Source organism: Streptomyces sp. NPDC046831 (genome assembly GCF_040645305.1).
Classification (GTDB): Bacteria; Actinomycetota; Actinomycetes; order Streptomycetales; family Streptomycetaceae; genus Streptomyces.
In genome coordinates this window covers 1-57,671 of record NZ_JBEYXZ010000033.1, presented here as the reverse complement: position 1 = coordinate 57,671, position 57,671 = coordinate 1, and the positions used below count along the sequence as shown (strand labels likewise).

Annotated in this window: 46 protein-coding genes and 1 pseudogene (1 of these 47 running past the window's edge); 21 read left to right on the top strand and 26 right to left on the bottom strand. The window is 74.3% G+C overall.

Annotated elements, in window-relative coordinates; all coding sequences use genetic code 11:
- The 3 genes from cyc2 to ABZ920_RS24535 form a co-directional block, all read left to right on the top strand.
- Positions 1–1,150, top strand: the 3' portion of a protein-coding gene (gene cyc2, locus ABZ920_RS24545) for a germacradienol/geosmin synthase Cyc2 (RefSeq protein WP_361508807.1). Its footprint begins 1,013 nt before the window's first position; the window shows 1,150 of its 2,163 coding nt (coding positions 1,014–2,163); its start codon lies beyond the left edge, outside the window; the stop codon is at positions 1,148–1,150.
- Between the two features lie 545 nt (positions 1,151–1,695).
- Complete coding sequence (locus ABZ920_RS24540; RefSeq protein ID WP_361508804.1) at positions 1,696–2,823, top strand: aminopeptidase P family protein; 1,128 nt, start codon at positions 1,696–1,698, stop codon at positions 2,821–2,823.
- A gap of 91 nt (positions 2,824–2,914) precedes the next feature.
- Complete coding sequence (locus ABZ920_RS24535) at positions 2,915–3,862, top strand: aminoglycoside phosphotransferase family protein (protein ID WP_361508801.1); 948 nt, start codon at positions 2,915–2,917, stop codon at positions 3,860–3,862.
- Between the two features lie 393 nt (positions 3,863–4,255).
- Here ABZ920_RS24535 and treZ read toward each other — a convergent pair whose 3' ends face one another.
- Entirely contained in the window at positions 4,256–6,010 is a 1,755-nt protein-coding gene (treZ, locus tag ABZ920_RS24530) for a malto-oligosyltrehalose trehalohydrolase (RefSeq protein ID WP_361508798.1), read from the bottom strand.
- Between the two features lie 173 nt (positions 6,011–6,183).
- On the opposite strand from treZ, the gene ABZ920_RS24525 reads away from it, so the two are divergent.
- The 3 genes from ABZ920_RS24525 to ABZ920_RS24515 all read left to right on the top strand — a co-directional run bounded on the left by ABZ920_RS24525 (position 6,184) and on the right by ABZ920_RS24515 (position 8,659).
- Positions 6,184–6,735, top strand: coding sequence for a DUF1707 and FHA domain-containing protein (locus ABZ920_RS24525; protein WP_361508795.1), 552 nt, complete (start codon positions 6,184–6,186; stop codon positions 6,733–6,735).
- A 150-nt stretch (positions 6,736–6,885) separates the two neighbouring features.
- Complete coding sequence (locus tag ABZ920_RS24520) at positions 6,886–8,238, top strand: M14 family zinc carboxypeptidase (RefSeq protein ID WP_361508870.1); 1,353 nt, start codon at positions 6,886–6,888, stop codon at positions 8,236–8,238.
- Positions 8,189–8,659: an SSI family serine proteinase inhibitor gene (locus ABZ920_RS24515; RefSeq protein ID WP_361508792.1), complete on the top strand. Its 471-nt coding sequence runs from the start codon at positions 8,189–8,191 to the stop codon at positions 8,657–8,659. Before ABZ920_RS24520 ends, ABZ920_RS24515 begins: the two co-directional genes overlap by 50 nt.
- Before the next feature lie 149 nt (positions 8,660–8,808).
- Here ABZ920_RS24515 and ABZ920_RS24510 read toward each other — a convergent pair whose 3' ends face one another.
- The 3 genes from ABZ920_RS24510 to glgX all read right to left on the bottom strand — a co-directional run bounded on the left by ABZ920_RS24510 (position 8,809) and on the right by glgX (position 15,649).
- Positions 8,809–10,059, bottom strand: a complete 1,251-nt coding sequence (locus tag ABZ920_RS24510) for a M14 family zinc carboxypeptidase (RefSeq protein WP_361508789.1) — start codon at positions 10,057–10,059, stop codon at positions 8,809–8,811.
- A 540-nt stretch (positions 10,060–10,599) separates the two neighbouring features.
- Entirely contained in the window at positions 10,600–12,975 is a 2,376-nt protein-coding gene (gene treY, locus ABZ920_RS24505; protein WP_361508786.1) for a malto-oligosyltrehalose synthase, read from the bottom strand.
- 556 nt (positions 12,976–13,531) lie between these two features.
- Complete coding sequence (glgX, locus tag ABZ920_RS24500) at positions 13,532–15,649, bottom strand: glycogen debranching protein GlgX (protein WP_361508783.1); 2,118 nt, start codon at positions 15,647–15,649, stop codon at positions 13,532–13,534.
- 178 nt (positions 15,650–15,827) lie between these two features.
- Here glgX and ABZ920_RS24495 point away from each other — a divergent pair, with 178 nt between their 5' ends.
- The 4 genes from ABZ920_RS24495 to ABZ920_RS24480 all read left to right on the top strand — a co-directional run bounded on the left by ABZ920_RS24495 (position 15,828) and on the right by ABZ920_RS24480 (position 20,307).
- Positions 15,828–16,625 carry a Tat pathway signal sequence domain protein gene (locus tag ABZ920_RS24495; protein WP_361508780.1) on the top strand — a complete coding sequence of 266 codons (798 nt, stop codon included), beginning with the start codon at positions 15,828–15,830 and terminating at the stop codon, positions 16,623–16,625.
- Positions 16,626–16,689: 64 nt separating this feature from the next.
- On the top strand, positions 16,690–18,084 hold the full coding sequence (locus ABZ920_RS24490) for a copper amine oxidase (protein ID WP_361508778.1): 1,395 nt from the start codon (positions 16,690–16,692) through the stop codon (positions 18,082–18,084).
- Positions 18,085–18,186: 102 nt separating this feature from the next.
- Positions 18,187–19,425: an SAV2148 family HEPN domain-containing protein gene (locus ABZ920_RS24485; RefSeq protein WP_361508775.1), complete on the top strand. Its 1,239-nt coding sequence runs from the start codon at positions 18,187–18,189 to the stop codon at positions 19,423–19,425.
- A gap of 159 nt (positions 19,426–19,584) precedes the next feature.
- Entirely contained in the window at positions 19,585–20,307 is a 723-nt protein-coding gene (locus ABZ920_RS24480; RefSeq protein ID WP_361508772.1) for a 3'-5' exonuclease, read from the top strand.
- Positions 20,308–20,344: 37 nt separating this feature from the next.
- Here ABZ920_RS24480 and ABZ920_RS24475 read toward each other — a convergent pair whose 3' ends face one another.
- The 3 genes from ABZ920_RS24475 to ABZ920_RS24465 form a co-directional block, all read right to left on the bottom strand.
- Positions 20,345–21,208 carry an aminoglycoside phosphotransferase family protein gene (locus ABZ920_RS24475; RefSeq protein WP_361508769.1) on the bottom strand — a complete coding sequence of 288 codons (864 nt, stop codon included), beginning with the start codon at positions 21,206–21,208 and terminating at the stop codon, positions 20,345–20,347.
- Between the two features lie 258 nt (positions 21,209–21,466).
- Positions 21,467–21,820 (bottom strand): VOC family protein, encoded by a 354-nt coding sequence (locus ABZ920_RS24470; RefSeq protein ID WP_361508766.1) that lies wholly within the window; start codon positions 21,818–21,820, stop codon positions 21,467–21,469.
- 73 nt (positions 21,821–21,893) lie between these two features.
- On the bottom strand, positions 21,894–22,997 hold the full coding sequence (locus ABZ920_RS24465) for a Glu/Leu/Phe/Val dehydrogenase dimerization domain-containing protein (RefSeq protein ID WP_361508763.1): 1,104 nt from the start codon (positions 22,995–22,997) through the stop codon (positions 21,894–21,896).
- Between the two features lie 78 nt (positions 22,998–23,075).
- On the opposite strand from ABZ920_RS24465, the gene ABZ920_RS24460 reads away from it, so the two are divergent.
- From ABZ920_RS24460 to ABZ920_RS24450, 3 genes and pseudogenes are all read left to right on the top strand, one after another.
- Entirely contained in the window at positions 23,076–23,534 is a 459-nt protein-coding gene (locus ABZ920_RS24460; protein WP_361508760.1) for an Lrp/AsnC family transcriptional regulator, read from the top strand.
- 165 nt (positions 23,535–23,699) lie between these two features.
- Positions 23,700–23,846 (top strand): annotated as a pseudogene (locus ABZ920_RS24455) (glycosyl transferase); the annotation flags it as partial.
- Positions 23,847–24,123: 277 nt separating this feature from the next.
- Positions 24,124–24,669, top strand: a complete 546-nt coding sequence (locus ABZ920_RS24450; RefSeq protein ID WP_361508757.1) for a DUF1697 domain-containing protein — start codon at positions 24,124–24,126, stop codon at positions 24,667–24,669.
- A gap of 1,062 nt (positions 24,670–25,731) precedes the next feature.
- Here ABZ920_RS24450 and ABZ920_RS24445 read toward each other — a convergent pair.
- The 14 genes from ABZ920_RS24445 to ABZ920_RS24380 all read right to left on the bottom strand — a co-directional run bounded on the left by ABZ920_RS24445 (position 25,732) and on the right by ABZ920_RS24380 (position 40,067).
- Positions 25,732–26,481 carry a sirohydrochlorin chelatase gene (locus tag ABZ920_RS24445; RefSeq protein ID WP_361508754.1) on the bottom strand — a complete coding sequence of 250 codons (750 nt, stop codon included), beginning with the start codon at positions 26,479–26,481 and terminating at the stop codon, positions 25,732–25,734.
- Positions 26,482–26,486: 5 nt separating this feature from the next.
- Positions 26,487–27,371, bottom strand: coding sequence for an ABC transporter permease (locus tag ABZ920_RS24440; protein ID WP_361508751.1), 885 nt, complete (start codon positions 27,369–27,371; stop codon positions 26,487–26,489).
- A complete protein-coding gene (locus tag ABZ920_RS24435; RefSeq protein WP_361508748.1) occupies positions 27,358–28,137 on the bottom strand; it encodes an ABC transporter ATP-binding protein in 780 nt (259 codons plus the stop codon). The genes ABZ920_RS24440 and ABZ920_RS24435 overlap by 14 nt, the downstream gene beginning before the upstream one ends.
- 36 nt (positions 28,138–28,173) lie before the next feature.
- Complete coding sequence (locus ABZ920_RS24430) at positions 28,174–29,277, bottom strand: aliphatic sulfonate ABC transporter substrate-binding protein (protein WP_361508745.1); 1,104 nt, start codon at positions 29,275–29,277, stop codon at positions 28,174–28,176.
- A gap of 244 nt (positions 29,278–29,521) precedes the next feature.
- Entirely contained in the window at positions 29,522–30,877 is a 1,356-nt protein-coding gene (locus ABZ920_RS24425) for a GTP-binding protein (RefSeq protein ID WP_361508743.1), read from the bottom strand.
- Positions 30,878–30,879: 2 nt separating this feature from the next.
- On the bottom strand, positions 30,880–31,860 hold the full coding sequence (cysD, locus tag ABZ920_RS24420; protein WP_361508740.1) for a sulfate adenylyltransferase subunit CysD: 981 nt from the start codon (positions 31,858–31,860) through the stop codon (positions 30,880–30,882).
- On the bottom strand, positions 31,857–32,435 hold the full coding sequence (gene cysC / locus ABZ920_RS24415; protein ID WP_361508737.1) for an adenylyl-sulfate kinase: 579 nt from the start codon (positions 32,433–32,435) through the stop codon (positions 31,857–31,859). The genes cysD and cysC overlap by 4 nt, the downstream gene beginning before the upstream one ends.
- A 2-nt stretch (positions 32,436–32,437) precedes the next feature.
- Positions 32,438–33,157, bottom strand: a complete 720-nt coding sequence (locus ABZ920_RS24410; RefSeq protein WP_361508735.1) for a phosphoadenylyl-sulfate reductase — start codon at positions 33,155–33,157, stop codon at positions 32,438–32,440.
- Positions 33,154–33,372, bottom strand: coding sequence for a hypothetical protein (locus tag ABZ920_RS24405; protein ID WP_361508732.1), 219 nt, complete (start codon positions 33,370–33,372; stop codon positions 33,154–33,156). Before ABZ920_RS24405 ends, ABZ920_RS24410 begins: the two co-directional genes overlap by 4 nt.
- Positions 33,369–35,066: a nitrite/sulfite reductase gene (locus tag ABZ920_RS24400; protein WP_361508729.1), complete on the bottom strand. Its 1,698-nt coding sequence runs from the start codon at positions 35,064–35,066 to the stop codon at positions 33,369–33,371. The genes ABZ920_RS24405 and ABZ920_RS24400 overlap by 4 nt, the downstream gene beginning before the upstream one ends.
- 148 nt (positions 35,067–35,214) lie before the next feature.
- Positions 35,215–35,298 carry a putative leader peptide gene (locus tag ABZ920_RS24395; protein ID WP_345942706.1) on the bottom strand — a complete coding sequence of 28 codons (84 nt, stop codon included), beginning with the start codon at positions 35,296–35,298 and terminating at the stop codon, positions 35,215–35,217.
- A 127-nt stretch (positions 35,299–35,425) separates the two neighbouring features.
- Positions 35,426–35,998 (bottom strand): GNAT family N-acetyltransferase, encoded by a 573-nt coding sequence (locus ABZ920_RS24390; protein WP_361508726.1) that lies wholly within the window; start codon positions 35,996–35,998, stop codon positions 35,426–35,428.
- Between the two features lie 238 nt (positions 35,999–36,236).
- The gene (locus ABZ920_RS24385; protein WP_361508723.1) at positions 36,237–37,574 is read right to left on the bottom strand and encodes a hypothetical protein; all 1,338 of its coding nucleotides are present in this window, start codon (positions 37,572–37,574) and stop codon (positions 36,237–36,239) included.
- An 843-nt stretch (positions 37,575–38,417) separates the two neighbouring features.
- Positions 38,418–40,067, bottom strand: coding sequence for an acyl-CoA dehydrogenase family protein (locus ABZ920_RS24380; protein ID WP_361508720.1), 1,650 nt, complete (start codon positions 40,065–40,067; stop codon positions 38,418–38,420).
- Between the two features lie 134 nt (positions 40,068–40,201).
- Between ABZ920_RS24380 and ABZ920_RS24375 the strand changes: the two genes are divergently transcribed.
- Both ABZ920_RS24375 and ABZ920_RS24370 read left to right on the top strand, forming a co-directional pair.
- On the top strand, positions 40,202–41,362 hold the full coding sequence (locus tag ABZ920_RS24375) for a YihY/virulence factor BrkB family protein (protein ID WP_361508717.1): 1,161 nt from the start codon (positions 40,202–40,204) through the stop codon (positions 41,360–41,362).
- A gap of 292 nt (positions 41,363–41,654) precedes the next feature.
- Positions 41,655–42,368, top strand: a complete 714-nt coding sequence (locus tag ABZ920_RS24370; protein WP_361508714.1) for a helix-turn-helix transcriptional regulator — start codon at positions 41,655–41,657, stop codon at positions 42,366–42,368.
- Here ABZ920_RS24370 and ABZ920_RS24365 read toward each other — a convergent pair.
- Entirely contained in the window at positions 42,348–42,752 is a 405-nt protein-coding gene (locus tag ABZ920_RS24365; RefSeq protein WP_361508711.1) for a VOC family protein, read from the bottom strand. The two genes, ABZ920_RS24370 and ABZ920_RS24365, sit on opposite strands and share 21 nt — an antisense overlap.
- A 1,150-nt stretch (positions 42,753–43,902) precedes the next feature.
- On the opposite strand from ABZ920_RS24365, the gene ABZ920_RS24360 reads away from it, so the two are divergent.
- On the top strand, positions 43,903–45,483 hold the full coding sequence (locus ABZ920_RS24360) for a carboxylesterase family protein (protein WP_361508867.1): 1,581 nt from the start codon (positions 43,903–43,905) through the stop codon (positions 45,481–45,483).
- Between the two features lie 106 nt (positions 45,484–45,589).
- Here the strand turns inward: ABZ920_RS24360 and mmuM are convergent, their stop codons facing one another.
- Entirely contained in the window at positions 45,590–46,516 is a 927-nt protein-coding gene (gene mmuM / locus ABZ920_RS24355; RefSeq protein ID WP_361508708.1) for a homocysteine S-methyltransferase, read from the bottom strand.
- A gap of 346 nt (positions 46,517–46,862) precedes the next feature.
- Between mmuM and ABZ920_RS24350 the strand changes: the two genes are divergently transcribed.
- Entirely contained in the window at positions 46,863–47,633 is a 771-nt protein-coding gene (locus ABZ920_RS24350) for a YhjD/YihY/BrkB family envelope integrity protein (protein WP_361508705.1), read from the top strand.
- A 111-nt stretch (positions 47,634–47,744) separates the two neighbouring features.
- Here the strand turns inward: ABZ920_RS24350 and ABZ920_RS24345 are convergent, their stop codons facing one another.
- Positions 47,745–49,097: a diacylglycerol kinase family protein gene (locus tag ABZ920_RS24345; RefSeq protein WP_361508702.1), complete on the bottom strand. Its 1,353-nt coding sequence runs from the start codon at positions 49,095–49,097 to the stop codon at positions 47,745–47,747.
- A gap of 86 nt (positions 49,098–49,183) precedes the next feature.
- Entirely contained in the window at positions 49,184–49,681 is a 498-nt protein-coding gene (locus ABZ920_RS24340; protein WP_361508700.1) for an SHOCT domain-containing protein, read from the bottom strand.
- Between the two features lie 380 nt (positions 49,682–50,061).
- Between ABZ920_RS24340 and ABZ920_RS24335 the strand changes: the two genes are divergently transcribed.
- The 4 genes from ABZ920_RS24335 to ABZ920_RS24320 all read left to right on the top strand — a co-directional run bounded on the left by ABZ920_RS24335 (position 50,062) and on the right by ABZ920_RS24320 (position 56,479).
- Positions 50,062–51,705, top strand: a complete 1,644-nt coding sequence (locus ABZ920_RS24335) for an MFS transporter (protein ID WP_361508697.1) — start codon at positions 50,062–50,064, stop codon at positions 51,703–51,705.
- A 238-nt stretch (positions 51,706–51,943) separates the two neighbouring features.
- Complete coding sequence (locus tag ABZ920_RS24330; RefSeq protein ID WP_361508694.1) at positions 51,944–52,723, top strand: SDR family oxidoreductase; 780 nt, start codon at positions 51,944–51,946, stop codon at positions 52,721–52,723.
- Between the two features lie 294 nt (positions 52,724–53,017).
- A complete protein-coding gene (locus ABZ920_RS24325) occupies positions 53,018–53,386 on the top strand; it encodes a VOC family protein (RefSeq protein ID WP_361508691.1) in 369 nt (122 codons plus the stop codon).
- Positions 53,387–53,527: 141 nt separating this feature from the next.
- Positions 53,528–56,479, top strand: coding sequence for an ABC transporter substrate-binding protein (locus ABZ920_RS24320; protein WP_361508689.1), 2,952 nt, complete (start codon positions 53,528–53,530; stop codon positions 56,477–56,479).
- A gap of 61 nt (positions 56,480–56,540) precedes the next feature.
- Here ABZ920_RS24320 and ABZ920_RS24315 read toward each other — a convergent pair whose 3' ends face one another.
- The gene (locus ABZ920_RS24315) at positions 56,541–57,098 is read right to left on the bottom strand and encodes a DUF3291 domain-containing protein (RefSeq protein WP_361508686.1); all 558 of its coding nucleotides are present in this window, start codon (positions 57,096–57,098) and stop codon (positions 56,541–56,543) included.
- Between the last annotated feature and the right edge of the window lie 573 nt (positions 57,099–57,671).

Sequence of the window (57,671 nt, the reverse complement as noted above, 5' to 3'; positions counted from 1 at the left end):
GCACCGCCCGGCCGGGCCCGGCACCTCCGCCGCCGACGTCGGCGCGCTGCTCGCCGCCGCGGGAAGTGAACGGCGCCTGCGCGCCCACACGCACGTGCCGTACCGGAAGGTCGGGCCGTCCCTGCTGCCGGAGTTCCGCATGCCGTTCGAGCTCCGGCTCAGCCCGCACCTGGACGCGGCCCGCGGCGCCCTCACCGCGTGGTGCCACCGCATGGGCATCCTCCGGGAAGGCGTCTGGGACGAGGACAAGCTGCGCGCCTACGACCTCGCGCTCTGCTCGGCGGGCCTCGACCCCGACGCCACCCCCGAGGCACTCGAACTGAGCGCGCAGTGGCTCGCCTTCGGGACCTACGGCGACGACTACTACCCGCTCGTCCACGGGCACCGCCGCGACCTGGCCGCCGCACGGCTGACCACGGCCCGGCTGTCGGCGTGCATGCCGGTGGACGGGGAGGAACCGGTCGTCCCCGTCAACGCCATGGAGCGCGCGCTGACCGACCTGTGGGCGCGGACGACGGCAGGGATGACCCCCGGCCGGCGGCGCACCTTCCGACGCGCCATCGACACGATGACCGAGAGCTGGGTGTGGGAACTGTCCAACCAGCTCCAGAACCGCGTCCCCGACCCCGTCGACTACCTGGAGATGCGACGCGCCACCTTCGGCTCCGACCTGACCATCAGCCTGTGCCGGATGGGCCACGGGCCCGCCATCCCGCCCGAGGTGTACCGCAGCGGTCCGGTCCGCTCCCTGGAGAACGCGGCGATGGACTACGCCTGCCTGCTCAACGACGTGTTCTCGTACCAGAAGGAGATCGAGTACGAGGGCGAGATCCACAACGCCGTCCTCGTCGTGCAGACGTTCTTCGGCATCGACTACCCGGCCGCGCTGTCCGTCGTCGACGATCTGATGACCGAGCGCATGCGGCAGTTCGAGCACGTCGTCGCCCATGAACTGCCGGTCGTGTACGACGACTTCGGCCTGTCGCGGGAGGCGCGCGAGACCATGCGGGGATATGTCGCCGACCTGCAGAACTGGCTCGCGGGCATCCTCAACTGGCACCGCTCGGTGGACCGCTACAAGGCCGAGTGGCTGTCCCGGCGCGCGCACGGCTTCCTCCCGGACCGGCCGCCCGCCCTGCCGGTCGGCTGACCGAACACACGAACGCGCCGCCTCCGGCGATCAACCGGACGTCCTGAGCGGTGGGGGCCGGAAGATCGCCGGACGTGACGCCGGGGGTGTTTCATCGGAAGTCACCGAGGGTTCCGGAGTCGCCGAGAGCACCGGAGTCACCGCGGTGCCGAGTCACGCGGGCGCCGGAGTCGCCGCGGGCGCCGGAGCCATCGCAGGCTCCGGTGCCGCGTGGACAGGCCCGTCTTCCGTGCTTTCGGCCGCGTGCCGGGGACGACAGGCCTCACTCGTTCGGGGCTCGGGGCTCGGGGCTCGGGGCTCGGGGCTCGGGGCTCGTGGTGGCTCGTGGCTCGTATCTTGTGGTGCGCGTCCCGGCGCGGGACGTGGGCTCCCGGCCGTCATGGCGTGGCCGCGCGCCCCGTGCCGGGCCGGAAGAGCCCGCTCGGACTGCACCCTGCCGCCCGGGACGGGCCGCGCCGCCGATCGGCTCGCGTGGCCCCCCGCCGCCGGGCAGGATGCTGCGCGTAGCCTTGATCCCGTTCCGCCCACCGCACACGGAGGTCCGGATGACCGGCAGCACCCCCGCGCCCTTCACCGCCGACGACTACCGGGCCCGGATGGAGCGCGCCGCCCGGGCGGCCGCCGACGCCGGGCTGGCCGGGCTGCTCGTGGCACCAGGCCCGGACCTGGTGTGGCTGACCGGCTACGCGCCCCCCGCCGACACCGAACGGCTCACGCTGCTCGTCCTCGCCGCCGGCCGCGACCCCGTCCTCGTGGTCCCCACGCTGGAGGCCCCCGACGCGGCGAAGGCGGCGGGCGCCCCGGCCCTGACCCTGCGCGACTGGACCGACGGCAAGGACCCCTACGCCGTCACGGCCCCCCTCCTCGACGACCGGGGCCGCTTCGGGATCAGCGACAACGCCTGGGCCATGCACCTGCTGGGGCTGCAGCGGACGCTGCCCGGCACCTCCTACGCCTCCCTCACCGAGGCGCTGCCGATGCTGCGCGCGGTCAAGGACGCGGCCGAACTGGAACTCCTGGCCGCCGCGGGGGCGGCCGCCGACGCGGCGTTCGAGGAGATCCGGAAGGTCCGCTTCGCCGGGCGGCGCGAATCCGACGTGGCCGCAGACCTGGCCGGCCTGCTGCGGCGGTTCGGCCACTCCCAGGTCGACTTCACCATCGTCGCCTCGGGACCCAACGGCGCCAATCCGCACCACGAGGCGGGCGACCGTGTCATCGCGCACGGCGACATGGTGGTCCTCGACTTCGGCGGTCTCCGGCACGGCTACGGCTCCGACACCTCCCGCACCGTGCACGTCGGCGAGCCGACCGACGAGGAGCGCCGGGTGCACGACCTCGTGCGCGAGGCCCAGGAGGCCGGCTTCCGGGCGGTGCGTCCGGGCGTCGCCTGCCAGGAGGTCGACCGGGCCGCCCGCGCGGTGATCGCCGACGCCGGGTACGGCGAGTACTTCATCCACCGCACCGGCCACGGCATCGGCGTCACCACGCACGAACCGCCCTACCTGATCGAGGGGGAGGAGCGGCCCCTCGTGCCCGGCATGTGCTTCTCCGTGGAGCCCGGCGTCTACCTGCCCGGCCGCTTCGGGGTGCGCATCGAGGACATCGTCACGGTGACCGAGGACGGAGGCCGCCGCCTGAACGACACGACCCGCGAGATGGTGATAGTGGACTGACCGCCGACGGACCGACCACCGATCGACCGGCCGGACCCCCACGCGGGCCGGCACCCACCCCATGACGCACTCCTCACCCCACGGCGCGACGATGACCCAGGCACCGACACCCACCGCGGACAGCGTCCGCCGACTGGTCCGCACCCTGCTCCGGGACGGCCCGGACACCGCCGCAGGACCCGAGGTCCGGCCCGTCGAAGAGGGCGGGCACCTCACCTGGTGGGTCGGCACCCGCCATGTGCTGCGCCTGGCCCGCGACCAGGACGGCTCGGCCCGTCAGCGCCGTGAGCTGCGGCTGCGGGACCTGGTCCGCCCCCATGTGCCGGTCACGGTTCCGGCGAGCGTGGGGCAGGGGGACTGGGCGCCCGGGCTGTCGTACACGCTGGACACCCGGATCCCCGGCGGCACGGCCGAGCAGCACGACGTCTCCGCGATCGGCGAGGACGACCTGGCCGGGCTCTTCTCGGGGATGCGCGCGGTGCCCGTCCGGCAGGCCGGGACGCTCGGGGTGCCGCGGGTCGCGCCGCGCTCCCTGGAAGCGCTGCGCCGGATGGCCGTGCACGCCGCGCAACGCCTGGGCGCCGCCGACGAGTTCGACCCCGCCCGGATGAAGCAGCTCGCCCCGCCCGCCGCCGTGCAGCTCGCCGCCCAGCCCGGCGGCGCGGTCCTCGTGCACCACGCCCTGAGCGGCGACCACCTCGTGTTGAGCGCCGACGGCCGCGTACGCGGCGTCCTCGGCTGGACGGAGGCGGTCGTCGGGGACCCCGCGGAGGACATCGCCGGCCTCGCCCGCGCCGTGGGGTCCCCGGCCGCGGTGCGCGCCGCCACCCTCGCCGGCTACGGCGCCCGGCCCTGCCTGCGGGGCCTGTGGCTCGCCCGCTGTGACACGGTGGTGCGCCTCGCCGACCGCCTGGAGGGCCGCGACGGCACCCCGCTGCCGCGGCTGCGGACCGAGCTGCGGCACGCCTGGGAGGCGATCCTGCTGGAGCGGGTGACGGAACTGCGGGAGGACGGGAACGCCGCGAACGGCCGGCCCTGAGGCCGATCCGGCCGGAACAGATCCGGCCGGAACCCCGCGCGACGGGCCGCGGGGCGGCCGCGGCAGACGTCGGGCACCGGGCGGCGTCGTCCCGCGACTCCGCCGCGGCCCGCCCGATCGCGGCGCCTGGTGTGGTCCGCGCGCTGCCCGGCTTCTCTCCCGGCGCACCTGGTCCGCGGCGTCTGCCGGGGCCTGCGTGCTCCGTGGCCTGTGCTGCGGCGCGCCTGGGGTCTTGCTGCGGCCCGCGAGACTCCCGGCCTCCGGCCGCGGCCCGCCTGATCCTCCGGCGTCTGCCGGCGCGAGCGCCCGGCCTCTGCCGTGGCGCGCGCCACCTCTGCCACGCCGAGCGCGCCCCCGGCGTGCACTGCCGCGCGCCGGGGGCCGGCGCCCGGGTCAGCCCTGCAGCAGTACCACGCACGACTCCGCCGGTACGTGCAGGACGCCGTCCGCGTCCGGGGCGTCCACCGGCTCCCAGGCCGCCAGCACGCGGGCCGGGCGGGTGCCGAGCGGGATCGCCGCAGGGTCCTTGCCCAGGTTGACCGCCACGCGGACGTCCCCGCGCCGGAAGGCGAGCCAGCGGGCCGACTCGTCGTAAGCGACCTTCGTGTCGGAGAGGTCCGGGTCGGTGAGGTCCGGGTACTCGTGCCGCAGGGCGATCAGCCGGCGGTACCAGGCCAGCATCCGCGCGTGCGGCTCGCGTCCGGGTTCGGACCAGTCCAGGCACGACCGGTCCCGGGTCGCCGGGTCCTGCGGATCGGGCACGTCCTCCTCGGCCCAGCCGTGCTCGGCGAACTCCCGCCGCCTGCCCCGGCGTACGGCCTCCGCGAGTTCCGGGTCGGTGTGGTCGGTGAAGAACTGCCACGGCGTGCCCGCCGCCCACTCCTCGCCCATGAACAGCATCGGGGTGAACGGGGCCGTCAGTGTCAGCGTGGCCGCGCAGGCCAGCAGCCCCGGCGAGGAGGACAGCAGCTGGGACAGGCGGTCGCCCTGGGCGCGGTTGCCGACCTGGTCGTGGGTCTGGCTGTAGCCCAGCAGCCGGTGACCGGCCACCCGCCCGCGGTCCAGCGGGCGTCCGTGGTGGCGGCCCCGGAAACTGGAGTACGTCCCGTCGTGGAAGTAGCCGCCCGCGAGGGTCTTGGCGACGGCGTCGAGGGGAGCGCGGGCGAAGTCCGCGTAGTAGCCCTGCGACTCGCCGGTCAGAGCCGCGTGGACGGCGTGGTGGAAGTCGTCGTTCCACTGCGCGTGGAGGCCGAGGCCGTTCTCCGCGCGCGGGGTGACGAGCCGCGGGTCGTTCAGGTCCGACTCGGCGATCAGGAACAGCGGGCGGCCGAGGCTCGCCCCGAGCGCGTCCACCGCCGCCGACAGCTCCTCCAGGAAGTGGCACGCGCGCGTGTCCACCAGCGCGTGCACGGCGTCCAGCCGCAGCCCGTCGATCCGGTAGTCGCGCAGCCAGGCCAGCGCGCTGCCGAGCAGGAACGCGCGGACCTCGTCCGAGCCGGGGGCGTCCAGGTTCACGGCGGCGCCCCACGGGGTGTGGTGCGTCTCCGTGAAGTAGGGGCCGAACAGCGGCAGGTAGTTGCCCGACGGTCCCAGGTGGTTGTGCACGACGTCCAGCACCACGCCGAGACCGAGTTCGTGCGCCCGGTCGACGAACCGCCGCAGCCCCTCGGGCCCGCCGTACGGCTCGTGCACCGCCCACAGCGAGACCCCCTCGTACCCCCAGCCGTGCCGGCCGGGGAACGGGTTCAGGGGCATCAGCTCCACGTGCGTGACACCGAGTTCGGCGAGGTGCTCCAGCCGCTCCGCGGCGGCCTCCAGCGTGCCCTCGGGGGTGTACGTGCCCACGTGCAGCTCGTACAGGACCGCGCCGGGCAGCGGCCGCCCGGGCCAGTCGGCGCTGCGCCACGCGTAGCCCGCGTGGTCGACGACCGCGCTCAGCCCGTCCGGGCCGTCCGGCTGCCGGCGCGAGCGCGGATCCGGCAGCACCGGGCCGTCGTCCAGCGCGAATCCGTACCGCGAGCCGTCGCCCGCCTCGGCCTCACCCGACCACCATCCAGGCCGCTCCGGATCCCGCTCCAACGCGCGCCTGGCGCCGTCGCACTGGAGCGTCACACGATCGGCCTGCGGTGCCCACACCTCGAACTGCACGGACGGTTCCCCTTCGTCTGCTCACCGTGATGTAGCCCGTCCATGGTGCGTCAAACGCGATCAATCCGCGTTCGCATCCGCCGTTTTGCGTCCGGTGTCGCCGCGGAGCGCCCCGCCGGGGGCCGTGCCTGCTCTTCTGGACACCCACGGTCCGCTGAAAGACAATCACCACCGTGACGTCGTCCTTCGAGTTCAACACGTACCCCGCGCGGCTGTCCGACGCGGAGCGCGACAAGGCGCTGAAGGTGCTGCGTGACGGCGTCGCCATGGGCCGTCTGTCGCACGACACGTTCGTCCGGCGGATGGAGCTGGCGCTCGCCGCCCGCGTCCCCGACGAGCTCGCCGCGCTGACCTCGGACCTGCGCACCGAAGGCCGTCTCTCCCGTCTGGTGTTCGGCACCGTCGGGGCTGTCTCCGGTTTCACCGTGCGGCTGCGCCGGGCCTGGCATGCCGAGCGGCTGCCCAAGCTGCTGCTGCCCCACCCCGGCGCCACCCACCCGCTGCGGATAGGCCGCGACCCCGCCAGCGGGCTGCGGCTGACCCACGACACGGTCTCCCGTGTGCACGCCGAGCTCAGCCGCCAGGGCGGCAGGTGGATCCTGCGGGACCTCGGCTCGACCAACGGCACGACCGTCAACGGACGGCGCGTCGTCGGCGCGGTCGTCGTCCGCGAGGGCGACCAGGTCGGCTTCGGGCGGGTCGCGTTCCGGCTCTCCGCCGACTGAGCCCTCGGGAACCGGAGGCCCGGGTGTGACTCGGCGCGGTTGGTCAAGTCTGTTTTCGGCCGGTGGTGTTGACGTACTCCCCGAGCCGTGACTGACTGTTCCTACGCCTGCACAGCAGGTGAACCGACGGCGCCGCATCGGAGGTGTGCCCTGCCGCCGCTCCTGCGCTACCCGTACGTCGACGAGCTGGGCGCCCGCGCGGCCGCGCTCGTCGCCCGCCACCCCGGAGACGCCCGGCTGCGCCGCGCCGGCACCTCCCGCGCGGGCACGCCCCTGTGGCTGCTCACCGTCGGCCACGGCGAGCGGCAGGCCCTGATCGTCGCCGGACCGCACGCCAACGAACCCGTCGGCGGCGCCACCGTCCTGCGGCTGGCCGAACGGGCCCTCACCGACCCGGGCGCGGGGGCCGGCGTCACCTGGAACCTGCTGCTGTGCCTCGACCCCGACGGCTCCCGCCGCAACGAGGGCTGGCTCACCGGCCCGTACACCCTCGGCCGGTACTTCAGGGACTTCTTCCGGCCCGGCTTCCTGGAGCAGCCGGAGTGGCTGCCCGGCGGCGCCGCGGCCGCCGCGCTGCCCGAGACCCGCGCCCTGCTCGACCTCCAGGACGAACTGCGGCCCTTCGCGCAGTTCTCCCTGCACGGCGTGGACGTCGGCGGCGGCTTCGTCGAGCTGACCCGCGACCTGCCCGGCCTGCCGCAGCGCGTCGCGCACAGCGCGGCACGCCTCGGCATCCCGCGCGAGGCCGGCGCCTACGACGCGCTGTACTGGCCGCGCCTCGGGCCCGCCGTGTACCTGATCCCGCCCCCGCGCCGGGCCGGCCTGGCCGCCGCCATCACGGAGGCGGCCGTGGAGTCGACCTGGTTCCACCCGCACCGGCACGGCACGCTGACCGCGGTCGTCGAGGCGCCGATGTGGGGCGTGGCCGCTGTGGCCGACCCCTCGGTGCCCGCGCCGTCGGACGGGGACGCGGTGCGGCGCTCCGTCAGCCGGGCCCTGCGCCACGACATCCGGCTGCTGCAGCGGCTCCTCGACCGGGCCCGTCCCCATCTCGCGGACGGGCCGGACACGGCCCGCCTGCTCGCTCCCGTGGGCGACTACCTGCTGGTCGGTCCCGGCCTGGCCGACGCGTGGGACCCCGACACCGCCGACGCCACCGCGCAGAGCAGGCTCCCGGCGCTGACCGCCGGCCACCTGGCGGCCCTGCGCATCGCCGGGCGGCGGCTGGCCCTGCGCACCGCTGGCCTGCTGCACCGCCTCGTGCGCAGCGCGGGGCACGATCCGGCCGGTGTCCTGCCCGAGCTGGACCGGCTCGTCGACGCCTGGTGCGCCGAGTACCACGGGATGGGGGCGCGCTGGATACCGGTCGCCCGCCAGGCCGAGTTCCAGACACGGGTGGTGCTGGCGGCGGCCGAGCTGGCCGGCCGGCACACACGCCCGCGCTCCCGTTCGGGTGAGCCGGACCGGGGTCCCCGGACCGCCGTGCCGATACGGCGGGAATGACGCACACCATCAAGGCGACGACGAGACGGGTGGGGCGCTGCCTGCCGGCCTGGCCGCCCTCCTGCTCGCGGCACCGGCCCCCGTACAGGCGGCGCACCGGAGCGTCGACCGGCACGACTGGCTGTACCTGTCCGTCACCCGCGGCGACGTCCGGTCCGGCGACACGCGCGGCACCATGCTGCTGTGCGACCCGCCGGAGGGGCACGCCCGCGCGGCCGAGGCCTGCGCGCAGCTGAGGGCGGCGCGCGGCGACATCCGCGCCGTCCCTCACACGGACGGGGTCTGCTCGATGGTCTACGCGCCCGTGACGGTGCACGCGCGCGGGCAGTGGCAGGGCCGGGCGGTGGACTACACGGAGACCTTCGCCAACGCGTGCGAGATGCGGACGCGTACGGGCAAGGTGTTCGCGCTGGACGGGTGACGGCGGCGCCGGACGCGGGCGGCCACGGAGCCGGCGGCGCCCCCGGCCACTCGCGTCCGCCCGTTCCCGGGGTGACCCCGCGCACCGGCCGCGCGGGCGGGGGCCGGAGCCGACGCGCCCAAAGGTACGGCGGCGGGGCGGGAGCGCCGTCAGGCCGCCCGTTCGCGGGCGTGCCGGGCCGTGGCGAGGACCGTGCGGCACTGGTGCTCGACCTGGTGTTCCAGGGGCACCCACCGGGCACGGAAGTGGTCGGCGAACGCCTCGCTCCACGTGCCCACGAGCCGTTCCAGCCGCGGGGCCGCCCGGTCGCCGGCGTCCCGCAGCACCCGCAGCAGCATCGCCGCCGCCCGCAGCGGCAGCCGGCGGCCGAACGCGTCCACGCTGCTGACGTACGCCCTCGTCCGGTCGGGCGGCGCGGTCCGCGTCCAGTCGGAGGCGAGGCCCGGCACCAGGCCCAGGCCCCACCTGGCGGCGCGCAGCAGCGGCCCGTCGGCGCCGTCCAGGCGGGGGAGCGCGTCGGCGAGGACCAGCTCCACCTCCCTCCCGTCCTGCAGCAGCCGGTGCGCGAGCCGCCGTATCGCCGCCTCCGGCGCGGGATGGGGCGCGGGGTCGTCCACCAGGTCGCTCGCCCACATCGGCACCTCCACGACCGCGGTCAGGCCGCCGTACCGGTGGGCGTGGTACCAGGTGCTGTGGCGGGCGTCGTCCGGCAGGCTCGGATACGCCGCGTCCGCCCCGGGGTCCGGCATGACCCGCACCCCGGGCCCGGAGACGGGCCAGCCGGCGGCGTCCGAGGCGCCCGTCTCCACCGGGATGCGCAGCTCGGCCGCCGACTTGGCGAAGGGCTCGGCCAGTCCCGGGACGTCCCTGGTCAGCTGGACCCAGCTGCCGCCCAGGTCGGTGCCGTGCAGCGTGACCTGCAGGTAGGGCCTCAGTGCGTCGATGACGCCGGTCAGCGCCCGGGTCTCGGGCGGCAGCCGGTCGGGCGGCAGCACGGACGGCGACCACTCCGGCTGCTCGGGGCCGGCGGGCCGGAAGAAGCCCAGGTGGTAGTCGAGAAGGCTGCGCGGGGCCGGGGTGACGTGCAGGCTCGCGCCGTCCGGGTCCGCGCACAGCAGGAAGTGCCAGGAGGTGTCCGCCCGCAGCCCCGGCTCGTCCACGACCCGCCGGGCCAGCGCGCGCAGGGCGGAGCCGCCCGCGGGCTCGTTGGGATGGGCGCCGGCGACGACCAGCACGGCGCGCCGGGCGTGCCCGACGGACAGCAGGTGCAGGGGTCTGCCCGCGCGGGACAGACCCACCTGTTCCAGACGGCACAGACCTGGCCGGCGCCGGGCCAGCGCGTGGGCGGTGGCAACCAGTTCGGGAACACTGGGGTAGTGCGGCTCCGGCACGGGACTCACCCCCGATGTGTCCGTCCGGCCTCGCACCCGCAGTACCCCACGGACTGTGTGAACTGTCAAGCACGCGACCGGAGCGGGCCTCGACGCACCGGAAGCCGCCGCGGGGCGGCCGCCCGGGTGGCCGGATCCGCTGCATCCGCGAGCGGCGGAGGGGCGGGCGGACGGATTGGCGGGCGTCCGCTGGCCCCGTTGCCGGGCGGCTTCGTGGGGAAGTGCCGGCGGGCATGCTGCTATGCCGAGATGGTGAGTGCGGGCGAGCACGTCGGTGGGGGCCCTGCCGGTCTGCTGACCGGGCGGCTTCTCGGCGGATGTGTCGGTGGACGGGCCGGCGGGGGTGCTGCTCCGCCGGCCTGGCGGCGTGCTGGCGCCTTGCCGGTCCGCCGACCGGGTGTCGGTGACCGCCCGGCGGACCTGTCGGCGGGACCAGTCGACGGACGTCCTGCTGGTCCCGCCGACCCGCCGACCCGGCGACTTCGCGTTGCGCGCGGTGAGCGGGCCGGCGGGGAGCGTCCGCGGGCCGGCCCGCCCGCGGACGGTTCCTCAGCCCTCCGCGGGACCGGCCTGCGCGCCGTCCGCCCGCTCCAGCAGTGCCACCGGCAGCCGCTCGAAGAGGTCCGCCACCGGCGCGTCGCCCTCGAACTCCCGGCCCGGCGTCAGCGCGTCCGTCCAGCGGCCCGGCGGCAGCGGGAGCCGCGTGTCTCCCCAGCCGCCCGCCTCCGCGAGCCGCAGCGACAGCCGGGTCACCGCCGTGACCACCTCCCCGGAGCGGGCGAACGCCAGGCAGTGCTCCGCCGCCGGGCCCCGCGCCTCCAGCGGGGTGTACGACGCCTCGGCACCGAAGGCCCGGGGCCGCCGGGCGCGCACCCGCAGGGCCGCAGCCGTCACCGCGCCCTTGTCCGCGGGGTCCACGGGCGGGAACCGCACGGGCCGCCGGTTGTCCGGGTCCACCAGGGCCCGGTACTCGGCCTCCGTGCCCTGGTAGAGGTCCGGCACACCCGGCATCGTCAGATGGACCAGGGCCGTCCCCAGCACGTTCGCCCGGATGTGCGGCTCCAGCGCGGCGCGGAGGGCGGCCACCGCCTCGCCCGGCGCCCCGCACGGCCCCTGGGCGACGAACCGCGCCACCGCCTCCTCGTACACGGGCTGCTGCTCGGTCCAGGTCGTGTGCAGGCCCGCCTCGCGCACGTGCTTCAGCAGCGACTCCCGCACCCGCTCCTCGTCCGCCGGGCCGAGCCCGAACACCGTCTGCCAGGCCGCCCACGCCACCTGCCCGTCGGGCACGTCCCGCACGGCTCCGCTCACCTCGGCCAGGACGTCCGCCCAGCGCCGCGGGCACTCGCTGAGCACGGCCAGCGCCGCCCGCACGTCGGCGCTGCGCTTGGTGTCGTGCGTCGAGACCACGGTCCCGGTCAGGGGCCAGTCGCGCTGCACCCGCGCGCAGTACGCGTGGAAGTCCTCCGGCGACACCGCCGGGCTGCCCGGGTCGCCACCGACCTCGTTCGCCGACAGCAGCGGCACGTAGCGGTAGAAGGCGGTGTCCTCGACCGACTTGGCCCGCAGCGCGGACGAGGCCTGTGCGAACCGGGTGCGGAACTCCACGTGACCGGGATCGTCGCCGTACCGGCCGAGGACCAGGTCGCGCACCACGTCGACGGCCTCGCCCTCCTCGGGCACGACGAACGCGCCCCGGGCCTCCCGGGCGGCCTCGTCGGTGACGACACGCGCGGCGTCGACGGACTCGTAGGGCCGGTAGACCTCCATCCGGACGAGCAGCTCCCGCAGCGCGGTGCGCAGCGCCCACGGTGCCCGGTCGCGCAGCGCCGGGTCCTGCGACGTGGCGCACACATGGTTCGCGACCCGGGTCAGCCGCTCCGTCTCGGCGGCCAGCTCGTGCGAGATCACCTCGTACGCGGCGCTGCGCACCGTCGCCTGCCAGTCGCCGCCGCGGTCCGCCCGCGGGGCGGCGAACTCCCGGTAGGCGGCGAGCAGGTCCCGCGCCCCGGCGGGGTCGGCGAAGAGGCCGTCGACGTGGCGGAGGGCGTCGTAGCCGGTGGTGCCGGCGACCGGCCAGGCGGGTGGCAGGTGCTCGCCGTCGGCGAGGATCTTCTCGACCACCGTCCAGCGGCCGCCGGTGGCCGCGTGCAGCCGGGCCAGGTAGGCGTCGGGGTCGGCCAGGCCGTCGGGGTGGTCGACGCGCAGGCCGTCGACCACGCCGTCGTGGAGCAGTTCCAGGATCTTGGCGTGGGTGGCGTCGAAGACCTCCGGGTCCTCCACCCGCACCCCGATCAGCTCGGAGATGCTGAAGAAGCGCCGGTAGTTCAGCTCCGTGCGGGCGAGCCGCCACCACCCGAGGCGGTACCACTGGGCGTCCAGCAGCTGCGGGAGCGGCAGCGACGCGGTGCCCTCGCGCAGCGGGAAGACGTGGTCGTGGTAGCGCAGGACGTCGCTGTCGACCTTCAGGTGGTCGAGCTCCTTGCCGAGCGGACCGCCGAGCACCGGCAGCAGCACCCGGTCGTCCTGCGCCTTCCAGTCGATGTCGAACCACCGTGCGTACGGCGACGCGGGACCCTCCCGCAGCACCTCCCACAGGGCGTGGTTGTGGCGGGGCGCCATGGCCATGTGGTTCGGCACGATGTCCAGCACCAGGCCGAGCCCGTGCTCCCGGGCGGTGCGCGCCAGCGCGCGCAGCCCCTCCTCGCCGCCGAGCTCGCCGCGCACGCGCGCGGGGTCCACGACGTCGTAGCCGTGCAGGGAGCCCGGGACGGCCTCCAGGACGGGGGAGAGGTGCAGGTGCGAGACGCCGAGCGACGCCAGGTACGGTACGGCGGCCGCCGCGGCCGCGAAGGGGAAGCCGGGCTGGAGCTGGAGCCGGTAGGTCGCCGTGGGCACGACGGGGGCGGGTCGCTCACGTGTCATGGGAAGCTACGTACCCGCCCGGCGGCTTTTCGTGTCATCGGCGTCTTGGGAGTCGTGAGCGTCCGGCCGCCTGGGCTTCTCGGGAGCGGGGAGCGCCCGGCCGCCCGGCCTCTCCGGAGCCGCGCGCCCCAGCCGCCTCAGCCCCCTCGGCCCTTCCGGAGCCGCGCGCCCCGGCTGCCCGCGATGCCGCGAGGCACCCGCCCGGGTCCACCCGGACGGGCGCCTCACTCACCCGGCCGGGTGAACGCCGCTCAGCCGGCAGTCGGCCGGGGGCACGCCGTGAGCGCCGCTCAGGCCGGCGCGGCCGACCGAGCGCGCGCTGCTCGGGCCGCCTCCCGGCCGGGCACACCGCTCGGGCCGACGGCCGGGACACCGCTGGGGCCGCGCCCCCGGCCGGGCACACCGCTCGGGCCTCCCCCGGCCGGGCGCGCCGCTGGGGCCGCGCCCCCGGCCGGGTGAACGTCGCTCAGGCCGGCGGCTGGCGGGGGCACGTCGTTCGGGCCGGCAGTCGGCGGGGGCACGCCGCTCGGCTGCCCCGGACCGGCGGGAACGCCGTTCAGGCCGGTCGTCGCAGCACCACGAGGCTGCGGTCCCGCAGCGTCAGCCGCTCCCCGGCGTCCACCTTCGGTCCCGCGTCCGGATCGACCCCGTCCGCGCGGGCGGTGTCGACGACCACCTCCCACTGGCGCCCGTGATCGACCGGCACGACGAAGTCGAGCGACTCCGGCGCGGCGTTGAACATCAGCAGGAACGAGTCGTCGGTGATCCGCTCCCCGCGCGGGCCCGGCTCGGAGATCGCGTTGCCGTTCAGGAACACCGTCAGCGTGGAGGCCTGGGCGGAGTCCCAGTCCTGCTGCGTCATCTCCTGGCCCTCGGGGGTGAACCAGCCGATGTCGGACAGCTCGTCGTGCGTGCCCTCCACCGGCCGCCCGTGGAAGAAGCGGCGGCGGCGGAGGACGGGGTGCTCCCTGCGCAGCTCGGCCATCGCCCGGACGAAGTCGGGCAGCTCGCCGCCGTCCTTCCCGTCGTCCGGCCACCGGACCCAGGACAGCTCGTTGTCCTGGCAGTAGGCGTTGTTGTTGCCCAGCTGGGTGCGCGCGAACTCGTCGCCGTGGCTGATCATGGGCACGCCCTGCGACAGCATCAGCGTGGCGAAGAAGTTCTTCATCTGGCGGGCCCGCAGCGCGAGGACCTCCGGATCGTCCGTCTCGCCCTCGACCCCGCAGTTCCAGGACCGGTTGTGGCTCTCGCCGTCCCGGTTGTCCTCGCCGTTGGCCTCGTTGTGCTTCTCGTTGTACGACACGAGGTCGTGCAGCGTGAAGCCGTCGTGGCAGGTCACGAAGTTGATCGAGGCCAGCGGCCGGCGGCCGTCGTCCTGGTAGAGGTCGGACGAGCCGGTCAGCCGGGAGGCGAACTCGGCGAGCGCCCGCGGCTCGCCCCGCCACAGGTCGCGGACGGTGTCGCGGTACTTGCCGTTCCACTCGGTCCACAGCGGCGGGAAGTTGCCCACCTGGTAGCCGCCCTCGCCGAGGTCCCACGGTTCGGCGATCAGCTTCACCTGGGAGACCACCGGGTCCTGCTGCACCAGGTCGAAGAACGACGACAGCCGGTCCACCTCGTGGAACTGGCGGGCCAGGGTTGCCGCGAGGTCGAAGCGGAAGCCGTCGACGTGCATCTCGGTGACCCAGTACCGCAGCGAGTCCATGATCATCTGCAGCACGTGCGGGGACCGCATGAGCAGCGAGTTCCCGGTGCCGGTGGTGTCCATGTAGTACTGCGGGTCGTCCGTGAGGCGGTAGTACTGGGGGTTGTCGATGCCCTTGAAGGACAGCGTCGGCCCCAGGTGGTTGCCCTCGGCGGTGTGGTTGTAGACGACGTCGAGGATGACCTCGATGCCCGCCTCGTGCAGGGCCCGGACCGCCGACTTGAACTCCAGCACCTGCTGTCCGCGGTCGCCCCAGGAGGCGTACGCGTTGTGCGGGGCGAAGAAGCCGATCGTGTTGTAGCCCCAGTAGTTGTTCAGCCCCATGTCGACCAGGCGGTGGTCGTTCACGAACTGGTGCACCGGCATCAGCTCCAGCGCGGTGACGCCGAGCTCGGTCAGGTGTTCGATGATCGCCGGGTGGGCGAGCGCCGCGTAGGTCCCGCGCAGCTCCTCGGGCAGGCCCGGATGCTGCATGGTCAGGCCCTTCACATGGGCCTCGTAGATCACCGTCTCGTGGTACCCGTGGCGCGGCGGCCGGTCGTCGCCCCAGTCGAAGTACGGATTGACGACGACCGACGTCATCGTGTGGGGGGCCGAGTCCAGGTCGTTGCGCCTGTCCGGGTCGTCGAAGTGGTAGCCGTACACCTCCTCGCCCCACCGGATGTCACCGCTGATCGCACGCGCGTACGGGTCGAGCAGCAGCTTCGCGGAGTTGCAGCGCAGCCCGCGCTCCGGGGCGTACGGACCGTGCACCCGGAATCCGTACCGTTGTCCCGGCATGATGCCCGGCACGTACACGTGCCGGACGAACGCGTCGCTCTCCCGCATCTCCACGGCCGTCTCGGAGCCGTCGTCGTGCAGCAGACACAGCTCTACTCGGTCCGCGGCTTCCGTGAACAGCGCGAAGTTGGTGCCGGCGCCGTCGTACGTGGCACCGAGTGGATAAGCCTCTCCAGGCCAGACCTGCATGGACACGACTCTTTCAGGTGAGTGGCGCCCCTGGTGGCACCTACGTTCCGAGTGTTCCCGCAAGTGAGGGAACCACCTCCGGCTTACCTCCCCTCTTACCGCACGACCAGTGCATACACGCTATGCCGAACCAGTGGGGCAGAACACACCCCTGTGACCAGGGGGAGTAGGGGGACCTGTGCGCACAGTAGTGCACCGACATCTGGGCAAGGCGGTGGCCGGTGCGGCGGTCGCGGTCGCCGCGACGGCCGCGATGGTCGCCGTCACCCTGCCGGGCACGGCGGGGGCCGGCGAGACGGGGAAGGCCGGAGGCGGACAGGCGGCGGCCGGCACACCGGGTACACCGGCGCCCGGCGTCGTCGCGCCGGCGCCGGCCGAGGGGGCGAAGGGCACGGGGCGCGATCCGCTGACCGACGACGAGATCGAGCGGGCCGGGGCGCTGGCCGTCGACCGCCGGCTGACCGCCGCCGGCGAGAACGTCACGGGCGGCCGCGGCCCGCAGCGTCTCGGCACCGAGCTCTCCCCGCCCGCCGCGGCCGAGCTCGACGACCCGCGCGCGCCCCGGCGCGCCGACGTCATCTTCTACGACTACCGGGACGACGCCGTCGTCACTGCGACCGTCGACCTCGGCACCGGCAAGGTCGAGCACACCGGCAGGCAGCACGGGGTGCAGCCGCCGCTGAGCCGCGCCGAGAGCGTGGAGGCCGCCCGCATCCTGATCGCCGACCCGCTGGGAGCCGGCCTGCGCGCCGACTACCGGGACGCCACCGGCGACACGCTCACCTCGCCGGACCAGCTGCTGCTCGACAGCATGATCTACCGGGCCGCCCCGGGCGCCCAGCCGGCCCTGCTCGACCGGTGCGGCGAACACCGCTGCGTCCGGCTCTTCCCGAAGATCAGGAACGGGGCGTGGATCGACGCGCGCGCCTTCGTGATCGACCTCAGTGCCCGCAAGGTCGGCCGCCTCGGCGCCTGAGCCGCCCTGCGCGCGGTTCGCCGACCCGTCCGACCTGCTCCTCACGACAGGAAGTCGCTTCCTCATGCCCGTGCACAGCACGCCCGTGATCAGCACGCCCTCGAACAGCAAGTCCGTGACCAGCACCCCCGCGAACAGAACCGGCCGCGCCCGCCGGCGGGTGGCGCTCGGCCTCTCCCTGGCCGCCCTCGCCGCCGCCACGACCACCGGCGCGGGACCGGCCACCGCCGAGCCGGGGACCGCCACGGCGCGGACGGCGGCCGCCCCGGCCGCCGACTGCGGTGCCGCCCACCGGATCGAACAGAAACTCGCCGCCGGCACCGTCTGGCGGATGTGCTGGCGCTACGAGCGGAACGCCGGCCTCGTCCTCGAGCACGTCTCCTACCAGCCCCCGGGCGAGAGCCGGCCGATCAAGGTGCTGGCCACCGCCAAGCTCGCCCAGATACACGTGCCCTACGACGACGGCGTGAACGAGTACAGCGACCTCACCCAGGCCGGCTTCGGCCAGGGGCTGATGGACCTGGCGCCCGCCGAGTGCCCCGGCGGCACCATCAGGACGGTCAAGGTGCCCGACCCCTACGACCCGGAGCACCAGAGGGGCAGGGGCCTGTGCGTCACGACCCGCTCCCGCGGCCACGCCTACCGCATGCAGTCCGACGACCTGTCCAGGGTCTACCAGGCCCAGGGCAAGGACCTGCTGGTGTACACCGTGAACAAGGTGGGCTGGTACGAGTACATCACCGAGTGGCGCTTCCAGGACGACGGTGCGATGCACATGAACGTCGGCGCCACCGGCAGCCTCTCGCCCTTCGACTACGACGCCGGCGACGGCCGGGGCTGGCCGCTCGGCAAGGGCGCCAAGGGGTACGCCACCAGCCACAGCCACAACGTCTTCTGGCGGCTCGACTTCGACCTGGACGGCTCCTCCAAGGGACGCATCGAGCAGTACGACTCCGTGGCCAGCCCGCCCGGGCGCGGACAGCAGGGCCCGACCGAGCGGACCACGCGCACCAAGGTCACCAAGGAACTCGCGGGCGACGCGAAGAACGGCCGCTGGTGGCGGATCGTCAGCGCCACGGGCAAGAACAAGGACGGGCACGCCCGCTCCTACGAGTTCGTCCCCGCCGCCACGACCACGTACGCCGGCCGCCCCTTCACACGGCACCACGTCTACTTCACCGAATACGCCCAGTGCGAGCAGTACGCCAGCGACAACCTGCTCGACTGCGGCGCGCGGCACGGCACGTCCGTCGACCGGTGGGTCAACGGACAGAACCTCACTCACCCGGTCGTGTGGGTGAACGTCGGATTCCACCATGTCGCGCGGGACGAGGACCAGCAGCCGATGCCCGTCCACTGGCAGGGATTCTCCCTCTCACCACGTGACGTCACGGCCATGAACCCGCTCACGCCGCCCGCCCTCAGGGGCCAGAACGGACGGCCCTCAGAAGGCAGTTGAGTAGCGAGCTGTCCATCCGGCTGCACTGCGGACCGCTCCCGGAGTACGCTTCCTTGATCGTTGGGACGGGGAGTGCTCGGGGGAGCGGAAGGCGGTGCACGGGTGGGCTCGGGAGGCCTGGAGCTGCCCCCTGGTGACGAAGGTCGCGAGGGGGACTCCACAGACGTCCCGCCCGGCGCGGTGTCCCTGGCCCGCCCGATGAACGCGGGTTCCATCGGGCCGGAGCTGGACTGGGGCGCCGACGCCTGGCACGAGGTGCGCACCCGCGCGCAGCGCGCGGGCCGGGCCTACATCTGGCTGAACCTCGTCGAGCAGCGGCTGCGCGCCGTCGTCTCCGCCGTGCTGCGCCCCGTCTACGAGCCCGTCCACGGCGACGACTGGGTGGTGGCCGCGGCCGGGCCCGCCGGGCAGGAGTGGGTGCAGCGGGCGGTCGCCGTCCGCGAAGTCAGCCGCCGCAAGGGCTACTTGCTCGACCCGGCCGACGACAACGTGGTCAGCTTCCTGACGCTGCCGCAGCTGCGCGAGCTGATGGTGCAGCATTGGCCCTGCTTCGAGCCGTACGTCGACGAGCGCCGGGACCTCGAACTCGCCCTGGACGAGCTGGAGGTCACCCGGAACGTCGTCTCGCGCAACCGGGCCCTGTCCGAGGCCGTGCTGAACCAGGCCGAACGGGCCTCCGCGCGGCTGCTGGAGATCCTCGGTGCCGGCGGCGACGTGCCCTCGGCGCGGCGGCTGCCGGTCGACGCGGTCGAGGACCTGGTCGGCGACCGGTACGCGGACGTGGTCGCCGTGCACCCCGACCGGGTGCGGCTGCTGCGCCGGTTCCCGGCCGAGGACATCTTCGGCGGAGCCCGGCGCCTGGACGCCATCGGCATCGGCCTGAACCTGCTCGTGCAGAACTTCTCCGGCCGCCGCCTGGTGCGTCTGGCCGAGTCGGGCAGCCGGGTGCGGCTGCTGTTCCTCAACCCGGCCTCCGGCGCGGTCAAGCGGCGCGAGCGCGAACTCGGGCTCAAGCGCGGCGAGCTGAGCCGCTCGGTGGAGATGAACATCCTGCACATGCGCCGGGTCCGCTCCCGGCTGCGCGACCCGGGCGCCTTCGAGATCCAGGTCTACGACGAGACGCCCCGCGTGGCGGCGTACCTGGTCAACGGCGACGGCTCCGACGGCGTCGCGGTCGTGCAGTCCTATCTGCGGCGCAGCCGGGGCATGGAGGCGCCGGTGTTCGTCCTGCGCAACGGCACCCGGGTGGTCAAGTCGGGCGAGGTCGACGAAGGCGGGCTCTTCGGTACGTACCGCGAGGAGTTCGAGCTGATGTGGGCGGACGCGCGGCCCGTGTCCTGAGGTGTCCCGGGGGAACGGGGCGGCCCCCTCGCCGACGGTGCGTCGACGGGGCTGCGGGGCGGGCCGGGGCCCGAAGCGGAACGCAATCTCCTGATTGTCAGTGGCGCGTGCGAGGGTGAGGAGCACCGGGGGAGAGCAACACCGAGAAGGGGGGCCGCCATGGGCTGGTACCGGGAGCTGCTGATCGGCTTCGACCTGGAGACGACCGGCACGGATCCGCGCGAGGCGCGCATCGTCACGGCAGCCGTGATCGAGGTCAGGGGCGGAGAGCCGCTGGGGCGCCGGGAGTGGCTGGCGGACCCGGGGGTGGAGATCCCGGCGGACGCGGTGGCCGTGCACGGCATCACCAACGAGCGCGCCGTCGCCGAGGGCGGCCCGGCCGACCGGGTCGCGGACGCGATCGCCGACGTCCTGGTGGCGTACTGGCGGACGGGCGTGCCGGTCGTGGCGTACAACGCCGCCTTCGACCTGACGCTGCTGTCCGCTGAGCTGCGCCGCCACGGACTGCCCTCGCTGCGGGACCGCCTCGGCGGCGCGCAGCCGGGCCCGGTCGTGGACCCGTACACCATCGACCGCTGGGCCGACCGCTACCGCCGGGGCAAGCGCACGCTGGAAGCGGTCTGCGCGGAGTACGGCGTCGTGCTCGGCTCCGCCCACGACGCCTCGGCCGACGCCCTCGCCGCGGCGCGGCTGGCCTGCGCGATAGCCGGCCGCCACCCCAAGGTGGCGGCCCTCGGCCCGGCGGAGCTGCACAGTCGCCAGATCGAGTGGTACGCGGCCTGGGCGGCGGACTTCCAGGCCTTCCTGCGCCGCAAGGGCGACGCGACCGCGGTGGTCGACGGCACCTGGCCACTGAAGGAGCCGGCGGGCGAGATGGTCTAGGCGCGTCGCCCGGGCGGTGGGGTCGGAGGCGGTGGGGTCAGAACGGGTACCAGCGCACCGTCTCGTCGCCGTCCCGCAGGGACGCGACCCGGCGCTCGAACTCGGCCAGCGCCTTCGGGTTGCTCGGGGCGTGCTGGGCGACCCAGGCGCAGCTGGCCGTCTCCCGGGCGCCGCGCAGCACCGCGCAGCCCTCCCACTCGCGCACGTCCCAGCCGTAGGCCGCGGTGAAGGCGTCGTACGCCTCGGCGGGCAGGCCGTAGCGGTCGCGTGAGAGGGCCATCACCACCAGGTCGTGCTCGCGCAGGTCGGCGGAGAAGGTCTCCAGGTCGACCAGGACCGGCCCGTCCGGGCCGATGTGCACGTTGCGCGGCAGCGCGTCGCCGTGGATCGGGCCCGGCGGCAGGTGCGGGGTGAGCGCGGCCGCGGCCGCCGCGAAGCCATCGCGCCGCTCGCGCAGGTACGCCGCGTCCGCCGGGTCGATCGCCTCGCCGGCCAGCCTCAGCCAGCGCTCCACGCCGTCCAGCAGCTCGCGGGGCGGCAGGCCGAAGGGCGGGTGGGGCAGTGCGTGGACGATCCGCAGCAGGTCGGCCAGGTCCCGGGGCTCGGCGGGGCGCACGGGATCGGCCAGCCGGTGCCAGACGGTCACCGGGTGCCCGTCGACGAGCAGCGCCTCCGGTGCGGCCGCCCGCACCGCGGGCACCCCCGCCTCGGCCAGCCACACCGCGGTCCGCAGCTCGCGCCGGGCGCGCTCCAGCAATTCGGCGTCCCGGCCGACCTTGACGACCAGGTCACCGGCGGCGAACACGGCGTTCTCGCCGAGGGCGAGGAGCCGCGCGTCCGGGGTCCGGCCGGGCAGGACCCCCGCAGCGGCCAGTACGTCCCGCGCCCGTGCCTCGTCCATCCGCCCGCCTCCCTGTCCGTTCCGTGCCGGGTGCCGACCGGGCTGCCGTGGACGGGCCGCGCGTCCGCGGCTGCCCACGCCCTGCCGGGCGCACGCCGGCGCGTCGCCGCCGTGCGACGGCCAGTCTCGCATCAGCACAGGCCGGGGCCGGTGGCCGGTCCAGGTTGGCGTCGCGCCGCTGGCGGTGGCCCACGCGTTCCCGCTGAAGCTCCGTTGCCGGTCTGTGTCGCTGCCGAGGGCACGGGGGCGTGGCGCGGGTCAGTAGTACTGGGCCAGGCAGAATTCGTGTTCTTCAGGATCGGCCATCACGACGACCACGCCCTCGTCGTAGTCGTGGCGTTCGCCGGTGAACCGGCCGCCGAGGGCGACGACCTGGGCGATGCCCTGGTCGATGTCGTCGACCACGACGTCGAGGTGTAGGCGTGCCTTGCCATGTTTCGGCTCTTCAACAGGCTGGAAGACGAGGCGGGGCTGTGGGTCGCCGCGGTGGCCGAGGTACACCCAGCCAGGCTGGGACGGCCCCCTCTGGCGGTCAAGGAGGACGCTCCAGAAGGCCGCCACCCGTTCCACGTCGATGCAGTCGATGGTCACTCCGCCCCAGTGGTTCGCCATGTTGTCAGCACTCCTGTTGTTGTCGCGTGGGATGCCGGCGGCTCGGACTCCATCGGCCCGGCTGCCCGCGAGGTCAGGGGCAGCGCTGCGGGCGAGTCGGGTGCGAGCGTCCCTGGCGAACCCGTTGCTCGGCGAGTTGCCTGGCCGCGATCGCGGGCGTGGTCCGATGGGTCCGGGCCCTGTGGAAAACCTGACGGAGCGTAGCTGCAATGCCCTGGATGCGCTCGGTCAGCCGTTCCTCGGATTCCTGGCGCAGTTCGACACCGGTGGCGTGGATGACTCCGCCGGAGCTGACGACTACGTCCGGCGCCCAAAGGATGTCTCGTGCCGCGAGGAGGCGGGCGGTGGCCGGTTCGTCGAGTTGATTGTTGGCCGGGCCGGCGATGGCGGCGCACCGCAGCAGCGGCACCGTGCGGGCGGTCAGCAGGCCGCCGAGCGCGGCCGGCACGAGGATGTCGACCTCCGCGGTGAGGGCGTCGTCCGGATCCACCCAGGTCGCGCCCAACTCCTCGGCCAGGCTGCGTCTGGCCGGGTTGACGTCGGTCACGACGAGCCGCGCGCCGGCCCGGTCCAGGAGCCGGGCCACGTGGGCGCCGACCGCGCCGAGGCCGATTACCCCGAAGGCCCGGCCGGCGAGCTCCGATGAGCCGAAGGCCTCATCGGCCACCGCACCCAGTGCCGCCAGGGTGCCGCGCGCGGTGTGGAGGGAGGAGTCGCCGCTGCCGCCGTCCTCGACGGGTCGGCAGCAGACATGGGTGGTGCGGTCGCCGATCACGGACATGTCGACCGGACTGCTTCCCACGTCCGGGCCTGCGATGTAGCGGCCGCCGAGCGATTCGATCGCGTCGCCGAGGTCGTGGAGCAGTGCCGTGCGCTCCCCTCCGGCCGGCCGGGCTGCGGTCGGGAGGGCGACGACTGCCTTTGCGCCGCCGTGTTCCAGACCTGCCAGCGCGTTCTTCTCGGTCATCGCTGCCGCCAGCCGCAGCGCGTCAGCGATCGCGGCGGCCGGGTCAGCGTAGTGAGCGATCCGGCACCCACCGGCTGCCGGACCGAGAGCGGTCGAGTGGATCGCGACGCTGATCGCGAGTCCGCTGCGGCTGCCGCGTACGACCTGTACCAGCTCGTGAGAAGGATTCGGGATGCTGAGGGACAGAGCTTGCTCAAGTCCGACTGTCATGGCGTGAAGCTAGCCGTTCGAACAAGGCCAGGGGCTATCAGGCGAATAGAATTCGGCGCGGGGGATCATACTCGCCGCATGGACGAACTTGATTCGGCGATCGTTCGGCATCTGCAGCGCGATGCGCGGCAGACCAACCGCGACCTCGCCCGCACCCTCAGCATCGCCCCGTCGACCTGCCTGGAACGCATCCGCGCACTGCGCGCCCGCGGGGTCATCACCGGCTACCACGCTGCTGTCCACCCGGCCGCCCTGAACCGTCACGTCCAGGCGCTTATCCACTTCCAGATCCGCCCCCTCAGCCGGGCGGTCATCGAGGCGTTCAAGACCTATGCCGCAGCCCTGCCTGAGGTCAGCACGGTCTATGTCGTCACCGGCGGCGACGACATGATCGTGCACGTCTCCGTACCAAGCGTTGACTACCTCCACGGCTTCCTCATGGACAAGTTCACCGAGCGCCGCGAAGTCGTCGGATTCCGTACCTCTGTGATCTACCAACACACCCACAATCAGGTGCTGGCACCCCTCACCCCTTGACCCGCCAGGCTCGCCCCCGCGCCGTTCGAGGCACAGCCACTGGTGCCGACGGTCCATGCCGGCGGACAGCTCGGCTCACTCGTCGGCGCCCTCGTCGTCATCGTCGAGCCCGACCGCGTCCGGGTCGCGCAGCAGCCGCAGGCTGCCGTCGGCTGGGACGGAACCCTCCGCGCGGCCGCGCCGGCCCTCGTCGACGACCCCGAGGTCGCGCGGCGCCTGGCGGAGATCCGGGCCGGGATGGCGCGGGAGGGCGGTACCCGGCGGGCCGCGGACCTGATCGAGGCGGAACTGACCGCGCACGGCGGCGTGTGAATGACGCCGAGCTGACCGCGCACGGCGGCGCGTGAATGGGGCCGAGCTTGACCGCGCACGGCGGCGCGTGAGGGCGGTGCGCACGCCCCGCCTGTCCGGTGGAGGGTCTGCCCGGACACGTCACCCGCCGCGCGCCACCTCGTCGAACACGTCACCGCGTCGTGGACAATGTGGGGGAAGCGCCGTGAGGGACCGGGAGCGCGGTGCGCCCGGCCGCGCGGCCGGCGGCCGTCGTGCCCGCCCCCACGGGGCACGACGGCCGCTCTATGGTGTGGGCATGACGATGTACGCGGCGCTGCTGCGCGGGATCAACGTGGGCGGCAACCGGAAGATCCCGATGGCCGGGCTGCGCGCGCTCCTGGAGGATCTCGGTCACGAGGGCGTCCGTACCTACCTGCAGAGCGGCCAGGCCGTCTTCGCCGCCGGCGGTGGCGACGAGGAGTCGCTGGCGGCGCGGCTGACCGAGGCGATCGAGGAGCGGTTCGGCTTCACGGTGGACGTGATCGTCCGCGACCACGCGTATCTGCGTGCGGTCGCCGAGGCGTGCCCGTTCCCCTCGGCCGAGCTGGAGGGCAGGCAGCTGCACGTCACCTATTTCTCCGCGCCGGTCGACGCCTCGCGCTTCGCGGAGATCGACCGGGCCGCCCGGCTCCCCGAGGAGTTCCGCCTCGGCGACCGGGTGCTGTACCTGTACGCGCCCAACGGGCTCGGCCGCTCCCAGCTCGCCACGGACCTGGCCCGGCCCCGGCTGACCAAGGGGCTGATCGCCACCACGCGCAACTGGAACACCGTCGTCAAGCTCGTGGAGCTGACGCGGGAGTGACCCCGGGGCCGGGAGCGGCGGGGCGAACCGGGCCACCGGCGAGCGCGCCGATCGGTCCGTGCTCCCGAGTCACCCGGTCACCGATGCTGACATGATGACTTTCGGCCACGATCACGGCGCGCCCACCCGGGCCGGCCTCTTCCTCGGCCCCGCCGGCCCGTTCGCCGGGATCGCTCCCGCGGACTACCGGAAGGGGAGGGGGAACGCTCCGCGGACCTTCGGTTTCGCCCCGTGAGCCCGCGCCCGCGCAACATCCGCAACCGTGTACCCGCCTGGTCGCGGTGCTGTTCGACCGGCGGTCGGCCCGGTCGCTCGCCGAGCCGGGGCTCCCGGCCGCATTCGCCGACGCCGCGCACGACACCGCCCACGACGAGGTCGTACGGCCAGTCAGGAGACCGGTGCCGAGCCGGATCCCGGTGCTTGTGCGGCCACGCCGGCCGTCCACGTCGGGAACAGTGTGGGTGCGGGCCGGTGTCGCGGGCCCTGCCCCGGCCGCCTGCACGGGCTCCTTCCCGCTCAGGCGGACCCGCACGGGGGTGCTTCGTTGCGGCTGACCGGATCACGACCATCGAGGCCGGCGGCGAGTGACACGAACACTGCAGGCGGCGCAGAACCAAGTGATCGCCCACGGCGGGGGTTCGACGAGCATCCCGCCGCCGCTGGGGGCGGCCCCGTGTCCGCGGTCCGGCATCGCAGGGGAGTGCCGGACCGCGGATACGAGTGCCCCGGCTCCACGCGCTCGCACGCTCCCGCCGACGGGATCCCGGCTCCCAATGGCTCGCCCGCCGATGGGATTCCGGCTCCAATGGCTCGCCCGGTGACGAGACCCCGGACTCGGTGGCTCGCCCGGTGATGGGATCCCGGCTCCAATGGCTCGCCCGCCGGCGCCACCCCGGCCCCGGTGGCTCGCCCGCCGACCGGACCCCGGCACCGCTGCCCACCCGCCGACCGGTCCTGCCTCCTGCGCCCGCTCACCCTCCGGCGAGCCACGGCGCGACCCGTGCCGCCCCCGCCCAGCCGCGCTCGCCCGTGCCGCCCGCCCGTTCCGTTCCGTCGGTGCCCTCAGGCTCCGACGGCCCGGAGAGCCGGCGTCCGCGCGGCGTCGTAACGCCGCAGCACCACCCGGGCCACCTCGGGCGCCGGGCCGAGCACGTCGGCGAGGACGTCCGCCCCGGCCGCGCCCCGCGCGATGCGGTCCGGCAGGAAACCGGGGGCCAGGACGTACGGGGCGACCGCGACCCGCGCACAGCCCAGCGCCCGCAGCGCGCGCACCGCGTCCTCGGTGCGCGGGATCCCCCCGGGAGTCACGGCGGAGGCGAACGCAGGCCGCACGGCGCACCAACCGGTGTGCCGCCACTCCCGCGCGATGTCAGCGATCACTGCGCCCGCCTCCGGATCGGTGGACCCCGCCGAGGCCAGCACGACCCCGGTCGAGGCCTTGTCGGCGGGGGACAGCCCCGCCTCGTACAGGCGCCGCTCGAGCGCCCGCATCAGCAGCGGCGAGGGACCGAGGACCTCCGCCTGCGTGATCCGCAGCCGCGACGGCGCCTCCCGCAGCACCGCCGGGATGTCCGCCTTCGCGTGGAAGGCGCGCGTCAGCAGCAGCGGCAGCGCCACCACGTCCCGCACGCCCCGCGCGGCCAGCGACTCCAGCACCCCGGGCACGGACGGGACGTTGAAGTCCAGGAAGCCGGTCTCCACGCGCAGCCCGGGCCGCAGCGACCGCACCCGCTCGACGAGGGCGTGCACGGTCGCGGCGTGCCGCGGGTCACGGCTGCCGTGGGCGACGACGACAAGCACCGGATCGGGCATGGGTCTCAGCTCCGCACCAGCAGACCGCGGCTGCGCAGCACCCACCGCTCCAGCGGACTGAAGATCAGCAGGTCGATCGCGATGCCGACGACCAGGATGAGCAGGATGGCCTCGAAGACCAGGGCCATGTCGCTGGCGTTGCGGCCGTTCTCCAGCAGCTGGCCGAGGCCCACCCCGAGGTCCGGGAACGAGGCGATGATCTCCGCGGCCATCAGCGAGCGCCACGAGAACGCCCAGCCCTGCTTCAGGCCCGCCACATAGCCGGGCAGCGCGGCCGGCAGCGTGATGTGCCAGGTGCCCTTCAGACCGGTCGCGCCCATCGTGCGGCCCGCCCGCAGGAACAGCGGCGGCACCTGGTCGACGCCGGACACCAGCCCGTTGGCGATCGACGGGACCGCGCCGAGCAGGATCACCGCGTACATCATCGAGTTGTTCAGGCCCAGCCAGATCACGGCCGGCGGCACCCAGGCCACCGACGGCAGCGACTGCAGCCCGGACAGGATCGGCCCGATCGCCGCGCGCACGAACTTCACCCGGGCCACCAGCAGGCCGAGCGGGGTGCCGATCAGCAGCGCGAAGAGGAAGCCGAGCAGACCGCGCGAGACGCTCGTCCAGATGTAGCCGAGCAGCGTGCCCTGCAGCCACGCTTCGCGCACCGTGTCCCAGACCGCGCCGGGCGACGGCAGCTTGGTCGGGTCGGTGACGACGCCGAACGAGATCAGCCCCTGCCACACCACCAGGACGACCGCGACGGCGACGACCGGCGGAAGGATCTTGTTCACGAAGGTCTGCCGGAAGGTCGGACGGCCGACCGTCCCGGCCTCCAGCGCGTCGAGGCCCGCCTCGACGCTTCCGGCGTCCTGCGGCGTCTTCGTCTCAGTGCTGGCCATGGCGCCGGATCTCTCCCCGCAGTACTTCGGTGATCTCGATGGACAGTTCCGCCACGGGGGCGTCCTCGATGCGGCGCGGCTGCGGGATGTCGACCGCCCACTCGCGCGCCACCCGGCCCGGACGGGAGGACAGCAGGACGACCCGCTGGGCGAGCCGCACCGCCTCCCGCACGTTGTGCGTGACGAACAGCACCGACACCCCGGTCTCCGCCCAGATCCGGGTCAGCTCGTCGTGCAGCACGTCCCGGGTGATCGCGTCGAGGGCCGCGAACGGCTCGTCCATCAGCAGCAGGCTGCTCTCCTGCGCCAGCGCCCGGGCCATGGCCACACGCTGGCGCATACCGCCCGACAGTTCGTGGACCCGCTTGCCGTGGGCGCCCTTCAGCCGTACGAGTTCGAGCAGTTCCTCGGCCCGGCCGCGCCGGTCGGCCTTGGGTACTCCCCGCAGCCGCAGGGCGAGTTCGATGTTCTTGCCCGCGCTCAGCCACGGGAACAGGGCGTGCTCCTGGAACATCAGCGCCGGCCGGCCGTCCGTCGCGATGGAGCCGGCGGTGGGCTTGTCCAGGCCCGCCACCAGGTTCAGCAGCGTCGACTTGCCGCAGCCCGAGGCCCCCAGGAGGGTGACGAACTCGCCCGGCGCGACGTCGAGACTGATGTCGTCCAGGACGAGCTGCTGCCCGCCCGGGACCGCGAAGGACTTCGAGACGTGCTCGAGGCGGGCCGCCTGATCGAGCGACTCGCCGGCCTTGGCGAGGGTCGTGGCCATGGTCGTCACCTCCTGGGGACTGATCGGGAACGCGGGTCAGCCGACGCCGAGGCCGGCGTCGGACACCGGGCTGCGGCCCGCCGCCTTGAGCACCTTGTTGAGGATCGTGAGGTCGTAGATCCCCTTCAGGTCGGGCTTCTCCAGCAGCCCCGCCTTGACCGCGTGGTCGGCCTCGGTGCCGAGGGTCGCCGCCAGCGGGTCGTCGGTGATCTGGATCGACTTCCACGCCGGGTCCAGCACCTGCGCGGGCAGCGCCTTGCCGGAGTCGGCCTGCAGCTGCTTGTTCGCCGCGGCCTTCGCCTCGGCGGGGTTGGCGTTGATCCACTGGTTCGTCGCGACCGACGCCCTCAGCACCGCCTCGACGGCCTTCGGGTGCTCCTCGAGGAACTGCCGGCGCACGATGATGTTCGTGATCACGAACTTCTTGCCCGGCCACAGCTCGGCCTCGTCGAGGAGGACCTTGCCTCCCTCGGCGACCAGCTTGGACGCGGTCGGCTCCGGCACCCACGCGCCGTCGATCGAACCGGCCTTGAAGGCGTCCGGGGTCACCTTGTTGTCGCTGCGGACGACCGTGACGTCGCCCCTGCCGCTCTGCGGGTCGACCTTCCAGCCCTGTTCGGCGATCCAGTTCAGGAATGCCACGTCCTGGGTGTTGCCCAGCTGCGGAGTGGCGATCTTCTTGCCCTTGACGTCCTTCAGGGACGTGACCTTCTCGGGGTCGACGACCAGCTTCACGCCGCCGGACGCCGAACCGCCGATGATCCTCAGGCTCTTGCCGTCGGACTTGGTGTAGCCGTTGATGGCCGGGGACGGGCCGATCCAGCCGATGTCGATGGAGCCGGAGTTGAGCGCCTCGATCTCCGACGGGCCGGCGTTGAAGGTCGCGTACTCCGCCTTGGTCGCGCCGAGCTCCTTCTGGAAGAAGCCCTTCTGGTTGCCGACGAGCGCGGTCGCGTGCGTCAGGTTGCCGAAATAGCCGATCTTGACGCTGTCGAGGCCATCGGTCTTCTCGGCGCCGGAGGCCACCTTGGCGGTGTCGTCGTTCTTGGCCTCGGAGCCGTAGCTGCACGCGGCGAGGGCGAGCAGGGGGAGCGCGGCCACCGCCGCGACGGTGCGGCGCAGGAAGGGTGTGGAAGGCACGGGAGGTCTTTCCTCTCGGAGGCCCGGCGGTCACGGTCTCTCAGGTCGTGGCCGGGAGGTCGGCAGGTCTTCGGTGGTGCGGGCGGTGGCGGACGAGGGCACGCAGAGCATGCGTGGGCACCCGGTCGGCCGGGGGCGTCAGGCGGCACATCGCGCCACTCCGCCCTGCCCGCTGCCGAGGGCGCCGCTGCCGACCCGGCCGCCCTCCTTGGCGAACGTCGCGTACACGTCGGTGCAGTTCACGTCAGAAGTCCCACCCGTCGTCCTGCGACTCGTCCCTGACGGGCTCCGGAGCGGCGAACGACTCGCCGACCATGCCCGCGGTGAGCGTGGTGCCGTCGTTCGGGTCGATGAGGATGAACGAGCCGGTGCGGCGCGAGTCCGCGTAGGAGTCGGCCGGCAGGGGCTCGGCGGTGCGGATCTTCACCCGGCCGATGTCGTTGGCGACGAGCCGGCCCGGGTGCGGGTGCAGGGACAGGTCGTCCAGGGTCAGCCGGGAGGGGATGTCCTTGACGATCGCCTTGACCGTGCGGGTGCCCTGCTTGAGCAGCACCCGGTGGCCCACGGCCAGCGGCTGGTCGGCGACGTGGCACACGGTCGCCTCCACGTCCTGCGTGGTCGCGGGCGCGTCCTTGGCCGGCACGATCAGGTCGCCGCGCGAGATGTCGATGTCGTCCTCGAGCAGCAGCGTCACCGACTGCGGCGTCCAGGCCACGTCGACCGGCTCGCCCAGCAGGTCGATGCCGGTGACCTTCGTGGTCCGCCCGGACGGCAGGACCGTCACCTCGTCGCCGACCCGGAAGGTGCCGGCGGCGATCTGGCCCGCGTAGCCGCGGTAGTCCGGGTGCTCGGCGGTCTGCGGGCGGATCACGTACTGCACGGGCAGCCGGGCGTGGCAGTGCGCCAGGTCGTGGCTGACCGGCACCGTCTCCAGGTGCTCCAGCACCGTCGGGCCGCCGTACCAGTCCATGTGCGCGGACGGCTCCACGACGTTGTCGCCGACGAGCGCCGAGATGGGGATCGCGGTGACCTCGGGGACGCCCAGCTCGGTCGCGTACGCCGTGAACTCCTCGGCGATCGCGGCGAACACGGACTCCCGGTAGTCCACCAGGTCCATCTTGTTGACGGCCAGGACCACGTGCGGCACGCGCAGCAGCGCGGCGATCGCGGCGTGCCGGCGGGTCTGCTCGACGACGCCGTTGCGGGCGTCGACGAGGACCACCGTCAGCTCGGCGGTCGAGGCGCCGGTGACCATGTTCCGGGTGTACTGCACGTGGCCCGGGGTGTCGGCGAGGATGAACCGGCGGCGGGGCGTGGCGAAGTAGCGGTAGGCCACGTCGATGGTGATGCCCTGCTCGCGCTCGGCACGCAGGCCGTCCGTCAGCAGCGCCAGGTCGGGGCCCTCCTGGCCGCGGCTCGCCGAGACGCGCTCCACGGCCTCCAGCTGGTCGGCGAGGACCGACTTGGAGTCGTGCAGCAGACGGCCCACCAGGGTGGACTTGCCGTCGTCGACGGAACCGGCGGTGGCGAACCGCAGCAGGGTCGTCGCCGACAACTGCTCGACCGACAGCGGCTCGGTGGGTTCGGTGGTGCTGGTCATGGCTAGAAGTACCCCTCGCGCTTGCGGTCTTCCATCGCGGCCTCGGAGAGCTTGTCGTCGGCGCGGGTCGCGCCCCGCTCGGTCAGCCGGGAGGCGGCGATCTCGGCGATCACCTGCTCCAGCGTCACCGCGTCGGAGTCGACTGCGCCGGTGCAGGACATGTCACCGACGGTGCGGTAGCGCACCAGCCGCTTCTCGACGGGCTCGTCGTCCCGGGGGCCGCCCCAGTCGCCGGCCGTCAGCCACATGCCGCCGCGCCGGAAGACCTCGCGCTCGTGCGCGAAGTAGATCTCCGGCAGCTCGATGCCCTCGCGGGCGATGTACTGCCACACGTCCAGCTCGGTCCAGTTGGACAGCGGGAAGACCCGCACGTGCTCACCGGGGGCGTGCCGCCCGTTGTACAGGTTCCACAGCTCCGGTCGCTGCCGGCGCGGGTCCCACTGCGAGAACTCGTCGCGCAGGGAGAACACCCGCTCCTTGGCCCGCGCCTTCTCCTCGTCGCGGCGCCCGCCGCCGAACACCGCGTCGAACCGTTCCGCGGCGATCCGCTCCGTCAGCGGGACGGTCTGCAGCGGGTTGCGGGTGCCGTCCGGGCGCTCCTTGAGCACCCCGCGGTCGATGTAGTCCTGCACGGACGCCACGTGCAGCCGCAGTCCGTGCCGGGCCACCGCGCGGTCGCGGTAGTCGAGGACCTCGGGGAAGTTGTGCCCGGTGTCCACGTGCAGCAGCGCGAACGGCACCGCCGCCGGCGCAAACGCCTTCAGCGCCAGGTGCAGCATGACGATGGAGTCCTTGCCGCCGGAGAACAGGATCACCGGGTTCTCGAACTCGCCCGCCACCTCGCGGAAGATGTGCACCGCCTCGGACTCCAGCGCGTCCAGGTGGGAGAGGGCGTAGGGGGTGTCCGTGCCCTCGCCGCCCTCGCCGCCCTCGCCGCCCTCACGACCCTTGCCGGTCCTGCCGGTCTTGGCGACGGTGGTCATGCAAGTCCCCTCTCGCTGAGCAGCGCGTGGACGGACGCCGCGGACTCCTGCACGGTCTGGTGCTGCGACTCGATCCGCAGCTCGGGCGCCTCGGGCTCCTCGTACGGGTCGTCGACGCCCGTCAGACCCGTCAGCTCGCCGGCGGCCTGCCGGGCGTACAGGCCCTTCACGTCGCGCTCGGAGCACACCTCGACGGGGGTGGCCACGTGCACCTCCACGTACGCCGTCCCGTTCTCCTCGTGCCGCTTGCGCACCGCGTCGCGGCTGTCGGCGTACGGGGCGATCACCGGGACCAGCGCCTTGACGCCGTTGCGGGCGAGCAGTTCGGCGACGAAGCCGATGCGCTGCACGTTGGTGTGCCGGTCCTCGCGGCTGAAGCCGAGGCCCGCCGAGAGGAACTCGCGGATCTCGTCGCCGTCGAGCACCTCGACGCGGTGGCCCTCCGCGCGCAGCCGGCCGGCCAGCTCGTGCGCGATGGTGGTCTTGCCGGCGCTCGGCAGACCGGTGAGCCAGACGGTGGCTCCGGTGGTCACGTGGGACTCCTGGTTGATTGAGTTCGTCGGAAGCACGGTCATGGTCAGCCGTGCAGCCCGCACTCGGTCTTGGCGCGGCCCGCCCAGCGGCCGGCGCGCGCGTCCTCGCCGGCGAGGACGCGGCGGGTGCAGGGCGCGCAGCCGACGGACGCGTAGCCGTCCATCAGCAGCGGGTTGGTCAGCACGCCGTGTTCGGCGACGTACGCGTCCACGTCGTCCTGCGTCCAGCGGGCGATGGGGGAGATCTTCACCTTCTGCCGCTTGTCGTCCCAGCCGACGACCGGGGTGTTCGCCCGGGTCGGGGACTCGTCGCGGCGCAGCCCGGTCGCCCACGCCTGGTAGCCCCTGAGCCCCTCCTCCAGGGGCTGCACCTTGCGCAGCCTGCAGCACAGGTCGGGGTCGCGGTCGTGCAGCCTCGGGCCGTACTCGGCGTCCTGCTCGGCGACCGTCTGCCGCGGCGTCAGCGTGATGACGTTGACGTCCATCACGGCCTCGACCGCGTCGCGGGTGCCGATCGTCTCCGGGAAGTGGTAGCCGGTGTCGAGGAACACGACGTCGACGCGGCTGCCGCCGGGCACGGCGCGGGACGCGAGGTGGGCGACCACGGCGTCCTCCATGGAGGAGGTGACGCAGAACCGGTCGCCGAAGGTCCGGGCCGCCCACTGGAGGATCTCCAGCGCGGAGGCGTCCTCCAGGTCGCGGCCGGCCTGCTCGGCCAGTGCCTTCAGCTCGTCGGCCGTGCGTACGTGCTGAGTGGTCGTCATATCCGCTTCTCCCCTCCGTCGTCGGCTCGCTTCAGCCCCTTCGCCAGCAGTCCGAGGAAGCTCAGCCGGAAGGCGCGGTTGCAGGCCGCGCACTCCCAGGTGCCTCCCCCGTGCCCGGCCCCGCCCGTGCGGGGGGACCGCTCCACGTGCTCGCTCGGGCGCAGGTCCTCCTCGCCGCAGTAGGGGCAGTAGAAGGGCGCGGCGCGCTCGCTCACGACAGCGCCTCCTCGGAGGCGCGGCCGACCCAGGTGGCGAACCGCTCGCCGTCCTCGCGCTCCGCCTGGAAGCGCCTCAGAACGCGCTCGACGTAGTCGGGCAGCTCCTCCGACGTGACCTTCAGACCGCGGACCTTGCGGCCGAACCCGGCCTGGAGGCCGAGCGCGCCGCCGAGGTGCACCTGGTAGCCCTCCACCTGCTCGCCCCGGTCGTTGACCACCAGCTGGCCCTTGAGACCGATGTCCGCGACCTGGATGCGGGCGCAGGCGTTCGGGCAGCCGTTGAGGTTGATGGTGATCGGCTCGTCGAACTCCGGGAGGCGGCGCTCCAGTTCGTCGATCAGCCGGGAGCCGCGCGCCTTGGTCTCGACGATGGCGAGCTTGCAGAACTCGATGCCCGTGCAGGCCATCGTGCCGCGCCGGAACGGGGACGGCGTGGCGCTCAGGTCGAGGGCCTGGAGGCCCTCCACCAGGGCGTCGACCTGCGCCTCCTCGACGTCCAGAATGATCATCTTCTGCTCGACGGTGGTGCGGACCCGGCCTGAGCCGTGCGCCTCGGCGAGGTCGGCGATCTTGGTGAGCGTGGCGCCGTCGACGCGGCCGACGCGCGGGGCGAAGCCGACGTAGAAGCGGCCGTCCTTCTGGCGGTGGACACCGATGTGGTCGCGCCACTGCTGGACGGGCTGCTCGGGGGCGGGCCCGTCGGTCAGCTTGCGGCCCAGGTAGTCGTCCTCGAGCACCTGGCGGAACTTCTCGGCGCCCCAGTCGGCGACGAGGAACTTCAGCCGGGCCCGGTTGCGCAGCCGGCGGTAGCCGTGGTCGCGGAAGATCGACAGGACGCCCTCGTAGACGTCCGGGACCTCCTCCAGCGGCACCCAGGCGCCCAGCCGCACGCCCAGCTTGGGGTTGGTGGACAGGCCGCCGCCCACCCACAGGTCGAAGCCCGGCCCGTGCTCGGGGTGGCGGACACCCACGAACGCGACGTCGTTGATCTCGTGGACCACGTCCAGCACGGGCGAGCCCGAGATGGCCGTCTTGAACTTCCGCGGGAGGTTGGAGTACGCCTTGTTGCCCAGGACCCGGCGCTTCATCTCCTCCAGCGCCGGGGTGCCGTCGATGATCTCGTCCTCGGCGATGCCGGCGACGGGGGAGCCGATCATCACGCGCGGGGTGTCGCCGCAGGCGGTCACCGTGGACAGGCCCACGGCCTCCAGCCGCTCCCAGATCCGGGGCACGTCCTCGATCCGGATCCAGTGGTACTGGATATTCTGCCGGTCGGTGATGTCGGCGGTGCCGCGGGCGAACTCCTGCGAGATCTCGCCGACGACCCGCAACTGGCGGGTGGTCAGGGCACCGCCGTCGATGCGGACGCGCATCATGAAGTAGCTGTCGTCCAGCTCCTCGGGGGCGAGGACCGCGGTCTTGCCGCCGTCGATCCCCGGCTTGCGCTGGGTGTAGAGGCCCCACCAGCGCATCCGGCCGCGCAGGTCGTTGGGGTCGATGGAGTCGAATCCCCGCCGGGAGTAGATCGTCTCAATGCGTGTCCGCACATTGAGACCGTCGTCGTCCTTCTTGAACTGCTCGTTGCCGTTGAGCGGGGTGAAGTGACCCGCGGCCCACTGACCCTCGCCACGGTGACGGCTCACCTTGCGGCGGGGAGTCGCGGCGGCAGGGTTCTGCGGGTTGGCGGCCATGGTCGACACGTCCTTCGGGACAGGCGGAAAGCGGCTCCGACCTGCGGTCTCAACGCGCGCGAAGGCGCGCGTGCGCGTCATTGCGCAGCAGGCGGCGAAAGGGGGTACGGCGGTGCTGTTCGCGGCCGGGGGCCACGGACGGGTGCGATCAGCTCGCCGGACAGATGGCGCTGGACATGCGGCCGAGGTCGACGTGCCGCCGACTCACCAGGGCGACTCCAGTTCCAGACATGACCGCAGCCTGGCACGGCCGTCTGGACCGAGTCCAGCTTCATCCACCATGCGGACGACTTGGTCCCGCATGGTGAGACGAGCGTGGTGCGGGTCACATGCGCGGTGCGGCCCCGCGTCGGCCCAGGTCAGGCCGGGTACGCGCCCGGCCACGGCCCCGGAGTGGCAACCTCCGGTTCTTCCTCGACCCTGGTGTCGAACAGCTTGAAGCCGCGACGCAGGTAGTTGGCCATCGCGTGCTCGCCGTCCTTGCTGCAGGTGTGCAGCCACACCCGCTTCGTCGTCGCCAGCCCCGGCCAGCGGTCGGCCAGGTCCCAGGCGCGCGCGGCACCGTACGACAGCAGGTGACCGCCGATCCGCCGGCCGCGGAAGGCCGGGAGCAGGCCGAAGTAGACGATCTCCACCACGCCGTCGTCCTGCGGCTCCAGCTCGACGTAACCGGCCGGTGTGCCCCGGTCGAGGGCGACCCAGGTCTCGACACCCGGACGCTCCAGGTGCTCCCGCCACCGCGCGTACGTCCAGCCGAGCCGGTCGGTCCACAGGATGTCGCCGCCGACCGACGCGTACAGGAAGCGGCTGAACTCGGGGGAGGCCACCTCGGCCCGCACGACCCGGACGTCGCCCTCGGGCGCGGGGGCGGGGAGGAGGTCGGTCGGGGCGGCCTGCTCCAGGGACCAGGTGGTCACGGCGATGTTCGTCATGCCGGCCAGGGAATCATCCGCTCAGTCGTTCTGTCGATCGAGGCGGACGGCCGTCCCGGGAGGTGGGCGGGCGCCGCCCGGCCCCGTCGCGGGGCCGGACCCGCGGCGGGCTCCGCGGGCGGCGTGTTCGCCGGGCTGGTCCGGCGGCGGGCTCCGAGGGTGGCGTGTGTCGCCGTGCTGGACCGGCGGCAGGCTCCGCGGGTGGCGCATGTCGCCGTCCCGGGGTGCCTGCCGCGCGTCACCCCAGCGACCGCTGGATCGAGGACAGCGGCAGGGCGAAGAGCATCCGGCCCGACAGCGACCACACCTCGCCCGTCTCCTGCCAGTAGGACAGGGAGCCGCCGCCGTCGCCCCAGCAGTCGTGCCTGCCCTTCGAGCCGCACTCCGCGGCCTTCGCCCCGTGCGTGTCCTGCCGCCACAGCGTTCCGTGCCCGCCGTGCTCGCCGGCGGACCGGCCCAGGTACCAGTCGGGCCGGGCGGACGGCGTGGCCCGGTGCGACAGCACGCCCCGGATGCCGCGGACCTTCGTGTCGTACGCCTCGTCCGCGGTCACCGTCCCGCCGGCGTCGGCGGCCAGGAGGCCGGAGCGGGCCGGGTCGGCGCTGAAGGAGTAGCGCCACAGCCGGGTGTGCCGCCCGTCGTGGGCGGGCGTCGCCGCGCTCGCCACCAGGCTGTCGGGCGCGGTGGTGCGGTCCAGGGAGAGGCCCCGCGGGCACGCGGCGGCGGAGCGGGCCGCCCGGTCGCACCCGCCGCCGGCCGGGCGGTAGGAGGCGACGGCGGGCAGCACCCACCGGTACCCGTGCGCGGACCAGCCGCCGGGCACCCGTCCGACCGCGTCGCCGGTGACGTTGGCGCGCTGGACCCGGTTCAGGTCGTAGACGTACAGCGCCTCCCGCTCACTGCCGGAGGTGGTCACCAGCAGCTTGTCCTGGTACCAGACCATGCCCGTCACGCGGGAGACGAGGCCACGGTAGTCGCGTCCGTCGTCGACCGGGACGACGAGCAGGGCCCAGGTGTACGTGAGGCGGTCCGGGTCGTCGGCGTCGACGAACGCCACCCTCGCCAGGCCGCGTTCGGCGGCACTGCCGCCGTGGTGCGTCCAGCCGGAGAGGATCACCCGGTGCGCGCCCCAGCGCCCGTCGTCGTCGGCGTCGCCCGAGGTGGTCACCGACGCCGGTCGCCATGCGGAGGCGACGGTGTCGGCGCGGTCCCAGCAGTACGCGCGGGCGGCCACCGGCTCGACGGGCAGCGCCTTCTTCTCCGCGGGCGTGCAGTCGGCCGCGCCGCGCAGTGTGCGGTCGGCGTCGGCGAGGACCGCGCCGACGCCGACCGGCCGGCCCATCGCGGCGGCCAGCCGGTCCAGTGACCGCTCGGGGACCCGCTGTTCGGTCAGCCGCAGGCGGCCCAGCTCGGCGGACGAGGCGAGCGGCTTCAGGGCGCCGGGGTCGTCGACGACCGTGGCCTGCGAGGCGCTGATCATGGTGGCGGCGGCGGTCAGCGCGAGGGCGGTCGCGGACAGGACGGCGCGCAGTGCCCTTCCCCGTCTGCGTCGGCGGTGTCGGCCGCGGTGCTTCATACAACCTCCCCAAGCCGGGTCAACTGCGCCGCTTGATCCGTGCGTTGGCCAAGGAGCAGGTGGGGCGACCCGTAGGGGATGCTACGGCAGTACGGCGCACCGCAGGACGACAACCCGGCAAATGCGCGGAACAAACACCCCTCGGGTGGGGCCGTTCACCGCACGCCCACTCCCCGGGGGCCCGCCGCCGCGCGCCCCCGGGTCACCGCCGGCGTCTCCGAGTGCGGCGGCGCGGGTGACGCCGTGCGGCACCGGCTCGGGGTCGGCCCGCACCAGCCGGCCGCCCGCCAGCGGCTCCAGGGAGCACTGGCCGATCGCCGGCAGCCGGCGCCGCCCGGGCCGCGCGATCCGCGGTCTGTCGTGTTGCAACCCCCCGCAACCCTGGTGAACGGGACGGCGCTGTCCGAGACTTGTCCGGTGCCGCCACTGCGGCGCCCGTGGCCCGGACGGGCCGCGCAGCGGGGGTGGTGCCGTGTCGGCGCAGCACCACCCCCGCGTGGCGCCACTCTCCGGCGGGTCCGTTGCCGGCCGCCCCGTCCCCGGCTGCCGCGCCGATCGCCGGGGACTGGCCGTGTCCCGGCCGTTCGGGACCCGGCCGTCTTGCGTTCAAGGTTCGGACCGGCCGTCGTGCCTCCGCGCGTCGGGAGGCCGGCCGTCCAGTCTCCGGCAGTTCGGGACACCGACGGTCCAGTCTCCGGCGGTCTCCTGTCGTTCGGGACACCGGCCGTCTTCCTTGCGCCCTTTTCGGAACGTGTGCGCCGTCAGGACAACCACCCCGTCGGGACACCGGCGTCGCGCCGGATGCCGGATGCCGGATGCCGGCGGCCGACGATCCGCCGGCCGTCAGGACACCGGCCGAGCCCGCTCCACCAGCGACGCCAGGTCGAGGGTGTGCGGCAGCGTCCCGAAGGCCGCCCCCCAGTCGCCGCCCAGCCGTGAGGCGCAGAACGCGTCGGCCACCTCCGGCGGCGCGTACCGCACGAGCAGCGACCCCTGCAGGACCAGCGCCAGCCGTTCCACCAGCCGCCGGGCGCGCGCCTCGATCCCGTCCAGGTCGGCGAGTTCGGTGAGCAGGTTCTTGATCGCGCCGTCGAGGCGGTGGTCGGCGCCGCGCGCGAGGCCGACCTCCTCCAGGCACGCGTTGAGCGCGCGAGGCTCCCGCTGGAGCACCCGCAGCACGTCCAGCGCCTGGATGTTGCCCGCGCCCTCCCAGATCGAGTTGAGCGGCGACTCCCGCACCAGCCGGGGCATGCCGGACTCCTCGACGTACCCGTTGCCGCCGAGGCACTCGGCGGCCTCCACCGCGACCGGGGCGCACCGCTTGGTCACCCAGTACTTCGCGGCCGGCACCGCGATCCGCAGGAACGCCCGCTCCTGCTCGCCGCCGTCGTCGTAGGCGGCCGCGAGCCGGAGCGCCAGCACCGTCGCCGCCTCGGACTCCAGCGCGAGATCGGCCAGGACGTTGCGCATCAGCGGCTTGTCGGCCAGCCTGCCGCCGAACGCCTCCCGGTGGGAGCAGTGGTGGACCGCCTGCGCGACGGCCTGCCGCATCAGCCCGGCCGAGCCGAGCACGCAGTCGAGACGGGTTGCCGCCACCATCTCGATGATGGTGCGCACCCCGCGCCCCTCCTCGCCGACCCGCCGCGCCCAGGTGCCGTCGAACTCCACCTCGGCGGAGGCGTTCGACCGGTTGCCGAGCTTGTCCTTGAGCCGCTGGATGCGGAACACGTTCCGGGTGCCGTCCTCCAGCACCCGGGGCACGAGGAAGCACGTCAGGCCGCCCGGGCCGGCGGAGGAGGGCACCTGTGCCAGCACCAGGAAGCCGTCCGACATCGGCGCCGAGCAGAACCACTTGTGACCGGTCAGCTCGTAGGCGCCGTCCTCGGCCAGCGGCCGGGCGGAGGTGGTGTTGGCGCGTACGTCGCTGCCGCCCTGCTTCTCGGTCATGCCCATTCCGAACAGCGCCCCGGCCTTCAGCCGGGCGGGCCGCAGCTCGCGGTCGTAGATCATGGACGTCAGCCGCGGCTCCCACTCGGCGGCCAGCGCGGGATCCGTGCGCAGCGCGGGCACCGCCGCGTGCGTCATCGACAGGGGGCAGCCGTTGCCGGCCTCGACCTGGGTCCACACCAGGAAGGCGGCGGCCCGGCGGACGTGGCCGGCCGGGCGTGCCCAGGCCGCGGTGAGGCCCGCCGAGACCCCCTTGCCGAGCAGCCGGTGCCAGGCGGGGTGGAAGTCGACCTCGTCGACGCGGTGCCCGTAGCGGTCGTGGGTGCGCAGCGTCGGCGGGTTCTCGTTGGCCAGGGCGCCCCACTCCTGCAGCTGCGCCGATCCCGCGGCCCGCCCCAGGGCCGCCAGCTCGCCCCGCACCTCGTCGAGCAGATCCGGTGCGACGTGCCGCCCGACCGCCTCCGCCAGTACCCGGTCGGCGGAGAAGACGTCGTAGCCGATCAGCGGCGGCGCCTGGTTGGTCACGGTGTGCGTACTGGCTGCCATGACCGGAACCTACCCTGCGGGCGGCCGTGCTCACCCGCCCCGGACCCCCCGCCCGCCCGGTGCCCGCCGTCCTGCCTGGTCGGCCCCGCCCGGGGGATGACGGGGACCGGACACCACGGAGATACCTTTGGGTCGTGCAGCCAGCAAGTGAAATTCCCCACGAGCCGTCCGGCCGCCTCCACCGGGCCAAGGCCCTGTACCGCAACGTCTCCAAGCGCAGGACCGCCTGGCTGCTGCTGAAGGACACCGTCAACTCGTGCATGGAGTACCGGATCCTCGGCCTGGCGGCCGAGGCGGCGTTCTTCTCCCTGCTGTCCGTGCCGCCCCTGCTGCTCAGCCTGATCGGGCTGCTCTACTACGTCGACGCCTGGACCGGCGCGAACACCATCGAGAGCCTGGAGCGGAACATCCTCGACGCCTCCCGCACGGTCCTGTCCGACCAGGGCGTGAAGGAGATCGCGCAGCCGATCCTGCGGGACGTCACGAAGGGCGGGCGGCCCGACGTGATCTCGATCGGGTTCGGGATCGCCCTGTGGTCCGGGTCGCGCGCGGTGAACGTCTTCATCGAGACCATCACCGTGATGTACGGCCTCGACGGGGTCCGCGGCATCGTCAGGACCCGGCTGCTGGCGTTCGGCCTGTTCGTCGTGGCGCTGCTCATCGGATCGATCGCGCTGCCGCTGATGGTGGCCGGTCCGGACGCGGTGGTGCGGATCGTGCCCTGGTCCACGACCGTGGTGCAGGTTCTGTACTGGCCCGTCGTCATCGTGCTCTCGGTGGCCTTCCTGACGACGCTCTACCACGTGTCCGTGCCGGTGCGCTCGCCGTGGATCGAGGACGTGCCGGGCGCGCTGGTCGCCCTGGCCATGTGGGTGGTGTGCAGCTTCGTGCTGCGCATCTACCTCACCAGCACCGTCGAGGGACCCACCATCTACGGCTCGCTGGCCGCGCCCGTGGCCGTGCTGCTGTGGATCGGTGTGTCCGCGTTCGCCGTGCTTGTCGGGGCCGCGGTCAACGCCGCCATCGACCGGGTCTGGCCGGCCGCCGCGACCGCCGCGGCCCGCGAGGCCAACGAGCGGGTGCGCGAGGCGCAGATCGCCGAGTACGTCGCCTGGGCCGCTGCGGTTCGCGTGGCCGACCCCGACGACCCCGACATGCCCTCCGAGTTCCCGGAGCGCTGGTCGCGGTTCCTGCCGCCCGAGGACGTCACGGCGCGGTTGCGGACGCAGGTGCGGAGCATGCACGTGAAGAGCCCGCACAAGGCGGACGAGGAAGGGCCGTCGGCCTCGAAGTGACACCCGCGGCACCGGCCGCCGGGACGCGTTCCGCGGCGGGGTGACCGCGGTGGGCGGGGATCTGGCCTGTGCGGTCCGGTGGCTTGGCCTGTGCTGGGCGGGGGTCTGGCCTGTGCGGTCCGGTGGCTTGGCCTGTGCTGGGCGGGGGTCTGGCCTGTGCGGTCCGGTGGCTTGGCCTGTGCTGGGCGGGGGTCTGGCCCGACCGGCCGGCGGCTCCGCCCCCGGCGGGGCGCGGGCACGGCGGCGTCGGACCCGGCGTCCTCCCGGCCGCCCGCGGCGTAGTCTGCCGTCCATGGACGGGGAGGCGCGGGCGCCCGCGTACACCGAGCGGCCGTCCCGGCTGGCCGGCGCCGTGGTCTGGCGGAAGGCGCCGGTGGCGTCCGCGGCGGGGCCGGTGCTGCCGGACGGGTGCATGGACCTGCTGTGGAGCGAGGGCCGGCTGCTCGTCGCCGGACCGGACACCCGCGCCCACGGCCCCGGCGGCCCGCCCGCGCACTGGGCCGGCGTGCGCTTCTTCCCCGGCACGGCGCCCGCCCTCCTCGGCGTGCCCGCGCACGTACTGCGGGACCGGCGCGTCGACCTCGCCGAGCTGTGGCCGGCCGCGGTGGTCCGGCGGCTGCGCGGACGGATCGGCGCGGCGGCCGACCCCGCAGCCGCGCTGGAGGAGGTGGCGCTGGAGTGCGCGGCCGGGGCGGGGCCGCCGGATCCCCTGCCGGGCCGCGTGGTCGCCGCCCTGGCCGCCGGCCGTCCGGTAGCCGCGGTCGCCGACGCTCTCGGACTCGGCGCGCGCCAGTTGCACCGCCGGTCCCTGACCGCCTTCGGCTACGGCCCCAAGACGCTGGCCCGCGTGCTGCGACTGCAGCGGGCCCTCGCGCTGGCCCGGGACGGCGTGCCGTTCGCGCAGACGGCGGCCCGGGCCGGGTTCGCGGACCAGGCGCATCTCGCCAGGGACGTGCGGGCCCTGGCGGGCACGACCCTCGGGGAGCTACTCGGCGGCCGCCGGTAGCGGCGCGAACAGATCGACGCCGTTGCCGTCGGGGTCGTGCACGACGGCGTACCGCATCCCCCAGAAGGCGTCCCACGGCTTCAGCTCGCCGTGGTGGCCGGCGCCGGTCAGGTCCTCGTACAGGGCGTCCACAGCGGCGGGCGTGTCGCACCGGAAGGCGAGGGAGACCCTGCCGCCCCCGGCCGGCGGCCGCCACGCGGGGTGGAACGAGCGGACGGTCTCCTCGGTGTCCAGGGCGAGGACCAGCCCGCCGGGCAGCTCGGCCTCGACGTGCGGCTGCCGCTCGGCGCCCTCGGGAAAGACCAGCCCGAGGCGGCGGTAGAAGGCGAGCGAGGCGGCCAGGTCGGAGACGACCAGGCCGATCACGGCGAATCGTGGAGTCATGCCGCCACCGTAGGACGGTCCGCGCCGCCGGTCTTGAACGAAACGGACACGCACCCGGCCGCGCCCACGAAGCCCTCGGGCGCGCGGAACGCCCACGCTGGGGGCGAACCCGGTCGGTCCCCACCGGGTCCGCGCCCGTGTGCGGGGCGGCCTCGCGGGGTCCGCGCCCGTGTGCGGGGCGGCCTCGCGGGGTCCGCGCCCGTGTGCGGGGCGGCCTCGCGGGGTCCGCGCCCGTGCGCGGGGCGGCCTCGCGGGGTCCGCGCCCGTGCGCGGGGCGGCCTCGCGGGGGCTGTGCCGGTGCGCGGGGCGGTCCCGTGGGGACCCGTGCCGGTGCGTGTAGCGGCCCCACCGGTGCCTGAACCCGTGTGCTGGGTGGCCCGCGGGGGCCGGAGCCCGTGCGTCGGCGGCCTCGTAGGGCCCGTGCCCGTGCGCGCGGCGGCCTTGCGGGGGTCGTGCTCGCGCGTGCGGTGGCCCCACCCGTGCCTGAACCCGTGTGCGGGGTGGCCCCGCGGGGGTGGGAGTCCGTGTGGGGGGCGGCCTCGCAGGTCCGTGCCCGCGCGGGGCTTCACCGAGGTGCGCGCCCGTGTGCGGGGCGGTTCCGTGGGGTCCGCGCCCGTGTGCGGGGCGGTTCCGTGGGGTCCGCGCCCGTGTGCGGGGCGGTTCCGTGGGGTCCGCGCCCGTGTGCGGGGCGGTTCCGTGGGGTCCGCGCCCGTGTGCGGGGGCGGTTCCGTGGGGTCCGTGCCCGTGCGCGCGGCGGCCGGGCACGGACCCCGACCGTGGCCGCGCACTGCGGGGCGGCGGCCCGGTGGCGGGGCGGAGCCCGACCCCGGGGACCGGCCGCGGACACGCCGAGGCGATCCTGGAGTGGGGACCGACGCCCCGGCCTCCGGACGGCACGGGTGCGGCGGGACGGCGACCTGGAACCCGGCCGCCGTCGCACCGGCGCCCCGGCCACGACCGGCAGCCGTCGTCCCCCGGACGGTCGTCCCGCGACACCGCGCCGAGGAGCCAGGCGAGACGATGGTGGATCAGGCGGTGCGGTGCACGAGCGTGGCGAAGGGCTGGTGGGCGGGCGATGACGGCAGACCGCAGGGACACAGCGGACAGGGACACGGCGGACCGCAGGGACACCGCAGACCGCGGGGACCCCGTGGTGAGGACGCCGCACGGGGCGGTCCGCGGCCGGTACGAGCACGCGGTGGCGGTGTTCCGCGGCATCCCGTACGCAGCACCCCCCTTCGGTGCCCGCCGGTTCCGGTCCCCGGCGCCGCCCGAGCCGTGGGACGGCTTACGCGACGCGGGGTCGTTCGGGCCGACCGCGCCAAAACCGCCCTACTCCGCCGCCTTCGCCCGGTACCTCGCCGACCCGGCCGTCCCCGGCGACGACTGCCTGAACCTCAACGTGTGGACGCCGGACCCCAGCCCCGACGCCCGGCTTCCCGTCATGGTGTGGCTGCACGGCGGGGCACTGACCCGCGGTTCGGCGGCCGTGCCGGTGTACGACGGCCGGGCGTTCGCGCGGGACGGCGTCGTCCTCGTCTCGGTCAACTACCGGCTGGGCGTGGAGGGCTACGGCCTCTTCCCGGACGCCCCCGCCAACCGCGGCCTGCGCGACCAGCTGGCCGCCCTGGCGTGGGTGCACGAGTCGATCGCGGCCTTCGGCGGCGACCCGGGCCGTGTCACCGTGTTCGGCCAGTCGGCCGGGGCGATCAGCGCCGGAGCCCTCGTCGCCGCCCCGCAGGCCCAGGGGCTGGTGCGGCGGGCGGTGCTCCAGAGCGGCCCGCCGGAGGCGTCCGCCCGGGACACGGTGCGGCGCGTGGTGCGCCGCCTGGCGGCCCGGCTGAAGATCCCGGCCACCGCCGAGGCGTTCGCGGCCGTCGACCGGGACCTGCTGCTGCGCACCCAGGCCGAGGTCGGCAGGCTCAGCTCCCCGGTGCTCGGCGGCCCCGCGTTCGGCATCGTCGTGGACGGGGACGTGGTCCCGCGCGATCCCCTCGAGGCGCTGGCCGGCGGCGGGGCGGCCCCCGGCGTCGAGCTGCTGATGGGCTGGACGCGGGACGAGTACCGGCTGTGGCTGGTGCCGGGCGGGCTGCTGGAGCGGGTGGACCGGCTCGGTCCGGTGGCCCTGGCCGGCGCCATGGCCCGCTGCCACTGCGGTCACGAGGTCGTGCGCGGCTACCGCGCCCTGCACCCCGGCGCCGGCCCCGCCGAGATCGTCGGCCAGCTGGTCACCGACCACCTGCTGCGCGTCCCCCTGCACCGCCTGGCCGACGCGCGCCCCGGTTCGTCCTACGTCTACGAGTTCGCCTGGCCCTCGCTGCTGCCGGGCCTCGGCGCCTGCCACGCCCTGGAGCTGGGCTTCGTCTTCGACACCGGGGACGCGCCCGAGTCCCGGGCCCTGGCCGGGGACGGCGCCCCGCAGGAACTGGCCGACGCGATGCACGCGGCCTGGGTCCGCTTCGCGGCCGAGGGCGACCCCGGATGGGCGCCGTGGGACACGACGCACCCGGTGCGGATCTTCGGCGACGGCGAGCCGCGCACCCTGCACGGCCCGCGCGACGCGGCGCTCGCGCTGTGGCGGGCGGACGACGCCGGCGCCCCGGAGCACGTCCCCGTCTCGGCGGCCCCGGCACCCGACGGCGGCGCCGCACCCCCACCCGAGCACGGCGCGAACCCTCCGCGGTGGGCCGTACGCCGGCTCAGACGGTCCGGGAGCGCGCGGCGGGAGTGAGCCCGCGCCGTGGGTACGGCGGCGGGCGGATCGCCGCCGTACCCACGGCGCGGGCGACGAACGGCTCGGCCCCGGCCGAGGCACCCGGCCGTCGGGGCAGCCGCCCTCAGGCGGCCGTCAGGGTCCGGGCCACCGCCGTGATCGTCTCCGGCCCCACCCGGCAGCAGCCGCCGATCAGCCGGGCCCCGAGGGCGCGCCAGCGCTCGACCCGGTCGGGGGAGAAGGAGGCCGGCCCCTTCCACGCTTGCGCGCCGGCGTCCCAGGCCTCGCCGCTGTTGGGGTAGACGACGACCGGCCTGCCGGTGACCCGGGCGGCGATCTCGACGGCGGCGTCGGCGTCCTCGGGGGCGCAGCAGTTGACCCCGACCGCGATCACCTCCTGGGCGTCCGCAGCGAGGGCGAACGCCTCCTCGAGCGGCTGCCCGGCGCGGGTGCGGTCGCCCGCGACGGTGTACGACAGCCAGGCCGGCACCCCCAGCCCGCGCACCGCCCGCAGGAGGGCCGCCGCCTCGTCGGTGTCCGGGACCGTCTCCAGGGCGAGGACGTCGGGCCGGGCGGCGGCCAGCACCTCCAGACGCGGCCGGTGGAAGCGTTCCAGCTCCCCGACCGTGAGACCGTATCGGCCCCGGTACTCGGAGCCGTCGGCGAGCATCGCCCCGTAGGGGCCCGCCGAGGCCGCGGTCCACAGCGGTCGCGTGACGCCGCGGGCCCGCGCCCGCCGCTGCGCCTCACGCGCCGAGCGCACGCTGCGGGCCATCAGCGCGGCCGCCCGCTCGCGGCCGATCCCGCGCCGGGCGAACCCCTCGAACGTGGCCTGGTAGCTCCCGGTGATCGCCACGTCCGCTCCCGCCAGGAAGTAGGCCAGGTGCGCCTCGGTGAGCGCTTCGGGCCGCTCGGCGAGCAGCCGTGCCGACCAGAGCCCGCCGCTCAGGTCGTGTCCGGCGGCTTCGAGCTGGTTGGACAGCCCGCCGTCGAGAACGACCGCCCCGGCGGCCAGGGCTTCGGCGAGGGAGGGTGAGGTGTCACCGGTCATACCCACGACGCTAAGCCGTGTCCGCGAAGCGGGTGCGTGCCGCTGCTCCGCCGAGCGAACCGCGTGAACCGGGCGAAACGCGTGAACGTGAGCCGGCCGGTGCGACGTGGGACACGTCCCTCCCACAGGCGCGGCGGATGGGTGGTCACGTTCACCGCCGTTCCGGACGTCGGGGCCGAGCCGGGGCCGAGCCGGGGCCGGGTCCGGGGTCACGGCCCCGGCGTCCCGTGGGCTGCGCGGGCCCGCGCGGCGCTGTTGACTGCCTGGTATGCGCAGGCGCAGCACACCCCCGGGTGATGACCGTGGCCAGGCCGTGCGCCCGACCGGGCCGGCCGGACGATGGCGGGTGCGGGCCGGGCGCCTGGCGTCCGGCACGGCGGGACGGCTGTGGGCACGTCTGCGCGCGGCGGACTTCTTCGGCCACTCGTTCCAGCTGGCGGCGCTCGCCTTCCTCTGCTTCTTCCCTTTCCTGATCCTCCTCACGGCCGCGGTCGGCCAGGACGCGTCCGACGTCCTGGCGGGCTGGCTCGGACTGGACCAGCAGGCCGCCGAGGCCGTGGCCGCCCTCTTCCGGCCCGGTCCCGGCTCGGGCACCCTGACCCTGGTCAGCGTGGTGCTGCTGATCGCGGGCGCAATCGCCGTGGCCGGCACCCTGCAGAGCTGGTACCAGTTCCTCTTCGACGTCCGTCCGCACTGGTGGCGCGATCTGGGCGCTCAGCTGGTGTGGCTGGCGGCGCTGGTCGCGTACGGAGCGGTCCAGGCCAGGGCCGTCGCGGTACTCGCCTCCCCTGCCCTGAAGGGCCTGCTCGGCTTCGCCGTGGCGCTGCTCTTCTGGTGGGGGACCATGCGCCTGCTGCTCACCGGCACGGTCGCCTGGCGGTTCCTGCTCCCGGCGGCGCTGGCGACGGACATCGGGTGGACGGGCCTCGGGGTGTTCTCCTCCCGGTACTTCTCGGCGACGATCGTGGCCAACAACCAGAAGTACGGCCCGGTGGGCGTGGTCATGGTCATCGTGTCCTGGCTGGTGGCGGTCGGCGTGGTCGTCCACCTGGGAGCCGTCGTGGGCCGTGCGTACGCCGAGCACCGCGCCGCTCGCCCACCGCGCCGGCGGCCGTGAGCGCGCCGAGCGCGCGGCAGCGGGTGCGAGGGGGACGGGCGCCGTTCCCTGCGCGGGCAGCCGACCGTCCCGCTCCGTCCGCGCCCGCCCCGCGTCGACCGCGCCCGGTCCTCACCCGGCCGGCCGGGTGGCGCGGCGGCGGGGCAGGGCCAGGCGCAGGACGTGCGGCCAGTCGGCGGGCGGTCTGCTCGGGGGCGTCACGGTGCGCCGGCGCGGGACGCGCACCCGCAGGGCTCGCGGGGCGATGCGGCACACCACGGGGGCGGGCAGGAGGACCGCCTCGCCGTCGATGCCGGCCGGGACCGTCGCCGTGTCCGCCTCGACGACCACTTCCGCCGCGGTGAGCCGGGTGACGCCCGACGCCTGGGGACCGCGCAGCAGGCCGGCCGCCTGGGCGGAGTTGTCCACCCGCACGCAGAGCACGCCCAGTCGCCCGGAGTCCAGGCGCTCGCGACGTCCCGGGTGGACCGAGTCGACGGCGCGCCGGTAGGGGTTGTTGCTGACCAGCAGTGCCTGCAGGCCGTCGGCCCGGACCACGCCGGCCCGCATCCGCAGTCTGGGCGCGGTGGGGCCGGTGAGCAGCGCGGGCAGCGTCTGCAGGGTGGTGCGCAGTTTCTCGTCCCGGTAGGCGGGGTCGCCGACCACAGCCGCGTACGTGCCGAAGGAGGCGTTGTTGACGAACACCCGGCCGGCCGCGTAGCCGAGGTCCACGTCGATCTCGACGCCGTCGGTGAGCGCCTCCAGGGCGGTGGCGGGATCGTCGCGGTCCAGTCCGAGGTCCAGGGCGAAGTGGTTGCGCGTACCGGCGGGGATCACCAGGAAGGGCAGGCCGTTGCGCGCCGCGACCTCGGCGACCAGCGCCTGGGTGCCGTCTCCGCCGGCCACGGCGAGCAGGTCGGCTCCCTCGTCCACCGCGCGCCCGGCCAGTTCCGCCACGTTCTGGTGCCGCTCCGGGTCGAGCAGGACCACGCGGGCGCCCATCGCCCTGGCTCGCTGCGCCAGGTCGAACCGGTCGACCTTGCCACCGCCGGACCGCGGATTCATCAGGATCCAGGGATGTTGCGGCGCGTCGGCGGGACGCGGTGGCAGGGCGGGCGCCGCGTCCGCGTCCCGCGGTGCCGACACGATCCGCGCGGCCGCCACGGCCAGCACCAGCAGGCCCAGGGACACGGCGGCGGGTGCCAGCATGCCGTGCGCCGCGTACAGGGCCAGCACGGCGGGCGGGACGGTCGCCGCCAGCAGCAGTCCGGCGGCCCGGACGGCTCGGGCGTGGGCGAGGGCCCACCACAGCGCCACGGCGGTGACCACCAGCCCGGCGACGCCGACGAGCAGCCACAACAGGCTTCTCAGGCCGGCGGCGACCAGCGGCACGAGGACGGCCGCCAGCAGCGCGAGCAGGGCCAGCCGTGCCCACCAGGCTCGCGGTCCGGGCGGCTGGGCCGGCCGTGCGGCGCCCCCGGCCACACCTGGCCCCGTCGCACCGGCCGCGGCTTTGGCCGCCGCCCCTGCGTTGCGCCTGCGCGCCGTGCCCACGTCGTGGTCCGGCGTGCTCAGCGGCCGGGGGTGGAGGTGACGGACGTGTCGGGGCCCTCCCGTACGGAGGTGACGGACGTGGCCTGGCCCGCGGGGACGCCGTCGGCCAGGAGCATCGCCTTGGCGCGTGCGAACTCCTCGTCGGTGATCTCACCGCGGGTGCGCAGGTCGGCGAGCCTGGCGAGTTCGTCGACACTGCTCCTGCGGCCCCCGCCGGCCGTCTCGCGGACGTAGGCGTCGAACGCCTCCTGCTGTTGCCGTGCCTGCGCGATCTCGCGCCGGCCCATGCCCTTGCCGCGGGCGATGAGGTACACGAACACGCCGAGGAAGGGCAGCACGATGCAGAACACCAGCCAGCCCGCCTTGGCCCAGCCGTTCATGCCGTCGTCGCGGAAGATGTCGGTGACGACGCGGAAGAGCAGCACGAACCACATGATCCACAGGAAGAACCACAGCATCGTCCAGAAGGCGCTGAGCAGCGGATAGTCGTAGGCGAGATACACCTGGGCGCTCATTTGTCTCCTCCGTCCCGGACCCGTGTCCGGCGGCGGTGCCGGTGTCGTCGGACCGTTCCGAACCGTGGCACCGCTCTTTGCGCTTCAGCGTGCGCACGGCAGGTGCCGGGCGTCCTCACCCGGGACGGGTGAATTGCCCGGCCCGCCGGGAAGGGCCGGGACGGCACCGGGCCCCGTCGTCGGTCCGCGCGGCGGGGCCGGTCCCGTCGCGGACGGGAGGGCGGCCGGGCGGTCGCCCGCACCGCTCGGCGGCTCGCCCGCTGCGGGTGAGGCGCCGCAGGGCTTCCTCGGCTGCCATGGGCATGGGGGCCGGACACGTCCCGGTCGCCGCCCGGCCGGCTCCGACGGCGTGCCGGGGCCGACTCGGTGAGGTGGACACCGTGGCACACTGGCGCGCTCTGATCGTCCTGGGGACCGCGCAGTTCCTGATGGTCCTCGACACGTCCGTCATGAACGTGTCCATCAGCCGGCTGGTCGACGACTTCGACACCGAGGTCACCGCCATCCAGGCCGTCATCACGCTGTACGCGCTGGTCATGGCGGCCTTCATGGTCGTAGGGGGCCGGTTCGGGGACATCTTCGGGCGGCGCCGGGTCTTCCTCCTCGGCCTCGTCGTCTACGGCACCGGATCGGCTCTGACCGCGGTGGCTCCCACCCTGTGGGCCCTGACCCTGGGCTGGTCGGTCGTCGAGGGTCTCGGCGCCGCGCTGGTGCTGCCCGCCATGGCCGCCCTCGTCGCCGAGTCCTACCGCGGGCGGGACCGGGCCGTCGCCTACGGCGTCATCGGCGGACTGGCCGGTGCCGGCATCGCGGTGGGCCCGCTCCTGGGCGGCTGGATGACGACGTACCTCACCTGGCGGCTGGTCTTCGCCGGCGAGGTGGTCGTCGTCGCGGCCGTCCTGCTGTTCCGCCGGGTGATCACGGAGCCGCCCCGGACCGGCCCGCGTCCGGGGCTGGACGGCGTCGGCGCCGTCCTCTCGGCGGCCGGTCTGGGGCTCGGCGTGCTCGGTGTGCTGCAGAGCAGCACCTGGGGGTGGGTGCAGCCGCGCAACCCGCCCTTCACCGTCCTGGGCTTCGCGCCCACCCTGTTCGTCGTCGCGGCAGGAGTGGCCGTGCTGGCCTGCTTCCGGCGCTGGGAGCGGCACCGGGAGGCCCGCGGCGAAGACCCCCTGGTGCACCTGTCCCTGCTGCACCGCCCCGCGCTGCGCTCCGGCCTGTCGGCGCTGCTGAGCCAGAACCTCATCCTGCTGGGCCTGTTCTTCGCCATCCCGCTGTACCTGCAGGTCGTCCAGGGGTTCGACGCATTCCAGACGGGGCTGCGGCTGCTTCCGGTGTCCGTCACCATGCTGGCGGCGTCGACGATCGCCGCCCGGCTGGGGCGGGTGGCGGGACCGCGCCGGATGGTCCGGCTGGCCCTGGCCGCGCTGACCGGCGCCATCGTGTGGCTGCTGGCCACCGTCGACCCGGTCATCGACGACGCGCAGTTCGCCGGCGCCATGGCCCTGCTCGGTGTGGGGATGGGCATGCTCGCCTCCCAGCTGGGCAACATCGTCCAGTCCGGCGTGGACGAGGAGGAACGCAGCGAGGCCGGGGGACTGCAGTTCACGGCCCAGAACCTGGGCTCCGCACTGGGCACGGCGCTGATCGGGTCGATCCTCATAGGCAGCCTGGCGCACGCCTTCACCGCGCAGGTGCGGGACGACCCGCGGCTGTCCGAGGAGACCCGCAGACAGACGGGCATCGCCCTCGAAGCCGGGATCTCCTTCGTCCCCACCGACCAGGTGCGCTCGGCGGCCCAGCGGGCCGGTCTGCCGCCGTCCGAGGTCGACGCCGTCACCGACTCCTACGCCTCCGCCCAGCTGGACGGCCTGAAGGCGGCCTTCCTCGCCACCGGCGGCATCACGCTCGCCAGTTACGCCGTGACCCCGCACCTGCCGCCGGGACGGGCGAGGCGGGCCGGGAAACCGGACACCGACGCCCCGGCGGGAACGGCACGACCGGCACGACCCGCACGCCGAGCCTGAAGGGGACCCGCCTCCCGGATCGCGGAACCCGGCCCGTCACGACGGCCCGAGCGGGTACGGCAGCCGGTCGGCCGTCCTCGCCCAGCCGGACGGCCCGGGGGCGAGCACGTCGAGGACGGCGGAGCGGGCCGTCGCGGGCGCGAGCGGCTGACCGGCCGGTGCCGGTCCCGTATCGTCGCCCGCCGGACGTCCGTCCGCGCCGGCGCACCGCCGGGACGCCTACCTGGGGGATGTGGAGATGACCGCGCAGCCTTACCTCGACGGCCTCTTCTCACTGGAGGGCCGGGTGGCCCTCGTCACCGGCGGGAGCTCCGGGATCGGCCGGGCCGTCGCCGGGGCCCTGGCGCGGGCCGGGGCGAGTGTCGTGGTCGTCGCACGCACCCGGGCCGCTCTGGCCGCCACGGTCGGGGAGCTGGAGGCGGACGGCTGCCGGGCGGCCTGGGTGAGCGCCGACCTGGGCACGCGCGACGGCGTGCGGGCCGCGGCCGAGGAGGCGGCCGCGGTGTTCGGGGAGCCGGACATCCTCGTCAACTGCGCGGGCGTCAACCTGCGTCCCCCGATGGGCGAGCTGACGGACGACGTGTGGGACACCACCATGGCGGTGAACCTGGAGGCGCCCTACCTCCTCGGGCAGCGCTTCGGCCCCGGGATGGCCGAGCGGGGCTTCGGACGGATCATCCACGTCACCTCGCAGCAGGCGCACCGGGCGTTCGTCCAGAGCGGCGCGTACGGCGTCTCCAAGGGCGGCCTGGAATCGCTGGCCCGCTCGCAGGCGGAGGCGTGGTCCCCGTTCGGCGTCACCTGCAACACCCTGGTCCCCGGCTTCGTGCTCACCCCGCTGAACCGGCGGCTGTCCGCCGATCCGGGCAAGGTGGCCGAACTCGCCGCCCGCACCATGGTCGGGCGCAACGGTCTGGCGGAGGACTTCGCGGGCGCGGCGGTGTTCCTGGCGAGCCGCTCCTCCGCGTACGTCACCGGTCAGTCGATCTTCGTGGACGGCGGGTTCTCGGTCCACTGATCCGGCCGCGAGGCCCTCCACGGCCGACGGAGCGTCGGTGCCCACGGCCGACGGAGCGGCGGTCCCCACGATCGACGGAGCCTCGGACCCACGGCCGACGGAGCCTCGGACCCACGGCCGACGGAGCCTCGGATCGACGGACGCCGGGGGAGAGCGTCGCGGTGCGACGCCTGCGCGAGCGCCGCCGGCCCCGGCGCGGCGCCGCTCGCACGAGCCGGACGGCGCCGGCGCCCGGGCCCCGGCGCCCGGACAAACGCGTTGCCCGCGCCGGGAGGCGGAACCGACAATCCCCGTATGACTTCCGCCATCCGCCATGTCACGATCGACTGCGCCGACGCCTACGCGCTCGGCAGCTTCTGGTCCCGGGTGCTCGGCCGGCCGCTCCACGAGGACGACCACCCGGGCGACGACGAGGTCCTGATCGAGGACGCCGGGCTGCTGTTCGTGACCGTGCCGGACGCCAAGGCCGTGAAGAACCGCGTGCACCTGGACCTCCAGCCGCAGGACCGCACCCGGGACGAGGAGGTCGAGCGCCTGCTCGCCCTCGGCGCCACGGTGTTCGACGACCGCCGCAAGCCGGACGGCACCGGCTGGGTGGTCCTCGCCGACCCCGAGGGCAACGAGTTCTGCGTCGAGCGTGGCGCGGCGGAGCGCGCCGGCTGAGCCGGTCCGGCCGGCCTCTGGGCACGGGCACCGAACAAGCGCAGATTCGGCACGCTCCTCTGGTGCAGCGGCAGTTCGATATGGGTATAGCCATCGAACTCGGGGTGCTCGACGGGGCGGATGTGACGGGGGCGGAGCGGAGTGCCGAGAGAGGTGTGGAGCGGCAGCGCCGGGATCGAGGCTGCCGACTCGGTTTTCGATCTGATGAGACGGCTCATCGACAGGTTCCGGGACAATCCGCCGGTGACGCCGCTGGTGGTCCTGCAGGCCGCGGAGGAGGACGACACCGGCAGTCTCGACCGGCGGGTCGCCCAGGTCGTGGAGTTCGTCCGGCAGGGGCACCAGCCGCGGGGGCTGATCGCCAAACGGCTGGAGGGCGGAGGCGGCCCGGACCCCTACTCCTCCGCGATCGACATGGTGCGCCAGCTGTGCGAGCACCGGTGGGACAACGAGAGCCAGTCGCAGTACAAGCCGTTCACCTTCCCGCGCTCGCGGCTGCTGCGCGCCATCGAGCAGGCCGCGCCGGAGGTCGGCGGAGAGGTGACCACGGTGTGGTCCGCCGCCGAGCGCCGCGAACGGCTGATGCGGCGGCTGGCCGAACTGCGCTGGCGGCCGGGAGGGGATCTCGACGGCGACGGCGCCCGCGGCGGGAGGACGTCGGCGCTGGCCGAGACGATCAGCGCGGTGGTCAATCCCTCCGGTTTCGTCGGGGCGTTGTTCATCGCCTGCCTCAGCGTGCTGCTGGGCGAGGGCGGCTGGCAGACGGCCGTGTGGGGCGGCGCCCTGGCCCTGGCCGCCATCGGTGTGGCGCACCTGCTGGCGCGCAGCGCACCGCCGCTGCTGTGGCTGCGCAGAGCCAGCCGGTGGTTCGCGACCACCACGTTCCTGGCCCCGTCGAGCGACCGGCCCGAGGCCGCCGAGTGGGCTCGCTGGCGGCCGGCGAAGTCCTGGGAGACCATCCGCGGCCGGGCCTTCGCCGTCGCCCAGCAGGTCGTCGCCGCCCAGGCGGGCGACCCGACGGCCCGTCAGTTCCACCTCGAACTGCGGGTCCTGGCGCTGCTGGAGGACCTGCGCGAATGCTTCGGGCCGCGGACCGTGGACATGCGCCACCGCAAGCGCACGGTCCCCCCGGTGGTGTACCTCCCGCGGGCCACCGAGGAGGACGGCGGCCTGCTGCTCCTGCGGGCGATCAGCAACGTGCGCAGCCGCCGCAGCGAGGTGGACCCGCTGCTGGTGCTGGCCGCCGTCCCGGCCGCGGAGCGGCTGCGCCCGCCGGGCTCCGAGGAGCCGGTGCGGCCCGCCACCCCGCCGCCCGGCGCGCCGGGCGACCGCGAGGAGCGCCTCTACGGAGCGGACGCCCGGTACCGGGAGTGGGTGACCAACCTCAACGTCGGCCAGTCGCCCGGCCGGGCCGGCGCGCTGCCGTGGATCCTGCGGATACCGCTGCCGGCCGACACGCTGCGCCGGCAGCACTCGGTGCAGCACGCCACCACCAGGATCGGCCGTACACCGGCCTGGCTGCTGTGGTCCAGGCCGTGCCTCGCGGTGGTGCTCGCGATCGCGCTGAGCGGCGTCTTCCTCGGCAACCAGTGGATGGCCGAGCGCTACTGCCAGGGCCGGCTGCTGGGGTCCAACACGGACTCCGAGCGGATCGGCGGCGAGTGCGTCGGCGTCGCCACGCAGGACGTACGGCTGGCCGCGGGCAACGGCCTCCAGCTCGCCGGCGCCGGCCGGGGCGTCACCTTCGACGCCGTCGAGCAGGCGATCCGGGAGGAGAACAGGGCCATCGGCCCCGACGACAAGTACGTCACCGTCGTCTACGCCGGCCCGGTCACCGCGGCGGACGAGCTCGACACCCGCAAGGGGCTGGAGGAGATCACCGGCGTCTACCTCTACCAGCACTACACCAACGTCAGCACCCACCAGCCGACGAAGATAAGAGTGCTGCTCGCCAACGCCGGCGAGAACATGCTCCAGGTCCTGCCCATGGCGCGGCACATCGCGGACCTGGCGCGGCGCGACCGGTCCGTCGTCGGCGTCGTCGGCCTGGGCCGCGACACCACGGAGAGCGACGACGCGGCCGAGATCCTCAAGGGCGCGGGCCTGCCCGTGGTCAGCACCACCAACTCCGGCAGCCATCTGGCGCGCCAGCTGTCGAACTGGTTCGGCCTGGCGGCCACCGACGAGGAGGAGGCGAACGCGCTGCTCGTCGTCGCCCGCCAGCTGGCCGACCGCGACCCGGGCGCCCGGGCCGTGGTGCTGGCCCGCAAGGGCGGCAGCGAGAAGGACTTCTACACCACCGAACAGGCCCGGGTCGGCCGGCTCATGCTGGGCCGGGCCGGCTTCACCGTACTGCCCGGCCGCACCTACCGGCTGAGCTCGAACGGCGAACCCGAACTGACCACCCCGGTCGCGACGATCTGCGCGAGCAGCCCCGTGCCGAAGGCCCTGTACTTCGCGGGCCGGGTCGAGGACGTGCCCAACCTGATGGCCCAGCTCGGCTCCACCCCGGGCTGCTCCGGCGAGAAGATCACCGTCTTCACGGGCGACGACCTGGCGAAGAGCAACTACGACGAGGGTGAGGCGCTGCGCATCCCCGCCGAGGTCACCCTCTACCACTTCGGGCTGGCCCCGATGGACCTCGTCGGCGCGACCGGCTTCTATCTGGACGCCCAGCGCACGATCGCCGCGCTGCTCCCCGAGGGCACGACGGCGACCGCCCTCGCCGACCCCGCCCGGCCCTGGGACGACGCGCTGTTCTCCAGCGGCCAGTCGGTGCTCGCCTACAGCGCGACCGCGGTGCTGTACCGGGCCGCCAAGAACGGCGACGCCCCGCAGACCGCCGCCGAGACCTGGGCCGACCTGCGCTGGCACCCCAACCCCAACCTGCCGGTCGGCACGGTCAGTTTCGCCGGCAGCCGGCCCTACGCCGACCAGCAGGGCCACGCCTACGCGATCGTGCGCGTGACCTACCGGGGCAGCAGGGCGCAGTCGGTGACCGTGTGCGGGCGGCCGGCGGGCAGCAACCAGCCGCTGACCGAGCCCCCGGGCCGCCCGGGCGCCGACCCGCGGACGGTGTGCCGCGTCGAGTGATCCGGGGCGGCCGGCAGGCCAGAAGTCCGGCGGGCGCTCCCAGTCGTTCAGGTTCCGTTCGTCAGCGCACCTGGTCGCTCTTCGGCCCGGTGCCTTCGATCCTGGTCGGCGTTCCCTCCGGGGCGAACGAGTGGTGGAAGGTGAAGGCGTGCGGCGCGGAGCCGTGGTCGTGGAGGTGCTCCAGCCTGGACACCCCGTCCTGCCAGGTGGGTGTCGCGCCGTCGGAGACCCACCAGATCACGTGATTCGGGTGCCCTGTCCTCTCGAACCAGTCGTGACGCCTGGTCAGCGCCTCACGGTGCAGACCGGTGCAGACGGCGTCGAAGGCGGGGCGCAGACCGGTCCACAGTGAGAGGGTCGCGGCCAGGGCGGTGGTTTCCACCGTACGGCCCTTGCCGTACCAGGTCGGTACGGCGAACTCCCCCCACGCACCCCAGTCCGCGTCGAAGAGCACGCCCGGGTCACCGTCCGCCGTCTCGGCGCGCGCGAGGTACCCGGGGTGCCGACTGATCCTCCGGTAGACGGCCTCACCGATGTCGTGGAACTCGCGCGTGAGAGGTGCGGGATCGGCGAGCGGTGACTTCAGGACGCCGAACGTGTACAGCGCAAGTCGGGGCATACGTCTCTCCCTGGTTGGGGGTGCCTGGTGCGGACCCGGACCCGGACCCGGACCCGGATCCGGTTCGGTGGCTCCCGCCTGGAGCGAGGATTCGTGGGGCGTGACCAACTCATCCCGTCGCGGGTGGCTCAGCCTGAAGGAACTCCTGTGCGACCGTGGACGATCGCCGAGGACCAGGTGAAGGTAGCTGCCCCCGCGGGCGATGTCGAAGTTGCGTTTTCCCTGTCCAAGTGGCCTCCTGCACCGGTCGTTCCGGGGCTGGGGCGGTGACGGGTGGAGGCACGCGCGGGGTACCGGTGATCCACTTCGGCCGGCACCGGTCCGCCCGCCGTGCCGGTGCCGACCCTCGGGCCGGGCCACGGCCCGCCGAGGAGTTCCGTCAGGCGGTCCGCGAACGCCTCCGGATGCTCGGCCGCGCCGACGTGCCCGCCCGGGAACTCGGCGAACGAGCAGCACGGGCCCCGCACCGCGGACGTCGGATGCTGTTGGTTATTTCGGGGTCGTCTGCTTCGCCCCGCCGATCGTGTGATCGGCGGGGCGAAGTGCTGCGAAGTGGCTGGTGCGGGTTCGGGC

Coding starts and splice junctions, on each gene's coding strand:
- ABZ920_RS24470 (WP_361508766.1), bottom strand. CDS start 21,820: ATGGCGAACCACTGGGGCGGAGTGACCATCGACTGCATCGACGTGGAA.
- ABZ920_RS24380 (WP_361508720.1), bottom strand. CDS start 40,067: ATGGCAGCCAGTACGCACACCGTGACCAACCAGGCGCCGCCGCTGATC.
- ABZ920_RS24385 (WP_361508723.1), bottom strand. CDS start 37,574: ATGAAGCACCGCGGCCGACACCGCCGACGCAGACGGGGAAGGGCACTG.
- ABZ920_RS24440 (WP_361508751.1), bottom strand. CDS start 27,371: ATGGCCAGCACTGAGACGAAGACGCCGCAGGACGCCGGAAGCGTCGAG.
- glgX (WP_361508783.1), bottom strand. CDS start 15,649: ATGCAGGTCTGGCCTGGAGAGGCTTATCCACTCGGTGCCACGTACGAC.
- ABZ920_RS24460 (WP_361508760.1), top strand. CDS start 23,076: ATGGACGAACTTGATTCGGCGATCGTTCGGCATCTGCAGCGCGATGCG.
- ABZ920_RS24325 (WP_361508691.1), top strand. CDS start 53,018: ATGACTTCCGCCATCCGCCATGTCACGATCGACTGCGCCGACGCCTAC.
- ABZ920_RS24535 (WP_361508801.1), top strand. CDS start 2,915: ATGACCCAGGCACCGACACCCACCGCGGACAGCGTCCGCCGACTGGTC.
- ABZ920_RS24410 (WP_361508735.1), bottom strand. CDS start 33,157: ATGACGACCACTCAGCACGTACGCACGGCCGACGAGCTGAAGGCACTG.
- ABZ920_RS24490 (WP_361508778.1), top strand. CDS start 16,690: ATGCCCGTGCACAGCACGCCCGTGATCAGCACGCCCTCGAACAGCAAG.
- ABZ920_RS24400 (WP_361508729.1), bottom strand. CDS start 35,066: ATGGCCGCCAACCCGCAGAACCCTGCCGCCGCGACTCCCCGCCGCAAG.
- ABZ920_RS24435 (WP_361508748.1), bottom strand. CDS start 28,137: ATGGCCACGACCCTCGCCAAGGCCGGCGAGTCGCTCGATCAGGCGGCC.
- ABZ920_RS24390 (WP_361508726.1), bottom strand. CDS start 35,998: ATGACGAACATCGCCGTGACCACCTGGTCCCTGGAGCAGGCCGCCCCG.
- ABZ920_RS24445 (WP_361508754.1), bottom strand. CDS start 26,481: ATGCCCGATCCGGTGCTTGTCGTCGTCGCCCACGGCAGCCGTGACCCG.
- ABZ920_RS24465 (WP_361508763.1), bottom strand. CDS start 22,997: ATGACAGTCGGACTTGAGCAAGCTCTGTCCCTCAGCATCCCGAATCCT.
- ABZ920_RS24365 (WP_361508711.1), bottom strand. CDS start 42,752: ATGACTCCACGATTCGCCGTGATCGGCCTGGTCGTCTCCGACCTGGCC.
- ABZ920_RS24480 (WP_361508772.1), top strand. CDS start 19,585: ATGGGCTGGTACCGGGAGCTGCTGATCGGCTTCGACCTGGAGACGACC.
- cysD (WP_361508740.1), bottom strand. CDS start 31,860: ATGACCACCGTCGCCAAGACCGGCAGGACCGGCAAGGGTCGTGAGGGC.
- ABZ920_RS24330 (WP_361508694.1), top strand. CDS start 51,944: ATGACCGCGCAGCCTTACCTCGACGGCCTCTTCTCACTGGAGGGCCGG.
- ABZ920_RS24315 (WP_361508686.1), bottom strand. CDS start 57,098: ATGCCCCGACTTGCGCTGTACACGTTCGGCGTCCTGAAGTCACCGCTC.
- ABZ920_RS24340 (WP_361508700.1), bottom strand. CDS start 49,681: ATGAGCGCCCAGGTGTATCTCGCCTACGACTATCCGCTGCTCAGCGCC.
- ABZ920_RS24475 (WP_361508769.1), bottom strand. CDS start 21,208: ATGGACGAGGCACGGGCGCGGGACGTACTGGCCGCTGCGGGGGTCCTG.
- mmuM (WP_361508708.1), bottom strand. CDS start 46,516: ATGACCGGTGACACCTCACCCTCCCTCGCCGAAGCCCTGGCCGCCGGG.
- cysC (WP_361508737.1), bottom strand. CDS start 32,435: ATGACCGTGCTTCCGACGAACTCAATCAACCAGGAGTCCCACGTGACC.
- ABZ920_RS24450 (WP_361508757.1), top strand. CDS start 24,124: ATGACGATGTACGCGGCGCTGCTGCGCGGGATCAACGTGGGCGGCAAC.
- ABZ920_RS24425 (WP_361508743.1), bottom strand. CDS start 30,877: ATGACCAGCACCACCGAACCCACCGAGCCGCTGTCGGTCGAGCAGTTG.
- ABZ920_RS24370 (WP_361508714.1), top strand. CDS start 41,655: ATGGACGGGGAGGCGCGGGCGCCCGCGTACACCGAGCGGCCGTCCCGG.
- treY (WP_361508786.1), bottom strand. CDS start 12,975: ATGACACGTGAGCGACCCGCCCCCGTCGTGCCCACGGCGACCTACCGG.
- ABZ920_RS24540 (WP_361508804.1), top strand. CDS start 1,696: ATGACCGGCAGCACCCCCGCGCCCTTCACCGCCGACGACTACCGGGCC.
- ABZ920_RS24395 (WP_345942706.1), bottom strand. CDS start 35,298: ATGTCTGGAACTGGAGTCGCCCTGGTGAGTCGGCGGCACGTCGACCTC.